This window comes from Skermanella stibiiresistens SB22 (genome assembly GCF_000576635.1).
GTDB lineage: Bacteria > Pseudomonadota > Alphaproteobacteria > Azospirillales > Azospirillaceae > Skermanella > Skermanella stibiiresistens.
This window is the reverse complement of sequence record NZ_AVFL01000014.1, coordinates 115,343-171,693: the sequence shown is the minus strand read 5'-3', so window position 1 is coordinate 171,693 and position 56,351 is coordinate 115,343. Positions and strand designations below refer to the sequence as shown.

The following is a 56,351-nucleotide window of genomic DNA, read 5'->3' as shown; positions in this document are numbered from 1 at the left end:
GGCGAGACCATTTGGCAAGTCGCCAACCGCCGCGGCACCGAGATCCCGCACCTGTGCTATACGCCGGCACCGGGCTACCGTCCGGATGGCAACTGCCGCGCCTGCATGGTCGAGGTCGAGGGCGAGCGCGTCCTGGCCGCGAGCTGCATCCGCAAGCCCCAGCAGGGCATGAAGGTCAACACCGCCAGCGAGAGCGCCAAGTCGGCCCGCAAGCTGGTGTTCGAGATGCTGGTCGGCGACCAGCCGGAGCGCGAGGCGGCCCACGACCCCGGCTCCCGCTTCTGGAATTGGGCCGACAAGCTGGAGGTCTCCGACAGCCGTTTCCCCGAGCGCGATCCCGCTCCGGAAAAGGACTTCAGCCATTCCGCCATGGCGGTCCAACTCGACGCCTGCATCCAGTGCAACCTGTGCGTCCGCGCCTGCCGCGAGGTCCAGGTCAATGACGTGATCGGCATGGCCATGCGCGGCCACGCCGAGAAGATCGTCTTCGACTTCGACGATCCCATGGGCAACAGCACCTGCGTCGCCTGCGGCGAGTGCGTCCAGGCCTGCCCGACCGGCGCCCTGATGCCGGCGACCCAGGTCGACCAGCACACCGGCGTGTTCTCGGCGGCACCCGACCGCAAGGTCGACAGCGTCTGCCCCTATTGCGGCGTTGGCTGCCAGCTGACCTACAACATCAAGGACGACAAGCTGCTGTCGGTCACCGGCCGCGACGGTCCGTCCAACCAGAACCGCCTGTGCGTCAAGGGCCGCTTCGGCTTCGACTATGTCCACCACGAGGACCGGCTGACCATGCCGCTGATCCGCCGCGAGGGCGTGTCGAAGCATGACGTGGACATCGACCCCGAGAACCCGCTGACCCACTTCCGCCGCGCCAGCTGGGAAGAGGCGCTGGAGGTTGCGGCCAAGGGCCTGTCCAAGATCCGCGACGAGCGGGGCGGCGACGCGCTGGCCGGCTTCGGCTCCGCCAAGGGGTCGAACGAGGAGGCCTATCTGTTCCAGAAGCTGGTCCGCACCAGCTTCGGCACCAACAACGTCGACCATTGCACCCGGCTGTGCCACGCCTCGTCGGTGACGGCGCTGATTGAGGGCATCGGATCGGGAGCGGTGACGGCGCCGTTCATGTCGGCGCAAGACGCCGACGTGATCGTGGTGATCGGCGCCAACCCGACCGAGAACCACCCGGTCGCCGCGACCTTCTTCAAGAACGCGGTCGAACGCGGCGCCAAGCTGGTGGTGATGGACCCGCGCGGCCACGCGCTGAAGCGGTTCGCCACCCACATGCTCCAGTTCAAGCCGGGCCGCGACGTGGCGATGCTGAACGCCATGTTGAACGTGATCATCACGGAAGGTCTGTACGACCAGCAATACGTCCAGGCCAACACCCAGGACTTCGAGGAGCTGAAGGAGCACATCAAGGACTACACGCCCGAGGCGATGGAGGACATCTGCGGCATCGACGCCGGCACGCTGCGCACGGTCGCGCGACTCTACGCCCGGTCCGAGGCCTCGATCATCTTCTGGGGCATGGGCATCTCGCAGCACACCCACGGCACCGACAACGTGCGTTGCCTGATCGCGATGGCGCTGACCACCGGCCAGATCGGCCGCCCCGGCACCGGCCTGCACCCGCTGCGCGGCCAGAACAACGTCCAGGGCGCGTCCGACGCCGGCCTGATCCCGATGGTGTTCCCGGATTATCAGCCGGTCGACAAGCCCGAGGTCCGCGAGTTCTACGAGGACCTGTGGGGCACCAAGCTGCCGGGCGTGCGCGGCCTGACGGTGGTCGAGATCATGGACGCGATCCATGACGACAAGATCAGCGGCATGTACATCATGGGCGAGAACCCGGCGATGTCCGACCCGGATGTCGGCCACGCCCGCGAGGCGCTGGCCAAGCTGGACCATCTGGTGGTGCAGGACATCTTCCTGACCGAGACCGCCAAATACGCCGACGTGATCCTGCCGGCCTCGGCCTGGCCGGAGAAGAACGGCACCGCGACCAACACCAACCGCCAGGTCCAGATGGGCCGCAAGGCGCTGCCGCTGCCGGGCGAGGCCCGCGAGGACTGGGTGATCCTGACCCAGCTGGCGAACCAGCTGGGCCTCAACTGGACCTACAGCCATCCGCGCGAGATCTTCGCCGAGATGACCAAGGCGATGCCGTCGCTGGCGAACATCACCTGGGAGCGGCTGGAGCGCGAGCAGTCGGTGACCTATCCATGCGACGGGCCGGACGAGCCGGGCCACGAGATCGTGTTCGGCAACGGTTTCCCGACCGAGACGGGCCGCGGCCGGCTGGTGCCGGCGGCGATCATCCCGCCCGCCGAGGAACCCGACGCCGAATACCCGATGGTGCTGACCACCGGCCGCCAGCTGGAGCATTGGCACACCGGGGCGATGACCCGGCGGTCGAAGGTGCTGGACGACATCGAGCCGGAGGCGGTCGCCTACATGGCGCCGGCCGACCTGCGCCGGCTGGGCGTCAACGCCGGCGACCGAATGACGGTCCGGACCCGGCGTGGCGAGGTCGAGCTGGTTGCGCGCGCCGATCACGCCATCCCGACCGGGCTGATCTTCATGCCGTTCTGCTACGCGGAGGCGGCGGCCAACATGCTGACCAACCCGCAGCTGGACCCCTACGGCAAGATCCCGGAGTTCAAGTATTGCGCCGCCCGGGTGGAGCCGGCGCGGACACCGGTTCCGGCCCAAGCGGCGGAGTAGGGGGCCGTTCCCTCGTCGCCGCGCCGCCCCGAACAAGAGCGGGGCGGCGATGGCGGGGCCGCGTCCGAGGCGCGGGCGGAGATGAACCCCGACCACCAAGCGAGTCGCCCCATTCCCAGCAATCCTTTTTGGAAGCGCGGTACAGGTGATGCGAAGTCAGGATGAGACATTGATACGATCCGAACCGCCGGCCACGGCCACCGCCGCGGCCAAGGCGGCGACGGCCGCGAGCGTCGATCCCCGATCCCAGACGGTCCAGTCGCTGGTCCGCGCCCTTCACATCATGACGATCCTCGGCGAGGCCGACGGCCCGATGTCGCTGACCGAACTGGCGCGCGCGGCGGCGCTGTCGCCCTCGACCGCCCACCGCCTGCTGACCACCCTCCAGCAGGAACGCTACGTCCGTTTCGACAGCGCCACCCGAAGCTGGTATGTCGGCGTGCAGGCCTTCATCAGCGGCAGCGGCTTCCTCAAGACCCGCAACGTCGTGGACTTGGCCCGGCCGCGCATGCGCCAGCTGATGGACCAGGCGAGCGAGACGGTGAACCTCGCGATCATCGAGAACCACGAGGTGGTCTATCTGGCCCAGGTCGAGTGCCACCAGATGATGCGGGCGCTGGCCCCGCCCGGCTCCCGCCTGCCGCTGCACTGCTCCGCCGCGGGCAAGGCGTTGCTGGCCCGGATGGCGCCGCAATACGTCCGCAACATGATGGAACAGCGCGGCCTGCCGCGCTTCACCGCCGCGACGCTGACGACCCTGGAGGCGCTGGAGGCCGATCTGGAGACGATCCGGACCCGCGCCTACGCGATCGACAACGAGGAGCACGCGATCGGCCTGCGCTGCGTGGCGGCGACCATCTATGACGAGCGGGCGCAGCCGATCGGCGCACTGTCGGTGTCGGGCCCCAAGGCGCGCGTGACCGACGAACGCGTCGCCCCGCTGGGCGCCCTGGTGCGTCAGGCCGCCGCCGCGGTGACCAACGAGCTGGGAGGCACCGCGCCGGGCTGACGGCGGCGCGGCCCAGCTTTCCGAGTCATATCAACGCCACTAAACAATGACCGCTTTCCAACGAACGTCCCACGGTAGGTCGGGTGCCGTTTCACAATGAAGAAACCAGCTGGCGGAATTGTAGGTCGGGTAAAGCGCAGCGGCACCCGACAAGCAGGCGAGTTGGTGTCGGGTGCCGCTGCGCTTTACCCGACCTACGCGAACAACTATTCGACCCGTCATTGTTTAGTGCTGTTAGTATTAGAAGAGGCGACAGTCGAATGAGAACGGCGTGTCGCTGATGACCGCGATTTTTCCCATGTCTGGCTGTGGCGGGTTGATCAGCACATTCAGAACGAGCATGTTCCCGACCTCCCTACCACCGTATTCGGTGGCGAGCATGTTGATGCAAGTCTTACCATCAAATGCTTTTTTCGGCTTCCGCAGCCATCGAGATGCTTCTTCCGTGTCTCCAAACACGCTTTTCGCCCGCTCCGCCACGCGAATCAATCCAGCGGCTCGGTCGCTTTCCTCGGGAGTTGCACGATGATCAAGGCGGGTGGCTTGATCATCATCCCACCCGATGATCTGGGTGAATTCGGCTCGGAAATAGCCAGCTTCCACCGCCTGATCCAACGTGCGGGGGCGTGGATTGAACACGCCACGCGCCTTGGCCGCGTCCATGCCAGCTTGCCGCCCCCGTGCGGGGCGTGGATTGAAACGGGGGTCATCTGACCCAGGGAGCCGATGCCGTCGTCGCCCCCCGTGCGGGGGCGTGGATCCAAACGCAGTCCGCCGCCGGCCCGCGACGCTGGAACCGTGGTCACCTCCCACGCGGAGCCATGAACTTCCCCCACCTCCGCCACGACGGACTCACCACCAACCCCACTCCCGGCGCGCGGGTGCGACCGCCATCAGCACTGGCCAGCGGAACGCCAGCGTCACCACGTCGGCGCTACCCGGCCCCGGCTCCACCAGCCGGGCCTCCGGCTCCAGGGGCACCGCGAGGACAACCAAGGGGTAAGCGGGTTCGGCGGCGCCGTGCTCCGCAGCGCCCTCCCTCCCGTAGGGCAAGGTGTCGGTGATCCGGCCCTTGGCCCAGCCCCGCCGTTAGAGCCAGCATGTCAATCACGCGCGCCTGCTCCCCAGTGGCTCAGGCGGTGCCGCGGAAGTCGCGCGGCAGGCCGAGCAGGTCGGCGGCCACGGGCTCGAACGCGGAGCGCAGGCCCAAGTTGTGGCCGACGAGGAACAAGTGCCGCCGCAAGGGAGCGGGCATGCCGATTCTGCGACGCGAGCGCGGCCAAGTCAATCTTCCTAAAAACTCGCGATGTTTTTCATAGATGCAACCGGAGACCTAGAGATGCGTAGGGAAAAGCTCGCATAAAGGCAATCACGTATTCAGGAAAGTAATCCTTTACCCTTTCGGGCTACGCTTCCTCGCGCCACCGCGCTGGATCTTCGAAACCTGAATATGGAACCCCAAAGCCCGTCACGGGCCGCACGCTGGAATGCCCCCAATGGGGCGCCCCCCAACATGAGACAGGAAAATGATGACATTCCATGACGTCTCACCACAAGAAGGGGGGAGGCGGCGAACGCGGACGCCCGGAACGTCAGGCCCCTTCCTCTCCCGACCATAATCCGACCATCAACGCTCCATATGGGGTAAATGGTTGCGCGGTTGAGATCGTCAAACCAGTCTCAAACCGCCGAAAAACGCCACTTCACAACGTCGGGCCGAAATAAACTCCATCCCGCTGGCGGTATTTTGCTTGTTACGCTGAACCATGGTGATAGGATTTCCGGAATTGGTTTTGGAAATGGTTATCCTATGCGCCGATGATCGGCTCCCCTCTCCGAGAGCGGGGCCGGTCGGCGGACACCGCGCGGGGAAACATGAGCGTCGCACTTTCGAACCCTCCGAAATCCCGGATGGCCCATGCCGCCAGCAGCGCGGCTCTGGTGGTCAGGAACCTGCTGGCGGGGCTGCGGGTCCTGCTGGGCGTCGTCCTGCTGCTGATGGTCCTGGTCAACGTCCTCAACGCGGCCGGACGCTACGGCTTCGGCATCGCGTTCACCGGGTCGGACGAATTGGTCGTCTACGCCATGATCTGGGTGGTCATGACCGGAATGGTCGTGGTCACGGCCGAGGGCACCCACCTCTCGCTGGACGCCCTGCAAAGCTCCCTGGGGCCGCGGGGCAAGCTGAGGCTAGCCCTGCTCAACAACATCCTGGTGGCGGCATCCTGCGGATACGCCGCCGTCCAAAGCTATGGCTTCGTGGCGCGGGTCGGCAGGATCGGGCAGGTCAGCATGGGCTTGGGCATACCCACGACCATTCCCCATTCGGCCCTGCTGGCGGGTTTCGCGCTGACCGCCGTGACCGCGTTCTGCCTCGCCGTCGGCACCATCGCGACCATTGCGCGGGGCGGGCCACTGGAAGAACAGGAGGATGGCCGATGATCTGGACCCTTGGTTTCATCCCCCTGGTCATGCTGGCGCTCGGCACGCCGATCTTCGCCATCTTCCTGGTCGGGGCTGCGGCGAGCTTCATTTTCATCCTGACGACGCCGCCGATAGCGCTGCACCAGACCATGATGGGCGGCCTGGACAACTACGCTTTGCTCGCCATCCCGTTCTTCGTCTTCGCCGGCGAGCTGATGGGGGCCAGCGGCATCGCGGACCGCATGGTGTCGTGGGTCCTGGCGATGACGGGGCGGGTTCAGGGTAACCTGGGCGTCGCCACGGTCGGGTCCTGCACGCTGATCGGCGCCGTGTCCGGGTCGAGCGCCGCCGCCGTCGCGGCGGTCGGGCGGGTGCTCTATCCGCGTCTGGTCCAGGCGGGATACGGCGAGCGGTACGCGGCGGGGCTGGCGGCGTCGAGCGGGGCGATCGACATCGTCATCCCGCCCAGCATCGCGATGATCCTGTACGGTGCCGCGGCGGAGCAGTCGATCCCCAAGCTGTTCGCCGCCGGCGTCCTGCCGGGCTTACTCATGGCCGTCATGATGGCCGGCTTCGTGGTCCTGGCCGCCCGCCGCGCCGGCATCCCGAAGACGGGCGGCTTCGAACTGTCGGTGTTCCTGCGGACCACGCGCGAGGCCATTCCGGCGCTGGCCATGCCGGTGCTGATCCTGGCAGGTATCTATCTCGGCTGGTTCTCGCCGACCGAAGCCGGCGGCGTCGCCTGTCTCTACGCGATGCTGGTCGCCCGCTTCGTCTATCGCACCATGTCGTGGCGCGACGTGTTGGACGCGGCCAGCCGCTCGGCGATCCTGACGGCGCAGATCCTGGTGATCGTCGCGGCGGCCAGCATCTTCTCGTGGCTGCTGACGCTCCAGGGCGTGCCCCAGTCGATCACCGGTTGGCTGACGGGGCTGGGCTTGTCGCCTTGGGAATTCCTGCTGGCGGTTAACCTGCTGCTGCTGATCACCGGCTGTTTCCTCGATCCGACCTCGGCGATCCTGGTGCTGGCGCCGCTGCTGCTGCCCTCCGTGCTTCAGCTTGGCATCGACCCGATCCATTTCGGCATCGTCATGACGGTCAACCTCGCGATCGGGATGTTCACGCCGCCGTTCGGGCTGAACCTGTTCGTCGCCCAATCGGTCTTCAAGATCCCGCTCAAGACGGTCTATCGCGGCGTGCTGCCGTTCGTCGGGGTCCAGGTCGCGGCTCTGGTGATCATCACCTATTGGCCCGAACTGTCGCTGTTCCTCGCGCGAACCGCCACTCCTTGACCAAAGCTTGGCCCCAACCGGAAACCTGGCCCTACTCGAAACCACCCATGGAGAAAACGAGAATGAAGCCGACACGCGCCTTGACGGCCGCCGCCGCCCTGCTCGCGGCCCTCGTCACCCTCGCCGGGCCGACGGAGCGGGCGGAAGCCCAGATCGTCATGAAGATGGCGAACGCCACGATCAACGACGTTCAGCACGAATGGCAGAAGCTGTTCGCCGAGGAGATGGGCAAGCGGGTCGGCGACAAGGTCAAGGTCGAGATCTACCCCGCCAGCCAGTTGGGTTCGATCCCGCGGATGACCGAGGGCGTGCTTCTGGGGACCATCGAGTCCTTCATCTCGCCGACCTCCTTCCTGACCAACACCGATCCGAAGTTCGAGATCTTCGACGTGCCCGGCCTGTTCAAGTCGCCCGAGCATGTCCACGCCGTGATCCACGATCCAGCCTATCGCGACCATTTCGAGACCATGTTCCTGGACCGCGACCTGCGGGTGATCGGCGCGATCTACAACAGTTCGACGCTGATCCTGACCAAGAACGAGGTGACCTCGATCGAGGGGTTGAAGGGCCAGAAGATCCGCACCTTCGCCACACCGCTCCAGATGGACCCGCTGAAGGCGGTCGGCGTGCTGCCGGTGCCGCTGGCGCTGACCGAGGTGATCCCGCAGCTCCAGTCCGGCGGCATCGACGGCGTGCTGGCCGGCATGCCGATCCTGACCGCCTTCAAGTATTACGATGCCGCGAAATACGTCATCGACTTGAACTTCGCGCAGATCGTCTCGGTCAATGTGGTCAACGAGACCTGGTTCCAAAGCCAACCCGCCGACATCCAGAAAGCCATCCGCGCCGCCGGCCGCGCCGCCGAGGAACGGGCCTTCCCCTGGGGCGTCGCCAACCTGACCCGGTCGAGCGACGCCTGGATCGCCAACGGCGGCAAGATCGCCAAGCTGCCGGACATCCAGCAGCAGGCCATGATGGCCCAGTTCCAGCAGATCGGCCTGTCGATCATCACCGGCAAGCCGGCGGTCAAGGCCGAGTACGACCAACTGAAAAAGCTGGTCGACGCGAAGGCGGTGAATTGAAGGGTCGCCCATAACCGGTTATGTACACACCTGTGTTTACATACTAGGCGCGTATTGGCATTATGGGGTGATCCATACATTTGGACGGCATGAGGGGGACGGCGGCGATGCCCATCACCAAGGTGTTCAGGAACGGGAACTCGCAGGCTGTCCGGATACCCGCCGACCTCGCGTTCGACCGGAACGATATGGACGTCGAGATCGAACGTGTCGGCGATGAGCTTCGCATCCGTCCCGTCGCCCGGCGACTGGACAAGGTGCTCGATAAGTTCAGCGCCTTCTCCCCGGACTTCATGGCCGAGGGCCGTGGCGAGAACATCGAGGCGGAGCGCGATCCGCTTTGAGACCGCGGTTCATGCTGGACACCAACATCTGCATCTACCTGATGAAGCACCAGCCCGCTTCGGTCGCCAAGCGGTTCGCCCAGTGTCACGTGGGGGAGGTGATCATGTCGGCGCTGACCTATGCCGAGCTGGAATATGGAGTGGTGGTTTCAGGCGAGGGCCGCGCCCGGAACCGAACGGCACTGGAGTCTCTGGTGGAGGATATTCCAGTGATGGGCTTCGACAGGAACGCCGCGCGCGCCTATGGCCCCGTGCGTCTGGCGACGCGCGACCGCAAGCGTGACGCGATCGACAAGCTCATCGCGGCCCACGCCATCGCTTTGGATGTGACGTTGGTGACCAACAACATGGCCGACTTCGGGGAGTATGACGGACTTAGGGTCGAGAACTGGGTCGTGGCGAACCAAGACTAGCCTGAAGGACCCGCCTTGGCGCCTCACATCCCTCAAGCCGCCGTCACCCCCGGCGTCAGTCGCTCGGTGATGCGGCGCTGGACGGCCAGCAGGTGGGTCCGCATGGCGTGTTCGGCGCCATCCAGGTCGCGGGCCGCTATGGCGGCGGCGATGGCGCGGTGTTCGGCGTCGCGCTGTTGCAGGCGCTTGGGGCAGATCTTGTCGTCATCCGAGCCGATCCGGACGCGGGCGTCAGTGCCGACGCGGCGGAGCAGGGCGTAAAGCTCGATGCCCAGGCTGTTGCGCGATCCGGCGGCAACCGCCATGTGGAACGCCAGATCGGCGGCGCCATACTCGGCGCTTCCCGTCGTGGCCGCTGCCTCGATGCGGGCGATCTCGAAGGGGGAGGCGCGCAACGCCGCCAACCTCGCCAAGCCCGGCTCGAACACCATCCGCATTTCGATGACCTCGATCGGGTTGGTGCAGCTGATCAGCGACTCCCCAGCGTCCGGTGCGGCGACGCTGCGCGGCCGGCCGACCACGGGTTGACCAATATGGCCCTCGCCGCGCAGCAGTTCGAGGGCGGAGCGCAGCCGGTGCCGCTTGACCCGCAACCCTTCCGCCAGGACGCGTTCGGGCGGCAGCGCCGCACCGGAGGCCACCAGTTCGCGGATGGCGGCGGCGATCAGGTCGACTCGTTCCGGATCCGAAACCGGCTCGATCCTCGCGTGGTCCATGCTGGGGGGCCGCAGCTTCAGGCGCCTGCCAATCTGCATCTCGTCAGTCCCTGGTGGTGGCAAAAGTTGAGGCGGCGTGCCCGGTTAAGCGTCAGTCATATCGACAGAATAGCGTCCTTCGTGGGTGGTTGACAAGTTTGGTTGAAAGGTGGTCATCTAAAAAAGGTTACTGAGATGTCGAAGCGACTTTAGCCCGCAGCCCTCGCGGTGGCGGCACTCCAGGCCGCCCGGCTCCCTGCCGTGGCGCCATGAAAACAAGTCCGATGTGAATACCAACGAGAAATGGTTGAACGGGGTTGGACCGATGGCTTCTGGTAAATCTTACGACTACGTGATCGTCGGCGCCGGATCGGCTGGCTGCACCCTGGCGAACCGGTTGTCGGAGGACAGGAACGCGAGGATCCTCGTGTTGGAGGCCGGCGGCTGGGACCGGGATCCGTGGATCCACATCCCGCTCGGCTGGGGCCGCATCCTCCAGAAACGGCTGCACGACTGGAATTACTTCTGCGAGCCGGAGGACAACGTCGACGGCCGCAGCGTCGAATGCGCCCGCGGCAAGGTGGTCGGAGGCTCGTCGTCGACCAACGCCATGGCCTATGTCCGCGGCAATCCGCGCGACTTCGACCGCTGGGCGGAGAACGGTTTGGACGCCTGGTCGTTCGACCACGTGCTGCCCTACTTCAAGCGGCTCGAAAGCTGGGAAGGCGGCGCCAGCGAATATCGCGGCGGCGACGGGCCGCTCGGTGTCCAGACCTGCAAGTATCAGGACCCACTGGTCGAGAGCTTCGCGGTGGCCGGCAAGTCCGCCGGGTTCGGCTGGACGGACGACTACAATGGCGCCCGCCAGGAAGGCTTCGGCCGGCTCCAGATGACGATCCGCGGCGGCAAGCGCAGCAGTTGCGCCACGGCCTACCTGCGGCCCGCGCTGAAGCGCGGCAATGTCGAGATCCGCGTCAACGCGCTGGCGACCCGCATCCTGTTCGAGGGCGACCGAGCGGTTGGCATCCAATACCAGAAGGACGGCAGGCTCGATCAGGTCCGCGCCGAGCGGGAGGTGATTCTGGCCGGCGGCGTGATCAACTCGCCCCAACTCTTGATGCTGTCCGGCATCGGCGATCCCGACGAGCTGGCCGCCCACTCGATCGACACACGCGTGGCGCTGCCCGGCGTCGGCAAGAACCTGCAGGACCACGTCTCGGTCATCATCGCCTATCTCCGGAAGGAGCCCGGCCCGTTCCACAGGATGATGCGCGCCGACCGCATCGGGCCGGCGATCCTCCAAGCCTACCTGTTCGGCAAGGGCTTCGCCTCCGATGTGCCGGGGGGCATCACGGCGTTCCTGAAGACGCGACCCGACCTGGAAGCACCCGACCTGCAACTGCTGTTCACGGCGGCGCCTTTCACGGGCCGGCCGTACCTGCCGCCGTTCAGCCAGCCCTTCACCGATGGGTTCGTCGCCCGCATCGTCATGCTGCATCCGGAGAGCCGGGGCAGCGTCAAGCTTGCCGGCAAGGACCCCGCCGCCGCGCCGCGCATCCACCAGAACTTCCTGGGTGCCGAAGCCGATTGGACCACGCTGCGCCAAGGGGTCCGGATGGCCCGCGAGGTCATGAGCCAGCCCGCCGTCCAGCCCTTCGTCCTGAAGGAAGCGCTGCCCGGCGCCGACCGGACGACGGACGCCGAGATCGACGCCCATATCCGGGCGACCTCGATCACCGTCCATCACCCGCTGGGCACCTGCAAGATGGGACTGGACGGCGACCCCATGGCGGTGGTCGACCACGAACTGAGGGTGCGCGGGATCGACGGGCTCCGGGTGGTAGACGCCTCGGTCATGCCGGACATGACAACCGGGAACATCAATGGCCCCGTCGTGATGATCGCGGAGAAGGCGGCCGACATGATCCGGGGGCTGGCGCCGCTGCCCGCCATCCGCCGGTCGGAAACCGCCAGCACCCGCCGGTCCCAACCCGTCACCGCCGATCTCGCCGGCTAGGGCGGTTGACTTGGCTTCGACCAAGTAACCAAAAAACCGCTTTACGCCGATAACCAAGTCGGATTACGGTTGGAAATTGGTTGAACCGAGCCGCCCCATTCGGAAGCCGTCATCCAAGGCCGTCATTCCAACAGGAGCCAGACGCGATGAACAGCATCGATAAGCTGAGCAACCGTGAAGCGGCGCTGAAGGCGCTGTACGACGATCTCCACGCGCATAACCTTTTCCCGTTCTGGGCGACGTCGAACACCGATCACGACGAGATCAAGCAGCTGCTGGCGACCAAGCGCGCCGTGCCGCATGTCTGGAACTACAAGGACGACATCGAACCGATCCTCAAGCGCTCCGCCGAACTGATCACGACCGACGATTCCGACCGCCGTTCCGTCATCCTGGTCAATCCGGGCCTGGCGCCGCAGCGCGCCACCGTCAGCACGATGTACACCGCGTACCGGCTGAACGACCCCAACGAGATCATGCCGCCGCACCGGCACACGCCCAGCGCCATCCGCTTCGGCCTGACCGGCAAGGGCAACTTCACCGGCGTCGAGGGCGAGGACATCGTGTTCGGTCCCGGCGACATGGTGCTGACCCCGATCGACACTTGGCACAATCACGGCACCGTCGGCGACGAGCCGGCGATCAACCTGTCGGTCCTGGACCTGCCGCTGGTCGAAACCCTGAACGCGGTCAGCTTCGAGCATGACTACAAGGAAGTCGACAACGGCCAGGAAACCGCCAAGAAGAAGCAATCGGCGCGGTTCCCCGACGACTACTCCAACCGCATCTATGGGCAGGGCGGGCTGCGGCCGCGCTTCGTCAACCATTCCCGCGGCGCCGGTTTCTCCTCGCCGATGTATGTCTACCGCTGGGAGGCGATGGAGAACATCCTGAACCGCCACAAGGATTGGGACGGCGACCCGCACGAGGCGCTGATGGTCGAGTACGTCGACCCGACCACCGGCGGTCCCGTCTTCAAGACGATCACCTTCTTCGCGCAGATGCTGCGCCCCGGCGAGAAGACTCTGCCGCTGCGCCAGACCGCCAGCCTCCTGGCGGCCCCGTTCAAGGGTCACGGTCACTCCATCATCAACGGCCAACGCTACGACTGGAACGAGTTCGACACCGTGGCGATCCCCGGTGGCGCTTGGTGCGAGCATGTCAACGGTTCCGACACGGAGCCCGCCATCCTGTTCGTGGCGAGCGACGAGCCCAGCCTGAAGGTCTTCTCGCTCTACCGCAAATGGGGCCGGAACGCCGATGGCGAGACGGTGCGGCTCGCCTGACCCGCGCCAACAAGCCAGACCGCAACGAGAGACGGCGAGACCGGACCCAATGCCAAAATCCCTGAACACGAGCCACCTGTCCCACATCGACTGCCCCGGCGGCGGCCAGGTGTGGGTTGATGGCACGACGCTCTATGTCGGTCACATGCGGCCGCCGAGCGGCACGTCGATCTATGACATCTCCGATCCGCGGAACCCCAGGCAGATCGCCCGGATCGACGTCCCGGATGGCTGGCACTCCCACAAGGTGCGCGTCCAAAACGGCATCATGATCGTCAACCACGAGCGTTTCGGTCAGAACGCGCCGGAGTTCGGCGGTGGGCTGGGGATCTACGACGTCTCCCGTCCGGCGGAGCCCAAGCTGATCTCCAAGTGGCGGACGGCAGGCAAGGGCGTCCACCGCTACGACTTCGACGGCCACCACGCCTACATCTCGCCGACCGCGGAAGGCTACATCGGCAACATCACCATGACGCTCGACCTGTCGGACCCGGTCAACCCGCGCGAGGTCGGCCGCTGGTGGGTTCCGGGGCAATGGCAGGCCGGTGGCGAGGAATACCCGTGGGACCCGGCGTGGCCGACGCCGCGCTGCCACCATCCGCTCCGGCTGGGCGACAGGATGTATGTCAGCTACTGGCATCACGGGCTGTTCATCCTGGATGTCTCCGATCTGTCGAAGCCGAAGCTGATCTCGGAACTGAACACCAGCCTGGCCTTCCCGCACCCGACCCACACCTGCCTGCCGATGCCGCAAACCCTCAAGGGCCGCAAGATCATGGTGGTGGCGGACGAGGATGTCGCCAAGCTGTATCCGGCGCCCCCGGCCTTCGCCTGGATCTACGACATCACGGACGAGCGCACGCCGGTGCCGATCTCGACATTCCAGGTCGAAGGCATCGACACCACCGGCGAGCCGCAGCCGCCGATGACCGGCTGCCATCAGCCGTCGGAGCGGTTCAAGGGCTCGATCATCCCGTTCGCCTGGTTTGCCCAAGGACTGCGGCTGGTCGACATCGCCGATCCCTTCGCGCCGAAGGAGGTCGGGCACTTCCTGCCGGACGTGCCGGAGGGGGCGCAGCGGGCGTCATCCAACGACGTCACCATCGACGATCGCGGCATCATCTATCTGGTCGACCGCGTCCATGGCGTCGACATCATCGAAACCAGCGTCTTCGGCTGAGGGAGGGCAGGGCATGAGCGACAAGACCGACGAGCGCCGGGCGGATGTTTATCCGATCGGCAAGAAGAACCCCAACCTGCCGTTCCACCCCGCGATCCGGGCCGGTGATTTCATCTTCGTTTCCGGGCAGGTGCCGAAGGACGCCAATGGCAACATGCTGTCCGGCACGATCGAGGAGGAGACGCGCTGGACGCTGGAGTCGATCGAGCGGATCATCGCGCAGGACGGGGCGACCCTGAAGGATATCGTGCGGGTCACGACCTACCTGGAGGACACCCGCGATTTCGGCCGCTACAACAGGGCCTTCGCCGAATTCTTCCCCGACGGCATGATGGCGCGCACGACGGTCGAGGCGCGCGCGGTGATCAACACCAAGATCGAGATGGAAGCCATAGTCTACAAGCCGCTGGACCGCTGACAAGCCTAAGCGGCATCCGACCTAGAACCGAAGAAAAAGAATGGTGGAAACAATGATCAAGCTCCTGGGACGGCAGACTTCTGGCAACGTCCAGAAGGTCATCTTCCTGCTCGAGGAACTGGCGATACCCTATTCCCGCGAGGATTACGGCCGTCAGTTCGGCAACACGCAGACGCCGGAGTACAAGGCGCTCAACCCCAACGCCAAGGTCCCCACCGTGTTGGACGGCGACCTATCGATCTGGGAATCGCACACGATCCTGCGGTATCTGACGGCCAAGGCCGGCAGTGACCTAGGCGGCGGGTCACTCGCCGACAAGACCCAGGTCGAGCGCTGGATGGACTGGATGCTGGCCTCGCTCAACACGCCCTATGTGGCGGTGTTCAAGGACAGCAAGAAGGCTCCGGAGGAGCGGGCCGCCGACTTCCAGGCCCAGGCCGACGACATGATCACCCAATTGAGGATCCTGGACGCCCAACTCGGCGGCAAGGACTTCGTGGCGCTCGACCGCTTCACGCTGGCCGATGTCGCCTTGGCGCCGGTCGTCGCCCGCTGCCTTGACTTCCCGGTCGAGCGGCCCGCCTTCGCCAACCTCGACAAGTGGCGCGCCTCCGTGGCCGAGCGCCCCGCCTTCCAGGTGGCGGTGGGCAAGACACCCAGCACCATCGCCAAGGCCGTCTGAGCCGGATCGTCACAGCGGGAGGATAGTCATGCTGAAGGTCGCGGTCATCGGGCTCGGCACCATGGGGCCGGGCATGGTCGCCCGGATGGCACGCGGAGGCTTCGAGGTCCGGGCCTTCGACACCTCCGACGCGGCGATCGACCGGGCGCGGGTGATGCTGCCGCAGATCGGCGCGGTGCTCGACCAATTGAGCATCACGCCGCTAGCGAGCGGGGAGGGGGCGATCTCGTTCCACCGCGATCTCGCCGAGGCCGTCGCCGGCGTCGACCTCGTGATCGAGAACGTGCCGGAGCGGATCGAGGTCAAGGAGGAGGTGCTGCGCGCCATCAGCCCGCTGGTGGCGGGCGACTGCGTCATCGCGTCCGACACCTCGGGCATCCCGATCACCAAGCTCCAGGCTTTCGTCGTCAATCCCCGGCGCTTCGTCGGAATGCACTGGTCCAACCCGCCGCACATCATCCCGATGATCGAGGTCATTCCGGGCGCCGCCACGGCTGCGGAGGTGGTGAGCTTCATTTCCGAGACCATCAAGGGCTTGGGACTGATCCCGGTCCTGGTCAAGAAGGACGTTCCCGGCTTCGTCGAGAACCGGGTGCTCTACGCGCTGCTGCGGGAATGCGTCGATTTGGTCGATCAGGGCGTGATCGACGCCGACGCGCTCGACACCTGTGTCTCGTGGGGCATCGGCTACAAACTGTCGGTGATCGGCCCCATGGCCCTGCTCGATATGGCTGGGTTGGACATCTACCAGTCGGTCTCGGGCTACCTGAACGCCGATCTGTGCAACGCCGCCACCGTCAGCGACGCGATCACGTCCAGGACGGCGGCGGGACGGCTGGGCATGAAGACGGGCGGCGGCATTTACGATTACACGCCGGAACGGATCAAGGAGTTGGGGGCCGAGCGGGCACGGAAGCTGGTCGCGACCCGCCGGGTACTGGAAGGCCGCGACACGCCATGACCCTCGGCGCGGTTTTCAACTCAATGGCAGCGCAGCCGCCCGTCGTCGGCATCGCAGGAGACCTTGATGTCGGCGGCCGGTTCGCCGCGCCGGCGCTCCAACGCCAAGGGGCTGCGGGTCTCCCACGCTGCGCCGGCGAAGCCGCACCACGCGGCCTCGACCGGCAGCCGGTCGCCGCTGTCGTTGAGGATGAAAACTGTTCCGGTCACGGGATCGGAGCGCAGGTCGGCGCGCACTTGCCCGTCTGGGGCCGCGCTGCCCAGTTCGGTCGAGAACCAGTGGGCGACTTGGGCCACACAGGTGATCGTCCTGGCGGAGCGGTTGCGGACTTCGACCAGGGTGGGGTACAGCGGGGTCTCCGCGACGGCGGAACCCGCCATGAGCGAGATGAGAACAAGGGCGAAGCCTGACTTTCGCGGGAGCTGCATGGCGGAAAGCCCTATGTCATCGGATGGTTCTGAGTTAAGCTAGCAAAGTACAGTTCTCTATTCCACTGTAAAGCAACAAACAAAAACAAGCTCTGCTGGTAAATTTCACTCTTCAACAGGGAGTAAGACCATGCGCGAACTCAGGACTCGACTTCTCACCACCTTGTGTGCCGCTGCGGTATCCGCTTTTTCCCTGACCGCCGGCGCCGCCGAACTCAAGAGCATCGCGATCCTCGTGCCGGAGCAGGGATCCGACTTCGGCTGGAACCAGCAGGGCGTCGATTCGGCGAAGGCGGCCGCCGCGAAGACCGGCGTGGAACTGACCGTCGCCCAAGGCTTGGGCTATGGTGATGTCCGGCCAACGCTCCGGGAACTGGCGGAGGATGGCGTCGGCCTCATGCTGTGCCACGCCAGCGGCTACAACACCGCCTGTCCCGAGATCGCGCAGGAGATGAAGGTCCCCGTGGCGATCGTCGACCGGCCCGACCTGTTGAAGCCGGGTCTCGTCGCCGACTATACCCTCAGCGGGCACGAGGGCGCTTATCTCGCCGGTCGTCTCGCCGCCAAGGTCAGCCGCACCGGCACGGTCGGCGTCGTGGTCTCGGGCGAGCCGCCAAGCTGGAACTCGCAATCGGCTGGTTTCGCGCAGGGCGTCAAGGCGGAGAAGCCGGGCACCAAGATCGTCTACGCGGTGATCGGCCCAGCCGCTTACAGCGACGCCGCAGGCGGCCAGCGGGTGACGGGATCGGTGATCGCGGCCGGCGCCGACGTCATCTTCGGCCAGGGCAACGGTTCCAGCTTCGGCATGCTCCAGGCGGTCGAGACGACCAAGGCCGTCGATGGCGGCAAGGTTCTGTTCATCGACGTGATCGGCGACAAAACCACGCTGGACAAGGGCTTCCTCCTGACCTCCGTGCTTTGGGACATGACGCCGGTCTATGCCTCCATGGTCGATGACATCAAGGCAGGCACCTTCGGCACCAAGCATTACAAGATCCAGCTTTCCGACAACTCTGTGCGCCTGCTCCAGACCAAGAACGTGCCGGCCGACGCCTGGGCGCCGATCATGGCGCTCCGCGACGACATCATCTCGGGCAAGATCAAGATCGAGCCGGTGTTCGATGCCGCCGCGGTCCGCGCCCTGATGACGGACGTGGCGGCGAAGTAGCCCGTCACCCCCGGTCCACTTGTGGCATCCCGTCGCTCGAAAGGTCGCTCCGCATGCCCGCAGCTCCGCTGATCGAATTCCGGGGCGTCACCAAGCGCTTCCCTGGCGTGATCGCCAACGATCAGGTCGATCTGAGGATCCACGCCGGGGAAGTCCATGTCCTGCTGGGGGAGAACGGCGCCGGTAAATCGACGCTGATTGGGATGCTCTCCGGTCTCCAGCAGCCGGACGAGGGCGATATCCTACTGGAGGGCGCGACGGTAAAGCTGACCTCGCCCAAGCGCGCGCTGCGGTCGGGTATCGGCACCGTCTTCCAGCACGGCATGCTGGTGCCGACCCTGACCGTGGCGCAGAACCTGTCCTTGGGAAATCCCTGGTGGAGGTTCCGGCGGGAGGGCGACATCGCGCATCGGTTCGAGGCGCTGTGCGCCGACTTCGGCGTGCGGATCGATCCCCACGCGATCACCGGCGAGCTGTCGCTGGGTGAACAGCAGCAGGTCGAGATTTTCCGCGCCCTGCTGCGGGGCAGCCGCGTGCTGGTGCTGGACGAGGCGACTTCGATGCTGACGCCACAAGGTGTCGAGGAGTTGGGCGCGCTGATGCGGGAACTGGCGAAGCGTTTGCTGGCGGTCATCCTGATCACCCACAAGCTGCGCGAGGCCTTCGACTTCGGCGACCGCATCTCCATCCTCCGGCACGGCCGCAAGGTCGCGGAATTGGGGCCGGAACAGCTGCGGGAGACCGACGAGCACAAGCTGCACCAATTGGTTGTCCGAAGCATGTTCGGCGGCGCCGGCGGTGCCCCCCATATCCGGAGGGCGGATGCCACCGGCGAGCGGCGGCCCGTGCTGACGGTGCGGGGACTATCGGTCGACGGTGGCGGCGATGGGCGGGTGGCGGAAGTCAGCTTCGAGGTGGCGGCCGGCGAGATCCTGGGCATCGCCGGCATCGACGGCAATGGCCAGAAGCAGCTGGCCGAGGCCTTGGCGGGGCAACGCCGCGCGGCCGCTGGCGAAATCCTGCTCGACGGCCGGCCGATCGCGTCTCTCGATGTTGGGGCGAGGCGGCGGCTGGGGTTGCGCTACGTCACCGACGACCGGCTGGGCGAGGGTACGGTCGGCGCCTTTCCGGTTTCGACCAACCTGCTGCTGAAGGAGATCGGCACAGCACCCTTCTGGGAGGGCGGCATCGAGCGGCCGGCCCGGATCCGCGAGCACGCGCGGGCGTTGATCGAGGAATTCGATGTCCGAACCCCCGGCCCCGACACGCCGATCGCCCGCCTGTCCGGCGGCAACATCCAGAAGGCGGTGCTGGCCCGCGAGCTGTTTGGCGGCGCCCGCGTCGTGATCTACAACAAGCCCACATATGGTCTGGACGTCCACAACATCGCCTCCGCCCGCCGACGCCTGAGCGAGGCCGCCGACGCTGGCGTCGCCACCATCCTGATCTCCACCGACCTGGATGAGATCCTGGAACTCTCCGACCGCATCGCCGTGATGTCGGGCGGCCGCGTCGTCGGCATCATCGCCAATGACGGCGACGCCCGGACTTTGGTCGGGGAGATGATGGCCGGGGAGATGACTGGGGAAGAACGCGCGGGAGAAGCGGCATGATGGTGGAACCGGCCCAATCCTCCGGCGCTGGCTCGCTGGGGTTGGTGACCTCGGCGGCGGGACGCGCGGCGGTGCGGATTGGCCTGACGGCGGTGGCGCCGGTCGTGCTGGCGCTGGTGCTGTCCGGCGCGGTGCTGTCGCAGATGGGGACGGACCCGCTGGAATACTACGGCTATGTGGTGCAACGCGCCTTCATGACACCGTCGGGGTTCCAGGCGACGGTCACCAGGATGGCGCCCCTGCTGCTGCTGGGCGCGGGACTGATCCTGGCCTTCCGCGCCGGCTTGTGGAATCTCGGGCTTGACGGGCAGTTCATGCTGGGCGCCACCGCCGCCGCCGCGCTGGCGCCGCCGCTGGCGCAGGTCTGGCCAATCCCGCTCGTGCTGGCGGCCAGCATGGTCGCGGCCATGGCCGCCGCCGCGCTGTGGTCGCTGCTTCCAGCGCTGCTCAAGGCCTATCACGGCGTCAACGAGATCATCACGACGCTGATGATGTCCTTCCTCGGCCTGTCGGTCTCCAACGCCTTGGTCAAGCTGGCGTTTCTAGACCCCACCACGACGGTGCCCCAGACGCGGACCCTGGCGGTCGCCGACCGGTTGCCGCCCCTGTCCGGTACCACGGTCAGTAGCGGCGTGCTGATTGGGCTGGTCGCCATCGTCGCGGTCCATCTGGTCATGACGCGGACCAGCTTCGGACTTCGCCTGCGCGTGGTCGGGGCGAACCCGCGCGCTGCGATCCATGTCGGATTGCGCGTGCCGTTGCTGACCGTGATGGTGTTCGCCGCTTCCGCCGCCCTGGTCGGTCTGGCCGGTGCCGTCGAGATCCTGGGTGTCCATGGCAATGTCCGGGCGGATTGGAACCCGGCCTTCGGCCTCGCGGTCATCCCGCTGGTCTTCCTGGCGCGGCTGAACGGCTTGGCGACCATCGTCTACGTCCTGTTCTTCTCGGCGCTCCAGATCGGGGCGGAGAGCGCCGCCCGCCGGCTTGGCGTGCCGCATTACTTCTCGCTGGTGCTGGTGGCGAACCTGCTGATCGTGCTGGCCCTGGTCGAACACTTGTCCCAGCGCTGGCGCCTGGACACGAGGAGCTGACGCCATGGACATGATCCTATCGCAGTCCTTCCTGACCTCGCTCGTCGTCGGGCTGGTCATGGCCGGCGTACCGCTGCTGCTGGCCGGATTGGGCGAGCAGATCTCGGAGAAGGCCGGCGTGTTGAACATCGGCATCGAGGGGATGATGCTGATCGGCGCCTATGCCGGTTTTCTCGGCGCTTGGCAGACCGGGTCGCTGTGGGTGGGCTTCCTCTATGGCATCGGCGGCGGCATGGCGGTGGCCCTGCTGATGGCGGTGCTCTGCGTCCGCATCGGTCTCAGCCAGATCGTCATCGGGATCGGGCTGACGCTGGGAGCGGAGGGCTTGACCGCCCTGCTGCACCACGTCCAGTTCAGCCGCTCCTATCCAAGGTTGCCGGGGGTAGAGACCTGGGCGGTTCCCGGATTGTCGGCGCTGCCGGTGGTGGGACCCGGCCTGTTCGATCGGCACCCCATGGTCTATCTGGCGATCGCCCTGGCGGTGATCCTGTCGATGCTGTACCGCAAGACGCATCTGGGTCTGACGCTCCAGGCGGCGGGCGACAAGCCGGCGGCCCTGGACGGCGCCGGGGTAGACGTCCTGCGCACCCGGTTCGCGGCGGTGCTCTGCACCGGGGCCTTGGCGGGTCTGGGCGGCGCCTTCATGTCGGAGGTCGGCGCCGGCCTGTTCATCCCCTTCATGACGAACGGCGCCGGTTTCATCGGAATCGTGCTGGCGATGCTGGCCCGGGGGCGGCCGCTGTGGGTGTTGGCGGGTGCCGCGCTGTTCGGTGCGTGCCTGTCGATGACGACGGCGCTCCAGGTCGCCGGCATCAACATTCCGACCGACGTGATCCAGATGCTGCCCTTCGCGGCCGTCATGGCCGTGCTGGTGATCTTCGGCCGCCGCGCCAGTCTGCCGGCGGCCCTTGGCCTGCCTTACGTGCGTGGAGCCCGATAGCAAGAACGACACACAAGGGATGGAGGCGACCATGACAGTCGAGCGTATCGTCGAGCCTGCTTTCACTCTCAGTTCCGGTCCCGTCGACGCGTATCCCGCCGTGCTCAGGGCACTGTCGCGGACGGTGCTCTACGACTTCGATCCCGTGTTCCAGCACTTCTACGAGGCGGTGACGGATAAGGCCAAGGTGGCACTCCGCACCGCGGCGCCACCCGTGATCCTCCATGGCGAGCCGGTGCTGGGGCTGGAGGCCGCGGCCGCCTCGCTGATCGCCCGCGACGATGTCGTGCTCAACCTAGCGTCCGGCGTCTATGGCAAGGGCTTCGGTTTCTGGGCCAAACGGTACTGCGCCGAGTTGGTCGAGATCGAGGTGCCTTATGACGACGCGATCGACCCGGCGGCGGTCGAGGCCGCCTTCAGGGAACGCCCCGACATCCGTGTGGTCTCGGTCTGCCATCATGACACGCCGTCTGGCACGCTGAACCCAATCGACGAGATCGGCCGTATCGTGGCGGCCCATGGTGCCTATCTGATCGTGGACGCCGTTTCCTCGTTCGGGGGGATGGACGTCCATCCCGAGGCCTGCCAAGCCGACATCTTCGTGACAGGGCCGAACAAGTGCCTGGGCTGCCCGCCTGGTCTGACGCTGCTGGCGGTCAGTGGCCGCGCCTGGGACAAGATGAAGGCCAATCCGGACGCGCCGCGCGCCTCGATCCTCAGCATCCTGGATTGGGAGAACGCGTGGCGGCGTGACCAGCCGTTTCCCTTCACCCCATCGATTTCCGAAGTGAACGCGCTGGACGCGGCTCTGGACCTGTACCTGGAGGAGGGGCCGGAAGCCGTCTGGCGCCGTCACGCGCTCACATCCAAGGCCTGCCGCGACGGCATCCGCGCCATGGGCATGACGATATGGCCCGCGCGGGAGGCGATCGCCTCTCCGACCACCACGGCGGTGCGGGTGCCCGACGGGATCGACGCGGATGCCCTGTTGGCGACGGCGCGGGATGGCTTCGGCGTCAGCTTCTCGTCCGGGCGGGGCGAGACCAAGGGCAAGCTGATCCGCATCGGACACATGGGCCGCACCGCCCAACCACTCTACGCCGTCGTCGGGCTGGCGGCGCTGGGCGGTGCGTTGCGGCGGCTGGGAGCCAATGTCGACGCCGGCGCCGGCATGGAGGCGGCTCTCGCCGTGATCTCAAACCAATAAACCCAATGAAAACAACAGGGAAGCGGCAGAATGTCACGTTTCACGGGAAAGGTCGCGATCGTCACCGGCGCCGCGCAGGGCATCGGCAAGGCCATCGCGGAACGGCTGGCTGCCGATGGCGCCCGCGTCATCATCGGCGACCTGAACGAGGAGGGCGCCAAGGCCGTCGCCAACTCGCTCGGCAACGGCTCGATTGGGACGCTGTGCGACATCTCGGACCCCGACGCGGTCACGGCGCTGCACGGTTTGGCGGAGAAAGAGGCCGGCGGGCTCGACATCGTCGTCAACAACGCCGCGATCGTGCCCTTCATCGCTTGGGACGACGTCGATCTGGCCCATTGGCGGAAGCTGATCGACGTCAACCTCACCGGCACCTTCCTGATGTGCCGCGCCGCCTCGGACATGATGCGGCGGCTCGACCGCAAGGGCCGCATCATCAACATGGCGTCCAACACGATCTTCGCCGGCACACCCAACATGGCGGCCTATGTCGCGGCCAAGGGCGGTGTCTTCGGCCTGACCCGCGCGCTGGCGACCGAGCTTGGCAAGTACGAGATCACCGTCAACGCCGTGGCCCCTGGCCTGATCGCGTCGGAGGGCGTGCTGGACAGCCCGCACAAGGAGGCGTTCGGCTTCGTCGAGATGCTTCAGGCGATCAAGGGACAGGGCCAGCCGGCCGACATCGCGGGGACGGTCGCCTTCCTGGCCTCGGACGACGCGCGTTGGATCACCGGTCAAACCATCAACGTCGACGCCGGCATGGTCCGGTGGTGACATGATGGGTGTCGCCTCCTTCGACGTGCTGGTGATCGGCGCCGGGTCGGCCGGCTGCGTGCTGGCGGCCCGGCTGAGCGAGGATGCGGCCTTGCGGGTCTGCCTGATCGAGGCCGGCGACAGGGAGGACGATCCCGACATCGCCAACCCCGCCGCCTGGGGACGCTTGCAAGGCCGCGGGTATGATTGGGCCTATGAGACGGTGCCCCAAGAGGGCACCGCAGGCCGCGTCCACGCTTGGCCGCGCGGGCGTCTGGTGGGAGGGTCGAGCTGCCTGCATGCCATGGCGCATATGCGCGGCCACGCCGACGACTTCCGGTCTTGGGCCGCCGCTGGCGGGCGGGCGTGGTCGCACGAAGCACTGCTGCCGTACTTCAAGGCGTCGGAACGTTTCCTCGGTCCCGCGTCGCCGGTGCATGGCACCGACGGCCCGTTGCCGGTGTGGCTGCCGGATGCGGAGTTGCATCCATTGGCCCGCGCCTTCATGGCCGCCGGCGAGGAGGCCGGGCATGTCCGGAGCGGCGATCACGCCGTCCGGTTCGACGGGCCGGCGGCTAACAGTCTGACCATCCGGGATGGGCGGCGGGTTTCGCTGGCCGACGCCTATCTGCCGGCGGCGGGAGAGCGGCCCAACCTGACGCTGCTGACCTGCTGCGTCGTGGACCGGATCGTCCTGCTGGGCGGCCGCGCGATCGGCGCCGATTGCCTGACGCGGAATGGTCCCGCCACGATCGTCGCCGACCGCGTGGTGCTGGCGGCGGGCGCCATCGCCTCTCCGCTGATCCTGATGCGATCGGGCATCGGTCCGGCGGACCAGTTGAGGGATTTCGGCATCGACGTGGCGCTGGACCAGCCGGAGGTCGGCGCCAACCTGCATGACCATCTGCTGTGCGGCAACGTCTATCGGGCGCGCCAGCCGGTAGCGCCGTCGCGGACCCAGCATTCCGAAAGCATGATGTACCTGGCCGACCGGCCCGGCGCCCGGCCGGACAGGGTGGTGGGCTGCTGCGTCGTTCCGGTCGCCAGCGAGTTGTTCACGGCTCCAGCTATGGGTGAGGCTTTCACGCTGCTATTCGGTGTCACCAAGCCGCGTAGTCGGGGCACGATCAGGCTGGGCGGGCGAGATCCGGGCACGCCACCGGTGATCGATCCGGCTTACCTGCGCGATCCCACGGACCGCGCGACCATGCGCGACGCGTTGCTGGCGGCGCGGGAGATCGCCGCCATGCCAGCGCTGGCGCCCTGGGTGGCCGAGGAGGTTCTGCCGGGTTCCAACGACGTGGACGAGTTCATCGCGCGGGGCAGCATCACGCACCATCACCCGGTCGGAACCTGCCGCATGGGGCCGCCCGGCCACGGCGTGGTCGATGGCTCGCTGGCCGTGCGTGGCGTCGAGGGACTGTGGATCGCCGACGCCTCCGTGATACCCGAGATCACCTGCGGTCCCGTCAACGCGCCGGTCGTGGCGCTGGCCGAGCGCGCCGCCGCCGGGTTGTCCGGCCGGGTGCCGTGGCCGGAGCGGAAGGTCGCCTGAACAACCGTCATCAATCGCGAACGGAGGAGGGATCATGTCCAACACGAAGGTCTTCATCCTGGATGGCGGCTCGCTCGTCATCGATGGGTTCCATGTCTACTGGAACAAGGGGCCGGGCGGCGAGGTCCGCTTTCCGGTCTATAGCGTTCTGATAGACCACGCCGACGGCCTGTACCTGTTCGACAGCGGCTTCGACTATGATCACGTCATGGCCGTACTGCCGTTCGAAAAGCCCCAGCAGACGCGGGAGCAGACCTTGCTGGGTGCTATCGAGAAGGCTGGCTATCGGGCGGAGGACATCAACTACGTGATCAACTCCCACTACCACTTCGATCACTGTGGCGGAAACAAGCACCTGAAGGAGGCCTGCACGGTCTGCCACGCCAACGAGTTCGGCCAATGCAAGTGTCCGCAGCCGTTCGAGGTGCTGGGCTATTCCGACATGACCTTCCATCCCGACATGCAGCGGGAGAAGCTGAGGCGCGAGGGCAAGGAGATCCCGGTCAGCCCGGACAGCGACATCTGGACACCGAAGGTCGAACTGTTGACCGGCAACCAGGAGATCGCCAAGGGTATGCACCTGATCGAGACGCCCGGCCACACCGCCGGCCATTACAGCCTGCTGATCGAATTGGCGAACCGCCGGCCCATGCTGTTCACGGCGGACGCCTGCTACACCCGCAAGGGCTTCGACGAGGAGTTGATCCCGAGTTTCCACCTCGATCCGGTCAAGGCGGTCCAGTCGGTCAGGCGGCTGAAGGACGTGGCGCTCAAGACCAACGCGGAGGTCTTCGTCAGTCACGACCTGGAGCAGTTCGGCCAGTACAAGACGGCGCCGGCCTATTACGAGTGACGTCCTTGCCTCGCCCCATCGCCCAGCTATAAGTCCTGGGCGTGGGGCGGGATGACTGGGGCGGCATGGCGAAGCGGGAGACGGGCGGCGGAGACCGCGATCTGCGTTTGGACTTCTTCCGCGGTCTGGCGCTGTGGTTCATCTTCGTGGATCACATACCGGCTAATCAGTTCGCCTGGGCGACGCTGAGGAACTATGGGCTCAGCGACGCCACCGAGATCTTCGTCTTCATCTCGGGCTTCACAGCGACGCTGGTCTATTCCCGCGTCATGGCCGAGCACGGCATCGCCTTCGCCGCCGCCAAGGTGCTGCACCGGTGCTGGACGCTGTACATCACCTACATGTTCCTGTTCTTCGCCTTCACCGCCCAGGTGGCCTACACGGCGCGGGTGTTCGACAACCCGCTGTTCCGCGAGGAGATGGGCATCGCGGGCTATTTCGAGGACCCGGCGCTGGCGCTGGTCCACGCCCTGATCCTAATGTTCCGGCCGGCCAATCTGGATGTCCTGCCGCTGTACATCGTGCTGCTGCTGAGCTTCCCGCTGGTCCTGCCGGCGCTGGTTTCCCGGCCGCGCTTGGCGCTGGCGGGCTCGGCGCTGCTCTATCTGCTGACGCGGCGCTACCAATGGAACCTGCCGACATATCCCGAAGGCGGCGTGTGGTATTTCAACCCGTTCGCCTGGCAGTTCCTGTTCGTCCTCGGTGGCGTCGTCCAGCGCTTCCGCCACTTCGGCGGCGAGCTGAAGTCGAGCCGCTTCCTGCTGGCGGCGTCGATCTGCTACCTGCTGGTCTCGCTGGTGCTGGCGCTGTCCTGGCGGATCGCCTGGCTTGGCGCGTTGATGCCGCCGGTCATCGGCGAGTGGCTCTATCCCATCAGCAAGACCGACCTGGACCCGCTGCGCGTCTTGCATTTCGCGGCCCTGGCCCATGTCACGCTCCACTTCGTGGGCCGGGACGCGGCGTGGCTGCGCTGGCGCTTGGCGGAACCGCTGGTCACCTGCGGGCGGCAGTCGCTCCAGATATTCTGTTTAGGGATTATTTTATCGTTCGCCGGCCAGACTGTTCTCGTACAATTCAACGATTCGCTCCTGGCGCAGTTCGCGACAACCGTAGTGGGGATAGCAGCGATGGTGGTGGTCGCCCGCATCCTGTCCTGGTACCAGAAGACCGAGCGCCGACCCAAGCGGACAACGCCTGTCCGGGATACCGGCGCGTGAGCCGGCGAGCCGTCCGCCTGTTTCTGCCGCTCGCCCTCTGGCTGGCGGCGGTCACCTCCGTGGAAGCGGAGGCCGATCCGGCCTGCGCCGTGCCCGATACCGTCCTGTCGGTCGACGCCGGCCTGCCGCGGGTCGGCGCCAAGCTGCGGCAAGGCGGCCCGCTCGACGTGCTGGTGGTCCGCACCGCCAATCCCCAGCCCAGCCGCGCGCCGCTGACCTATCCGGCGCGGCTGGAGGCCGAGTTGAGGGACCGCCTGCCCGGTCGCGAGGTTCATGTCGCCGTCCGCAACCTGCCCGACGAGACCACCGGGGAGATGGTCGACGAGTTGAAGGCCGCCTTGGCCGCGACGCCGGCCAGCCTGGTCGTTTGGCAGGTCGGCACCGTCGACGCCATGCGCAACCTGGACGTCGAGAGCTTCGGCGCCGCCCTGTCGGATGGCATCGGCCTAATCCATGGACTGGGATCCGACGTCATCGTCATGGACATGCAGTACAGCCTGCAAACGACGCAGTTGATCAACTTCCAGCCCTATGTCGACTACATCGACTGGGTCAGCCAGAGCCACGAGGTCTTCCACTTCCCGCGCTACGACATCATGCGCCACTGGATCGAAGAGGGGCGGTTGGACTTCGCGATCGAGACGACGGAGGCGAAGCAGCGCAGCTTCGCCTTCGTCCATGGCTGCGTCGGCGGGTTGCTGGCCGACAGCGTCGTCAGGATGGCGCTTGGCCAATGATCACTCGGCCAGTGATCACTCGGCCAGTGATCACTCCGATCCGTATTTCGCCTTGATCGCGGACATCTCCTTGGCGACCTCGGGGTAGCGGTCGTCGAAGGTGGCGCTGGCCTTGAGTGCCAGATCGCGGAACTCCTCGCGGTTGGCGTCGTCGACCGTGACCAGCCGGCCGCCGTCGGCCAGCATCTTGTCCATCACCTTCTTGTCGCTGTCGATGGCGCTCTGCCATTGCTGGGCGAGCATCTCCTTGGTCGTCGCGGTGACGACCTGGCGCAGGTCGTCGGGTAGTTCCTCCAGCCAGTTCTTGTCGACCAGCATGGAGTAGGTCAGCAGGCTCATGCCCGGGACGTAGCTGGCGACCTTGGCCGTCGTGCCGACCATCTCCCAGCCGCCGGCCGAGGTGAAGATGCCGTCGATGGCGCCCTGCATCAGGGCGGCCGCCATCTCGGTGGCCGGCATGGTGACGGGGTTGGCGCCGAAGCGGCGCATGGTGTCCTGGAGCACGCGGCCGCCGGTCAGGCGGATCTTCATGCCGCTCAGGTCCTGGGCTGGTCGATCTCCTTGTCCTTGGCCAGGAAGATCAGATCCGCGGTCCGCATCAGGCCCATCACCTGGATGCCCAGGTCCTCGACGTTCTTCGACAGCAGAGCCGCGATCTCGTCGGCGGCGCCCGGCTTCAGCATCAGTTCGTCGGTGATCATGAAGGGCAGGTTGACGACGCCGTATTTGGGCGCCAGCGATTCAAGCTGGACGCTGACCGGCCAGACCATGTGGACGGCCCCGGTGCCCAAGGCGGCGACCGCCTCCTTGTCCTTCAGGAGGGTGCCGGCATGGTAGATCTTCGGCACGATGCGACCGCCCGACCGTTCCTTCAATTGGGCGGCGTAGTGTTCCATCGCCTGCGCGGTCCAGTGGGTGGTCGCGATCTCGTTGGTCATGACCATCTCGTGGGTCTCGGCCCGGACCGGAGATCCGATGGCGGCGAAACCGAGCAGGCCAGCGACGGCGGCGCCCAGCAGCAGGGTGCGTCTCAGCATGGAATTCCCTCCCTCGTCTTATTGTTTATGGTGGCTTGAGGGAATGCTATGTCCGGACAATGTCCTTGTAAAGAACAATGTCCGGACAAAATCAAGCCGGAGCGGCTAGCGCCGGGCCGCAGCCTCGACCCGGGCGGCCTGGAGCAGGCCGAGGCTGACCAGCATCATCAGGCCGGGGAAGATGAACATCGTGGTGTAGCTGCCGACCACGGTGTAGAGCCCGGCGAACACGGTCGGACCCAAGGCGACGCCGGCGAAGGTGAAGGCGAGGGCGCCGCCGGTGGCGGTGCCGACCGTGCCGAGGGGGGCGAGCCTCGCCACCTCCGCCAGGAAGACGCCATTCCAGCCGATCGCCGACAGGCCGAACCCGACGAACAGCACCAGCACCAGCGGGATCGGCCAGCTTGGATCGACCACCGCCGTGAAGCCGCAGGCGAGGCCGGAGGTGATGGCGACCATGATCAGCACCGCCAGCGCGTTGTTCAGCCGGTCGGCGATCCAGCCCCAAACGATGCGGCCGACGGCTCCCGCGGCCTGGGCCACGGCGGCGACCGTCCCGGCGAAGATCAGCGAGTAGCCAAGCTCCGTCACCAGCAGGGTCACCAGGAAGGTGACCAGACACAGTTGCAGGCCGGAGAAGCAGAAGGCGGTCACCGACAGGAACCGCAAGGGCTTCTCCCGCCAGACCATGCGAGGCCCTTCCGTCATGTCGGCCCTGAGTTCCAGGCCAGGCTGGCGATCCGCGTCCCACCGCGGGCGGACCAGGGACAGGGCGACCGCCAGCGCCACGGCGGCCACCGAGACGGTCAGCAGGGCGACCGGCCAGCCGGAAGCCTCGGTTACGCGCGGCAGCAGCAGGCCGGCGGCGATGCCTCCCAGCGGCACGCCGGTCTGCTTGATCGAGAACACCAGGTTACGCCGGTGGGGCGGGGTGAAGCGGAACAGCAGGTGAGAGGCCGACGGGTTGGTAAGTCCATAGCCGACGCCGATCAGGATCGAGCCCACCGCGGCCAGCGCCAGATGCCCCGTCGCGGCGACCGCCGTCCCGGCGCCGCAGAACAGCAGCGCCGCTTGGCTGACCCGGACGGCGCCCCAGCGGCGGACGACGGTGCCCGACGGCGCCGAGCACAGCGTCGCCGCGACATAGGCGAGGCTGATCTGGAATCCCACCAGTTCCGCCCCGACGCCCAGCGACCGCGCGGCCGAGGGTGCTATGACCGAGAACGACAGCATGCCCATGGTGCCAAGGGCTTGGACCAGGGTGACGGTGGCGAGGACGACGGGAAGCCGGGGAGGGGAGGACATGACTCACGCGGTGGTTTCGATCAGCGCCGCGACCGCGAGCACGCGTCTGGCGCCCAGCAATATGGGCCGCTCGATCAGCTTGCCGTCAAGCAGCGTCACGCCGCCTTCCGAGCGGTCGTAGGCGTCCGCGATCCGGCGCGCCCGCGCGATCTCGTCGGCGGTTGGGGTGAAGTGGCGGTTGATCGCGTCGACCTGCTTGGGGTGGATCGCGGCCTTGCCGGTGAAGCCGAGGCGCCCGGCGGCGGCGATCTCCCGGTCGTGGGCCGCCGGGTCGTCAAGCTCCAGGCACGGCATGTCGAGCGCGTCGAGACTGGCCCTGGCCGCCGCGCGGATGACGTCGGCGCGGGCGTGGACCAGCGAATCCCATTCGATCCGGACCCGCAGCTCCGCCGCCAGATCGGCCCCGCCGAACATCAGGAAGGCCATGCGCGGCGAGGCGGTGGCGATGGCGTGTGCGGCGTCCAGCCCGCCGATGGTCTCGATCACCGCCGCGACCGAAAGCTTGCTGCCGGACTCGTCCAGCAGGGCGTCGACCAGGGCGATGTCGCCCGGCCCCTCTACCTTGGGCAGCAGGATGCCGGCGACTGGCGGATGGTGGTCGAGCACGGCGGCCAGATCGTCCAGCCCGGCCCGGGTGCGCGGCGCGTTGAGGCGGATGAAGATCTCGGCGCCGTGGGGGTTCGGCAGATCGGGCAGGGCCGCCAGCACGCCGGCCCGCGCCGCGGACTTCTCGGAGGGAGCGACGGCGTCCTCCAGGTCGATCACCACGATGTCGGGACGGGCCGCGAGCGCCTTGGCGAACCGCTCCGGCCGATTGCCGGGGACGAAGAGCAGGCTGCGGCGCACGGGCGTGGTCGGCATCATTGGGTCTGGTCCTCCCTCGGAGATCATGTATTATTGTCCGGACAAAGATGCCCCTGTCACGATCCGGGCGCAAGCACAAGACGCCCGGCGACCCAGATTTCGGAGGAAACATGACCGCCCAGCCACACCCCACCGCACCGGCCACCGCAACCGGCGCCAAGCGCGAGCCCCGCCACATCGTCGCGACCTATGGCCGGTTCCTGGAGGACTTCGTGGTCGGCGACGTCTATGACCACCGCCCCGGCCGCACGGTGACCGAGGCCGACAACATCCAGTTCAGCCTATTGACGATGAACCAGCATCCCATGCACTGCGACCACGCCTTCGCCGCCCGCAGCGAGTTCGGCAAGCCGCTGGTCAACAGCGGGCTGACGCTCGCCATCGTGCTCGGCATGACGGTCAACGACGTCAGCGCCCAATCCGTCGCCAACCTGGGCTGGGACGAGATCAAGCTGACGGCGCCGGTCTTCCCCGGCGACACCATCTATGCCCGGTCCGAGGTGCTGGAGATCCGCGAGTCGCGGTCGCGCCCGACCCAGGGCATCGTCACGACCCGGACCACCGGGTACAAGGCGGACGGCACCGAGTTCATGACCTTCGTCCGCAAGAGCCTGATCCTGAAGCGCGACGCGGCCTGACCCGGCCGCCCGATCAGCCGTTCGGGACGTCGCGGTAGAGGCGGCGGAGGCGGTCGAGGAAGTCCGGCCCGGTCTTCTTGAGCGTTCCCGCCACCGGGTCGGCTCCCGCCAGCATGGTGTCGGTGGCGTCCCGCGAGAAACCGGCGGCGAACGCCACCCGGTCGCGCCGGGCGGCCTCGATCGCGAGCACCGCCGCCCGGATGTCCGGCGGGGACTCCGGCCGGGTTTCCGACAGGTGGCGCCGCAGCATCCCGACCGTCACGCAGGCGTCCTCGATCGCCTGCGTGGCGCCCTGACCCAGCGTCGGCACCATGGGGTGCGCGGCGTCGCCCAGCAGCAGCACGTGGCCGCTCTCGTCGCGGTATTCGGCGGCGGTCTCCTGAAGCCGCGCCCAGTGGATCTGGCCGGCGTTGGCGCTGATCTGGTCGATCATGAACCGGCACGCCGGGCTCGGCTCGCGTCCCTCCGGCGTGTAGAGGCGGCGTAGCGTCTCGGGCCGCTTGTGGTCGTCGGGTATCTCGCCGCCGGGCGGGATCGGGAAGCTGCCCGCGATATAGGTGGCGCCGCCCGGCACCTGGAACGCCAGCAGCCGGTTGGGCCCGTTGAACCATTGCTCGTAGTCGTCCAGCGCCGGGCCGAGATTGGTCTCGACCAGCAGGCGGAAGATGCAGACGCCGACATGGATCGGCTCCGGCCGTCCCAGGAAGGTTTCGCGCACCCTCGAGTAGCGGCCATCGCCGCCGATCAGCAGGTCGATCCCGTCCAGCACCCGCGTCTCGCCCGTCCGCCGGTTGGTGAGGTCGAGCACCAGGGGACCGCGTTCGTCCGGCCCGGCGTGGCGCATGGCGTCCACCTCGGTGTCGAACAGGATGCGGTCGAGGATGGGGCGGCGCAGCAGGGCGTAAAGCTCGGACCAGCGGATGCGGATGCCGGGATTGTCGGCGACGCGGTCGAGCGGCAGGTCCATCAGTTCGGTGCCGTCGGTCAGCGAGATCCGCCAGTGTCGCCACGGCAGGCTGTTCGCCACGACGGTGTCGTGGATGTCGGGCAGGAACGCGCCCAGCGCCTTGAGGGCGTTGGGTCCGACGTTCAGCCCGGTGCCGGCCTGCGAGTGGTCGTCCACCGCCACCCGCTCGACGCAGAACACCTCGACGCCGGGGAGGTCCTGAAGCCCTTGGGCGACGATGGCGCCGGAAACCCCGGCGCCGACGATTGCGATGCGGGTCATGGTTCGATGGGGGTCACGACGCGGTACGGATCATTGGGAGGGTCGATCTCAGAAGTTTTCGAAGCGGCTTGGGTCGAAGAAGGAGCTGCCGGCATTGTAGCGCCGTTCCGGCGACATGTCGGGCGGCGGGCCGGCTTCGGCGCGGCCATCGAAGGTCAGTTCCAGCTGAACCCCGCTGGGATCGTAGACGAAGATCTGCCAGAGCGTCGTTCCCGGAACCAGGAATTCCCGCCAGTCCAAGCCGTGCCTGCGGATGCGCGCGACGAAATCGTGGAAGCCGACGCCGGTCAGCGACACGTGGTCTATCGCCGCCGTCCCGGTCGGCGCCGTGCCGTCGGCGCCCATGGCCGGGCCGCCGGCATAGATGTGGACGATCGCCTCGCCGACGGGGGTGGGGACGTTGAGCCACGCGCCCGGATAGCCGAAGTCCGGCCGGAAGCCTTGGCTGAGGCCGATGACCTCGGTGTAGAATTTGACGGTCTTGCCCAGATCGTTGGTCTTGATCGCGATGTGAAGCAATCCGGTGACGATGCCTGCCATCGCTGCCGTTCTCCCAGGTGTTGAGTACCGATACGCGGACACGCATACCGTGGTCTGCCGGAATGTCGCAATCGCCGTGCCAGCGGGCGGGGGGCGCTGGGTAGGGTGGTCAGCGGACAAGTTGGTATAGGGTACGGTATATTCTGCCCAGGATTTCAGCGTGCCGCCGCGAGAACGGGCAGGGGGGTGGAGGGAAGGCCGGAATGGGGCGACGGGCCTTTGGGGGTCACCCCCGGTCGCTGGGAAAAAGTCCTGGAAAGGTCATCAAAGGTCATCATGCCGAGGTCCTGGTCATCTGGTGTAATGCACCCTTCGCGTGAGACAGCGAAATAAGGGTCAGCAGTTTGCTGGAGCGTTTCGCCGGGGCGGTACCGCCCCGGCGAAACGCTCCAGATTTTCCTCGTACTCGGCTGGCAGCCTGTAGTCGAGCGCGGAATGTAGTCGCTGGCGATTGTAGACCTCCTCGATAAAGAGGCCGATACGGGCGCGGGCGTCGGCGATGTCACGATAATCGGTGGCATCCGCCTCCTCCTCCTTCAGAGTCCTCATGAAGCGCTCGCATTTGACGTTGTACCGCCTGCGGCGTTAGCTAAAGCTCCATAGGGATTGCCGATCCTGCTCATGCTGGCCTGAATGTCGTGAGCCGCCAACAGGGCCGTGTAGTCGTTGCAGGCGTATTGGACACCCCGGTCCGAATGATGGATCGGGCCACCCCGCGCGGGCTTCCGGGCCTTGACCGCCATGTCGAGCGCGGCGGTCGCCATCCTGGCCTGGAGATGCGTCTCCAGAGACCAGCCGACGACCCGCCGACTGTGGGCGTCCAGGACGATCGCGAGGTAAGCGAACTCATCGGCCATGCGGACATAGGTCAGATCGGCCACCCAGAGTTGGCCGACGCCGCTCGGGATCATGCCGCGCGTCAGGTTGGGCACCACCTTCCTAGGATGGCGCGAGTCCGTCGTGGCTTGCACGAACGCCCGTTTGCGCAGGCACAGCAGATTGTCCTCGCGTATGATACGCAGCACCCGCTTGTGATTGACCGACCAGCCGTCCCGGCGCAATTGGGCCGAGATCCGGCCATAGCCGTAATGCTTATGGTCGAGGGATTGCCGCTGGATCGCGTCACGCAGACCAGTCTCCTCCCGGCGGGGCGCCGAGGCTTCCCAGTGCCGGTAATAGCTGGCCCGGCTGATGCCGGTGAGCGCGCACATCCGCTCGACGGTGAACCGGGCAGGTGGTCCATACCGTCGACGTCGACGCGGTGGGTTTGCCCGAGCCTTACTTCGACTATTATCTCGGCTGACCCGCTGCCGGTACCCGGCGGGGCATTGGTGGCTGGGCGTTTGTCCACGGCGACCCGGCTGGCATCGCTCTTGCTAGACTGGTCGGTACGTCCTTTTCCACGACAGCCCCGACTGGTTCCCATGAAAGCTTCCGTCCACCGACTTCCGATGTCCAATCCAGGCGATCTCTCGGCCTTGGCCGCGCTGATCGCGGAGGGGAGCGTCGATCCGGCGCATGTCGTCGCCGTGATCGGCAAGACCGAGGGGAATGGCGGGGTCAACGACTTCACCTGCGGGTATTTCACCCTGGCGCTGATGACACTGCTGGGGCGGGCGTTGGGCTTGGCGCCGGAGGAGTGCGCGCGGCGGATTCCCTGCGTGCTGTCCGGCGGGACCGAGGGGGTGCTGTCGCCGCACTACCTGGTCTTCTGCCGGGAGCCGGCTGGTCTGGCTGGGGATGAGGGGGGTGTTGGGGATGGCAAGGCGTTGGCGATCGGGGTGGCGTTTAGCCCGGTCACGCCGGCGCAGGTCGTGGGGCGCGCCGGGCATGTCCTGATGGTGGCGGGGGCGGTGCGGGCGGCCATGGCGGATGCCGGGATCGATGATCCGGCGGATGTTCACTTCGTCCAGGTCAAGGCGCCGTGCGTCACCACGGCGCGGGCGGAGGCGGCGGTCCGCGCCGGGCATTCCGTCGTCACGGCGGATGCCAACAAGAGCATGGCGTTCGCGCGGGCCGCCGGGGCGTTCGGTGTCGCCTTGGCGCTGGGCGAGTTGGATGAGGCGGGGCTGGACGAGCGGGACTTGCTGTCCGATTTCTCGATCCAGTCGGACCGGGCCAGCATCTCGTCGGGCGTCGAGGTCGATTGCAACGAGGTGATCGTGCTGGGCAACAGCCGCGCGTGGTCGGGCGATCTGAGGGTGGCGCATCGCCCAATGGCCGACGCGCTGGACCTGCCGGCGGTGCGCGACGTGCTGGCCGATCTGGGCATCGCCGCCGATCCGCAGGTGGTTGGCGGGGACGTGGGGCGGATCGCCGGGGTGCTGGTCAAGTGCGAACCCGACCGGCGCGGCTTGATCCGGGGCAACCGACATACCATGCTGGACGATACCGACATCAACGCCCAGCGCCACGTGCGCGGCGCGCTTGGCGGATTGGTCGCGGGGGTGATGGGCGATACCCGGATCTTCGTGTCGGGCGGCGCCGAACACCAGGGGCCGGATGGCGGCGGGGTGATCACGGTGATCGCCCGTGGTAAGGGGGAGTTGGCATGACGGGTGACGCGCCGCTGTGGAGCCTGGGGATCCGGGACCTGACGGAGGGCTATGGCGCGGGGGCGTTCTCGCCCGCTGACGCCATCGCCTCGATCCAGGAGCGGATCGCCGAGGTCAACCCCGCCTTGAACGCGCTGGTGACGCCGGCGCCCACCGACCGGATCGCGGCGGAAGCGGCGGACAGCGCCGGGCGCTGGCGGGCCGGCCGGGCCTTGGGGCCGCTGGATGGCGTGCCGTTCACCGTCAAGGACAACATCCTGGCGGAAGGCATAACGGCGACCTGGGGCAGCAAGCTGTTCCGCGACTTCGTTCCGGAGACGGACGAGTTGCCGGTGGCGCGGGTTCGGGCGGCGGGCGCCATCGTGCTGGGCAAGACCAACGTCCCGGAATTCACCCTGGAGGGCTATACCAGCAACCTGCTGTTCGGCACGACGCGCAATCCGTGGAACTCGGAGCTGACGCCGGGCGGATCGAGCGGCGGCGCCGTGGCGGCGGTGGTGTCGGGCTTCGGCCCCTTCGCGCTGGGGACGGATGGGGGCGGCTCGATCCGGCGGCCCGTCGCGCATACCGGGCTGGTTGGGCTGAAGCCGTCGATCGGCAAGGTCGCGCGGCATTCCGGGTTTCCGCCGGTGCTGTTCGACTTCGAGGTGATCGGGCCGATCGCGCGGACGGTCGAGGATGCCGCGTTGGTGTTCGACGTCATCGCCGGGCCGGACGCGTTGGATCGAGCGTCGCTGGCGCCGGATCTGGCTGCGGTGCCGGGGCCGAAGCGCATCCTGTATGTTCCCCGGTTCGGCGACGCGCCGGTCGATCCGGAGATCTCGCGGTCGGTCGCGGCTGCGGCGGATGTCCTGCGCGGGCTTGGCCATGAGATGACCGAGGGGGCGGTGCCGTTCGATATCGGCACCTTCAACGCGGCGTGGCCGATCGTCGGCGCGGTGGGCTTGGCGGCGCTGTTCGACCTCCACCCCGGCCACGAGGCGCTGGTCAACCCGAAATACCTGGAGATGGCGGAGCGGGGCCGCGCGGTGAGCGCGCCCGAATATTTCGAAGTGATCGAGGCGATCCACGCGCTGCGGCGCGCGATGGTCGGGGTGTTCCGGTCGACCGACCTGATCCTGACGCCATCCATCGCGGCGCTGTCGTGGCCGGCGGCCGAGGCGTTCCCGCCGCTGATCGACGGGCGGGAGGCGGGGCCGCGCGGGCACGCGATCTTCACCGGCTGGGTCAACATGGCGGGGCTGCCGGCGATCGGATTGCCCTGCGCGCCGTCGAGTTCGGGGCTGCCGATCGGCTTTCAGCTGGTGGGGCCGTTCGGGGCGGACAGGACGTTGCTGGAGGTGGCGGGTGGGTATGACGGTCGGGTCAACGCCGGGTGACCGACCGCCGATACCAGGGTCTTCGCTTCCTGCCCGGCCTTCGCGTCAGGTCATCCCGCCAGTCCCAGGAAGACCGGTAGGGCTCGGTTCAACTGGACCAGTTCGGCGTCGTCCAGTCGGCCGAACGCCTGTCCGATGTTGACGCGGCGGACGGTGGCGATCTTGTCGATCATGACCCAGGACGTGTGACGCAGGTTGTTCGTCGGTGTGGGGTCGATGCGGAGCCTCAGCAACGGGGCGTCGGCGTCGACGGAGGTGAGGGGCGAGACCGTGACGCTGTCGGTCTCCGGGAAGTCGTCGGACTGGATGATCACGGCGGGACGGGGCTTGCCCTCGTAATCACCCCCGATCCTGCCGGCGATGGTGACCAGATCCCCGCGCCTCATGCCTCGTCGCCGAAATCCTGGATGTCCTCCAGGAAGTCCATGGTTTCCGCCTCGTCGGCCGCGGCGGCCACCGCGCGGGATTGCCGCCGCGCCTCCTCCTTGAAGGTGGGGGATCGGACATCGGGCACCCAGATCTGAATCGGTCGCAAGCCTTGCGCGCGGAGCTGCGCCCGGTGGGTCTGGACGCGATGGCGGACGGTTGATGGCATGATCGGCTCCGGAACTGTTACATGTAACGTAGTTGACCTTGGATCGAAATGCACTAGGCCGCCGTTCCCAAATCTGGGGTATATGATGCGGTCATGGGGTATTTCGGACCGTGCGTTTAGGACGGTGCCTTTTGGACGGGGCGGAGAGGGGCGGCGGAGTGGCGGGTAGGGACGGTGGCATCACCAATCGGAAGCTGGATCTGGCCGCCCGGGCCGCGTGGCTCTATTACATCCGCGGGCGTACGCAGGACGAGATCGCCGCCGAGCTGAACGTCTCGCGCCAGAATGCCCAGCGGCTGGTGGCGCTGGCGACCGCCGAGGGGTTGATCAAGTTCCGCATGGACTATCCGATCACCGAATGCGTCGAGATGGCGGAGCGGTTGCGCGACCGCTTCGAGCTGGTGTTCTGCGACATCGTTCCGGGCGAGCGGCGCGACGAGCCGTCGCTGGCCGGGATCGCCATCAGCGCCGCCGAGCGGATCGAGAGCTACCTGTCGAGCAAGGCCCCCGCCGTGCTGGCGCTGGGGACCGGCCGCACCCTGCGGGCCGCCGTGGCGCAGGTATCGTCCATGGAGAGGCCGCAGCACAAGATCGTCTCGTTGGTCGGCAACCTGACCCGCGACGGCCGCGCCAGCCCCTATGACGTCGCGATGCGGCTGTGCGACCGGACGGGGGCGCAGTGCTATCCCCTGCCGACCCCCGTCGTGGCCGATGACATCGAGCAGCGGAAGCTACTGCAATCGCAGCGCTGGTACAGGACGGTCAGCTCGCTGGTGTTGCAGGTCAAGGCGTCGTTCATGGGGATCGGCGAGATCGGCTGGGGCTCGCCGCTGCATGTCGACGGCTTCATCACGGACCAGGAACTGTCGGATCTGGTCAGCGCCCATGCGGTCGGGGAGATGCTGGGCTGGGCCTTCGACCAGAACGGCGATCTGCTGACGACGCCGTTCAACGGACGGCTGACCGCTCCGCCGCTGGCGGTGCCGGCGACGGCCCCGACCATCATCATGGGAGCGGGAGCGGCCAAGGCGCCGGCCATCCGCGCTGCGCTGCGCGGGCGGCTGGCCAACGGGCTGATCACCGACGAGACCACGGCGGCGCGCGTTCTGGAACTCGACTGAGCAAAAGCCCATCTGTGGGCGAATGATCAAGGTCTTGTGTTTGTCTTTTCGCAGTTGCGGCAATAAACCGCCGCGATGTTGATCTTTTGTGTTCTATTCCATCTTATCCGCTTGACTGAACCGAGGTGTCGTAGGATGTTTGCCCAACGCTCGGGCAAATGCTCAAGCCAAAAACGCTCGGGCAGATGCTTGAAAGCGGTTACAGGGAGGAGAGCGGAATGAACAAGAAAACCCGGATTCTCGGGCTTCTCGCCACGACCGTGCTCGCGGGAACCATCCTCGCGGGAACCACGGTGGTCCAGGCGCAGCAGACCCGGCTGACGGTCGCCACCGTCAACAACGGCGACATGATCGTCATGCAGAAGCTGTCGAGCCGCTTCGAGCAGGCGAACCCCGACATCAAGCTGGATTGGGTGGTGCTGGAGGAGAACGTGCTGCGCCAGCGTGTCACCACCGACATCGCGACCAAGGGCGGTCAGTACGACGTGCTGACCATCGGCACCTACGAGGTTCCGATCTGGGCCAAGCAGGGCTGGATCAAGAAGTTCGACAACCTGTCGGCCGACTACGACGTCGCCGACGTGCTGAAGCCGGTCCGCGAGGGTCTGTCGTACGAGGGCACGCTCTACGCGCTGCCGTTCTACGCCGAGAGTTCGATGACCTACTACCGGACCGACTTGGTCCAGAAGACTGGCCTGACGATGCCGGAGCGGCCGACCTACGACCAGATCAAGGAGATCGCCTCCAAGATCCATGATCCGGCCAACCAGGTCTATGGCATCTGCCTACGCGGCAAGCCGGGCTGGGGCGAGAACATGGCGTTCCTCAGCACCATGGTGAACACCTTTGGCGGCCAGTGGTTCGACAAGGACTGGAACACCAAGATCGAGAGCCCGGAGTGGAAGCAGGCGGTGAGCTTCTACATCGACCTGCTGAAGAATTATGGCCCGCCGGGCGCCAGCAGCAACGGCTTCAACGAGAACCTGGCGATGTTCTCCAACGGCCAGTGCGGCATCTGGATCGACGCGACCGTCGCCGCCGGCATGGTGTTCAACCCGGCGACCTCCAAGGTCTCGGACAAGCTGGGGTTCGCGCAGGCTCCCGTGGCGTCCTGGCCGAAGGGCTCCAACTGGCTGTGGTCTTGGGCGCTCGCCGTTCCGGAATCCTCCAAGAAGGAGGCCGCCGCCAAGAAGTTCGTGACCTGGGCGACCAGCAAGGAATACATCAAGCTGGTCGGCGAGACCGAGGGCTGGGTCTCCGCCCCTCCCGGCACCCGCGCGTCAACCTATGACAACAAGCAATATGTCGAGGCCGCACCCTTCGCCAAGTTCGTCGAGCAGGCGATCGAGACGGCCGATCCGATCAACACGACCAAGAACCCCAAGTCCTATGTCGGTGTCCAGTTCGCCGGCATTCCGGAGTTCCAGGCGATCGGCACGCAGACCGGCCAGACCATGGCGGCGGCCCTGACCGGGCAGATGACGGTGGACCAAGCGCTGAAGACCGCTCAGTCCGCCGCCGAGCGCGCCATGCGCCAGGCTGGCTACAAGAAGTAAGCGCCCCGTAACGCTCCGCCCTCCTCCAGGCTCCCGTGTCCGGCTTGTCCGGGCGCGGGGCCGGGGAAGCGCGTCCAAGCACCCATTCAAGTTCAGGGGGAAACCACCCCATGTCAGCCATCACAGCCTCCGGGGACGTCAAGCCGGCCTCATCGGCTCGGCGGTCCGGGCAGAAGATCAGGACGCTGCCGTTCATAGCGCCGTCGGTGCTCATCCTCCTGGTCTGGATGATCGTTCCGCTGGCGATGACCCTGTATTTCTCGGTCATGCGCTACAACCTGCTGAACCCGGTGGTCGAGTTCACCGGCCTCGGCAATTACCAATACCTGCTGGAGGATCCCAGCCTGTGGACCGCGATGTGGAACACGCTGGTCCTGGTCGGGTCCGTGCTGGCGATCACGGTGGTGGCGGGAACGCTGCTGGCGGTGCTGTTCGACCAGGAGTTCCCCGGCTGCGGCATCGCCCGCCTGTTCGCCATCGCCCCGTTCTTCGTGATGCCGACGGTCAGCGCGCTGATCTGGAAGAACTTGCTGATGCACCCGATCAACGGCATCTTCGGGTTCCTGTCGCGCTCGGTCGGGCTGGAGCCGATCGACTGGTTCGCCCAGTATCCCATGGCCTCGGTCATCATGATCGTGTCGTGGCAGTGGATACCCTTCGCCCTGCTGATCCTGCTGACCGCCATCCAATCGCTCGACAACGAGCAGAAGGAGGCGGCGCGGATGGACGGCGCCGGGCCGCTGTCGATGTTCTTCTTCATCATCCTGCCGCATCTGGGCCGCGCGATCTCGGTCGTGGTGATGATCGAGACGATCTTCCTGCTGACCGTCTTCGCCGAAATCTTCGTGACGACATCGGGCGGTCCGGGACTGGCCACCACCAACCTCGCCTTCCTGATCTATGTCCGCGCCTTGCTGGAGTTCGACGTGGGCGGCGCCTCGGCCGGCGGCGTGATCGCGATCATCCTGGCCAACATCGTGGCGTTCTTCGTCGTCCGCACCGTCGCCCGCAACCTCGAAGCCTAAGGGGGAGGCCCGTCATGAGTTCCGCCAAATCAGGGGTCCTGAGCTTCGTCCTGGGCTGGGGGGCCGCGCTGCTGCTGTTCTTCCCGATCCTCTGGATGCTGCTGACCGGCTTCAAGACCGAGGTCGAGGCGATCGCAACCCCGCCGACGCTGTTCTTCTCCCCCACGATGGAGAACTACCAGGCGGTGTTCCAGCGCGCCGACTATCTCAGCTTCGCGATCAACAGCGTGGTGGTGTCGGTCGTGGCGACCGCGCTGGCGATCCTGATCGCCGTGCCCGCCGCCTATGTCATGGCGTTCTTCCCGACCAAGCGGACGCGCGGCACGCTGCTGTGGATGCTGTCGACCAAGATGATGCCTCCCGTCGGCGTGCTGGTGCCGATGTACCTGCTGTTCCGCGACTTCGGCCTGCTCGACACGCTGACCGGACTGGTCATCATCTACACGCTGATGAACCTGCCGATCGTGATCTGGATGCTCTACACCTTCTTCAAGGAGGTGCCGCCCGAGATCCTGGAGGCTGGCCGCATGGACGGCGCCCGCGCCAAGCAGGAGGTCACGCTGCTGCTGCTGCCCCTCGCCCTGCCGGGGATCGCGTCGACCTCGCTGCTGTCGATCATCCTGTGCTGGAACGAGGCTTTCTGGAGCCTCAACCTGAGCGCCCACAACGCGGCGCCGCTGACCGCCTTCATCGCCAGCTTCTCCAGTCCGGAAGGGTTGTTCTGGGCGAAGCTGTCCGCCGCCTCGACGCTGGCCATCGCCCCGATCCTGGTGTTCGGCTGGATGAGCCAGCGGCAACTGGTGCGCGGCCTGACGTTTGGCGCGGTCAAATGAAAAAGAGTTTTCAAAGAGGAAACGACCCATGGCAACCGTGACGCTGCGGAACATCCGCAAGAAGTACGGCGAAGTCGAAGTCATCAAGGGAGTGGACCTCGACGTCGCCGACCGCGAGTTCGTCGTCTTCGTCGGGCCGTCGGGCTGCGGCAAGTCGACCCTGCTGCGGATGATCGCCGGGCTGGAGAGCATCACCGATGGCGACCTGATGATCGACGGGACCAAGGCCAACGATATCGGCCCGGCGGACCGCGGCTTGGCGATGGTCTTCCAGTCCTACGCGCTCTATCCGCACATGACGGTGGCGGACAACATGGCGTTCAGCCTGCGGCTCGCCGGCGTCTCCAAGGAGGAGCGCATGCGGAAGGTGACGGAGGCCGCCAACGTGCTCCACCTGGGTCCGCTGCTGGAGCGGCGGCCCAAGGAGCTGTCGGGCGGCCAGCGTCAGCGCGTCGCGATCGGCCGGGCGATCGTGCGCCAGCCGAAGGTCTTCCTGTTCGACGAGCCGCTGTCCAACCTGGACGCGGCGCTTCGCGTGCAGATGCGGATCGAGCTTGCCAAGCTGCACGAGAAGCTGGAAGCGACGATGATCTACGTCACCCACGACCAGATCGAGGCCATGACCATGGCCGACAAGATCGTGGTGCTGCAGGGCGGCGTGGTCGAGCAGGTGGGATCTCCGCTGGAGCTTTACCATCATCCGCGAAACCTGTTCGTCGCCGGCTTCATCGGCTCGCCCAAGATGAACCTGATGCCGGGCCGCGTCATCGGCAGGGCCGAGGACGGCATCACGGTGGAGTTGGCGAATGGCATCCCGTTCTCGGTGCCGGTCCGGGGCGAGCGCGTCAACCCCGGCGACGAGGTGACGGTCGGCATCCGGCCCGAGCATCTGAGCCTGTCGCCCGATGGCGAGATCGCCGGCACCGTGCTGGTGACCGAGCGGCTGGGAGGATTGACCTTCCTGCACATCCAGGTCCAGGGCGACGTGGTGATGATCGTCCAGGCAGATGGCGACGAGGCCGCCAGCATGCACGACCACGTCCGGCTGTCGGTCAACCCCAAGGGCTGCCACCTGTTCGCCCGCGACGGACAGGCGGTGGAGCACGTCAACCGCCACCACCTGATCGAACCCGGCGCCGCCGGCCGGCGCTCGGCCTGAGTCACTGATCCTCAATTCGGGAAACGCCATCATGTATCTGGAAAAATTCAATCTCGCCGGCCGGACAGCGCTGATCACCGGCGGCAGCCGCAACATCGGCCTGGCCTGCTCGCAGGCGCTGGCCGAGGCCGGGGCCAAGGTGGTGATCGCCGACATCTCCGAGGAACTGGCGTTCTCCGGCCGCGACACGCTTGTGAAGGCCGGCCATCAGGCCGAGGCGGTCGTGCTCGACGTGACCAACCCCACCCAGGTTACGGAAGTGGTCGATGGCGTCGCCAAGGCCCATGGCGGCATCGACATCCTGGTCTGCAACGCCGGCATCGCGCGCAGCGACGTTCCGGCGGAGGAGGTCACCGACGAGCACTGGCTGAACGTGATCGACGTCAACCTGAACGGCGTGTTCTGGAGTTGCCGCGCGGCCGGCCGCCACATGCTGGCGAAGGGCAGGGGCGCCATCGTCAATGTCGGCTCGATGTCCGGCTTCATCGTCAACAAGCCGCAGCCGCAGTCCTATTACAACGCCTCCAAGGCGGGCGTGCATCACCTGACCAAGTCGCTGGCCGCCGAATGGGGCGAGCGCGGCGTGCGGGTCAACTCGGTGGCGCCGACCTATATCGAGACTTCGTTGACCAAGTTCGGCATGGAGGACGAGCGGATGTACCCGGTATGGCTGGAGAACACGCCGATGCGCCGGGTCGGACAGCCCGACGAGATCGCCTCCGTCGTGCTGTTCCTGGCGTCCGACGCCTCCAGCCTGATGACCGGCAGCATCGTGCTGGCCGATGGCGGCTACACCTGCTGGTGACGAATTTGGTGGGGGAGTGGTTATGATCAGGCTGGATGAGCTTCGCCGGATCGGGACGTCGGATGTCGCCGTGAGCCCTCTGGGCTTCGGCGGCAACGTCCTGGGCAACCTGTACGACACGGTGGACGAGGACGCGGCGCTGGACACCGTCGCGGCGGCCTATGAGAGCGGCGTCAGGCTGTTCGACACGGCTCCCCTCTATGGGCACGGGCTCAGCGAGCACCGGATCGGCACCGCGCTGCGGCGGTATCCCCGCGATGGTTTCGTGCTCTCGAGCAAGGTCGGGCGGTTGCTGAAGCCGCATGGCAAGGTGCCGCCGCCGAAGCTCGACCCCTCGCAAGGCGGCATCTTCACCGGCGAGCTGCCGTTCCAGCCGGTGTTCGACTACACCCATGACGGCGTGATCCGCTCGGTCGAGGACAGCCTGCAACGGCTGGGCATGAACAGGATCGACATGGTCCTGATCCACGACGCCGACATGTGGACCCACGGCGACAACTATGAGGCCCGGCTGGAGGATGTCCGAACCGGCGCCTTGCCCGCCCTGGAACGGCTGAAGGCGGAGGGGGTGATCCGGGCGTTCGGCGCCGGCGTCAACCAGGCGGAGGCGTGCGAGCGGCTGATGGATGTCGGGCGGTTCGACTGCTTCCTGCTGGCCGGGCGCTACACCCTGCTGGAACAGGGTGGGCTGGACCGCTTCCTGCCGCGGTGCGTCGCCGAGCAGGTCTCGATCATCCTGGGGGCACCATTCAACTCCGGCATCCTGGCGACCGGGGCTGTCGAAGGGGCCCGGTACAACTACCTTCCGGCCCCGCCGGATGTCATGCGGCGGGTCGCGGCGATCGAGGAGGTCTGCCGGAGCCATGGGGTCACTCTGCCGGCGGCGGCGCTTCAGTTCCCGCTGTTCCATCCGGCGGTGACGACCGTGATTCCCGGATCGAAATCGCGCGCCGAGGCGGAACGCAACGTCGCCTTGATGATGGAGGAGATCCCGCCCGATTTCTGGCGCGAGTTGCGGAGGTTGGACCTGATCCGGTCCGACGCCCCGATTCCATGACGGCGGCGATCATGGAGAGGGGGCTGGTGATCTTCGATTGCGACGGCGTGCTGGTCGACAGCGAACCGATCAGCATCCGGTGCACGGCGGCGGCGTTGAATGGCTTCGGCTATCCGATCGACGAGGATGGGGTGTTCGACCGCTTCCTCGGCGCCAGCACCGCCTCCATGGTCAAGACGGTCGAGGAGAGCCTCGGCCGCACCCTGGCGCCCGAGGCGCTGGACGACCTGCGGCGCGAGATCCTGGCGGCGTTCGATGTCGAGCTGACCGCCATCCCGGGGGTGTCGGAGGCGGTAAACGCGCTGGACCGACCGTTCTGTGTGGCGTCCAGCAGCATTCCCGAGCGCATCCGCCATTCGCTGCGGCTGACCGGCCTGCTGCCGCTGTTCGAGCCGGCGATCTTCAGCGCCACCATGGTGGTCCATGGCAAACCGGCGCCCGATCTGTTCCTGCTCGCCGCGAAACGGCTGGGGGCCGCTCCGTCCGAATGCGTCGTGATCGAGGACAGCATCCACGGTGCAGCGGCGGGGCAGGCGGCGGGAATGGTGGTGCTGGGCTTCACCGGAGGCAGCCATATCGCCCGCGATCCCGACCGGCGAGAGCGTCACGCCTGGCGGTTGAAGCGGGCGGGGGCGGCGCTGGTGTTCGACAGCATGGCTGATCTGCCGGAGTTGGTACGGCAGGTCACCCGCTGAGGCGTCCTCAGGCTGGCCAGAGGCGGGCGGCGCCGCGGACGCCGCTGCTGTCGCCGTGTTGGGCTGGCCGCACTGGCGTGTGGCATTCGCCGCCGAAGGTATGGCGGGCGAGCAGGGGCGGCACGGTCTCGTAGAGGCGGGAAATGTTCGACATTCCGCCGCCGAGCACGATGACATCGGGGTCGAGCAGGGAGACGACCTGCCCCAGCGCGCGGGCCAGCCGGTCCTCGTAGGTCCGCGACACGGCATCGGCGATGGTATCTCCCGCGGCGGCCAGCGCCGCGACCTCGGCGGCGGGTCGCCGGACGCCCGACGCCGCGAGATAGTCGGATTCGAACTCAGGTCCGGCCAGGAAAGTTTCAATGCAGCCGGCACGGCCGCAGAAGCAGGGCTTCCGGTGCAATTCGTCACCGTGGCGCATCGGCAGGATGGTGTGACCCCATTCGCCGGCCGTCCGGTTGCCGCCCTCATGCACCACGCCGGCGATCGCGACGCCGCCGCCGCAGCCGGTGCCAAGCACGGCGGCGAAGACGACGGAGGCTCCAGCGGCGGCGCCGTCATGCGCCTCGGATGCCGCGAGGCAGTTGGCGTCGTTGGCGCAGCGGACGGGGCGGCCGAGGGCGGCTTCAAGATCGTCGCGGAACGCGTGGCCGGTCATCCAGACCGAATTCGATCCCTTGATCCTGCCGGTGGTCGGGCTGATCGACCCCGGCATGCCGACACCCACGGTGCCTCTCTGGCCGGTTTCCCACTCGATGGAGCGGACGACACCGGCGATCGCCTCCACGGTGGCAGGGTAGTCGCCGCGTGGCGTCGGGACCCGGAGCCGGCACATGACAACGTCGTTGGAGCCGAGGGCGATCGCCTCGATCTTGGTTCCGCCGACATCAACGCCGATCCGCATTCTTGGCTCACCGGGAATTCGTTTGTTTCCGCCCCGCGCTGAGGATACGAAAAGAACCGACGGGACGCCAGCATAGCGCGTGGTGCTGGAATCGCGATGGGCCACCCCGTTTCCAGAGCGGCCCATCGGCGGCGGCACGAAGTCGTCGGCAAGCTTACAGCGGCAGGCCCAGCTTGCGGTCGAGCGAGTAGCGGCCGCCACCCTTCAGGACGATCGCCACCGCGAGCAGGCCCCACATCAGCGGATACTCGTAGCCACCGGCCGTCCAGAAGAAGCCGCTGGGGAGGTGGACCGAGAAGACGGCGACGGCCATCAGGGTCAGGACGCCCACGGCGGCGGGACGGGTCAGCAGGCCGAGGACCAGCGCCAGACCGCCGAAGAATTCGATGAAGCCGGCGAGACCAGCGAACAGGATGCCCGGCTGGAGCCCCAGCTTGGCGCCGAAGAACTCACCAGTGGCGGCCAAGCCGTAGCCGCCGAACAGGCCAAACAGCTTCTGCGCGCCATGCGGCATCAGCAGCAGGCCGGCGGTGACCCGGATCAGCGGGTAGCTGAGCACGGACAGCCGATCCAGAGTGGCGACGAGGCTTGACTGGGACGGGGCGGTGGCGGTGGTGACGCTCATCATCAAAATCCTTTCAAGGAACAGGGTGAAATCGCGCCGCTTTGGGGAAGTCCGGGCGGTGCGCCTTGTCTGGAAAGGAAGATAGCAGTTGATCCCAAAGCGATAATCCGCCTTGATCGCACATGACTGTTGCGCGTTGAGATACAATTCGGGGAGTGGTTATGATGCTGGGGGGATGATCCGGACGATGCCGCGATGTGCCGCGGCCGAGGAGGTGCGGATAGCCGAAGCGAACAACCAGTATCCATGATATCACGGCATGGCGGACATGGGTCCATGGCGGTGGATGCGATGGGATTTGCGGATCGATGCGGTGCCACGATCAATCGGCGTCTGGCGCGCCTCCATCACGCAATGCGATCGCATGGCGCCGGGTACCGCCACGCCAGTCGGATGAAGATGCAAATCGTTGACACATCGACGGTGCGTCAGATCATGGCGAGGTGGAAGCTTGGCTGTGCCATATCGCTGATCGTGATGTCATATCCGCTTTTCTCTTCAGCCAAGGACGATCACGAACGTTTTTTGAACATCCTGATCACCAATAATGACCGGAACGCCAAGTATAGTACGCGAACTTCATGTTATCCAGAAACTGCTTATCATGTGTATCGATATTTCAGCCGGAATCGAGGCATCAGGGTCAGCATCGACGAGGACCTGGAAGGCCTCCCTGCCGCCACGAGTTTATGGATCGCAATGACGTGCCATCAGGACGATACGGGCGTCACGGTCAGCGGTGAGGTGAAAATGAGAAAATCCAATAGTTTCAATAAAATGTCAGTCAGCATCTCCGAGTTTGAGAAACGCGTCGAGAAGCACATGCTGCGCGATCAATTAGTATTTTCCCTGGATGAGGTGGTGGCGAAAGCGGATTTGATCTGGACGGCGAATCGATAATGAAATCTCAAAATCATCGTTCATATAAATCAAAAACTTCGTTAGCAGCGTTCGAACGACATTTGGGGGAGATGGTATGAGGTCTTGTACCAGGATGTGAACTAAAAATTCTGGATTTACAATTATGTTTTTCTTGCTAGTATCTGATAATACTGACATAAGTCTATATTAAAGAAATACCCGTTTGAATATGTGGGCATTTTCGTTAAGTGTTTCCAACAAAGATTGAGGCATGGGGCCAATTTTTTTTGGACTGAACCTCCGACATTAGGTCGAATAAAGCGAAGCGGCATCCGACATCGACGCGTCTGCTTGTCGGGTGCCGCTTCGCTCTACCCGACCTACAGCTAAAATTTAGTATTTGTCCATGATATGGATTTCAGTGGCTAGTTGGTGAGGCAATGTAGGGGCGTTTACCATTTTAGACATGTGTTACTATCTATTGATAGATAGGGAAAATTTTCACGATAAAATCCAAGCGACGATGAAGAAATGAGCGGGTCGTGACGGCAACTCTTCGGCACAGAGTGCGATGTGAGCGCCCAAGGGATTTTCGCCAGCCATATCATCGTGACTGATGTTGCCACTCGGGATGGCTGGGACACTGGCATTGACCAAGTGCCGAAGGTCGCGTGTCTGGGGTTGTCCGATCTGATGGTCCACCTCGATGGTTCGCGGGACTGGGGACCTTTGGTGAAGGACATGGATTTGACCGTGTGGCGTTGGTCGACTCATGACGCATCATCCGTGCGTTTCCACATGTCCAGCGGTGATGTCCGCGACCTCATCCAGGGTCTTGTAACGTCTTGGATCCGCTTGATGATTGGCCGTCACACGCGGCTTGCTACGGCTGTCCTTCCAAGGCGCGGCCCGCTCGACATTTAATTACCCGTCCAACGACGCTTAGGCCAACCGGGACGCATCTTTCCCACCAAACTCCTACTGGAAGTCACATTGTTTTTGATACAGATTATCCCGCAACGAACAATTCCGGGGAGGAAAAGTCATGGCGGAAATCGCGGCGGGGACAATGGCGGCCGAACGGCCCATGACGCGGGAGGAGAGAAGGGTCATCTTCGCCTCATCGCTCGGCACCGTATTCGAATGGTACGACTTTTACTTGTACGGTTCGCTGTCCGCTGTCATCGCGGTGCAGTTCTTCTCGGGCGTTAACCCGACCGCCGCCTTCATCTTCGCGCTGATGGCTTTCGCGGCCGGCTTCGCGGTGCGTCCCTTCGGCGCCTTGGTGTTCGGCCGGCTGGGCGACATGATCGGGCGCAAATACACGTTCCTGGTCACGATCCTGATCATGGGCCTGTCCACCTTCATCGTCGGTATCCTGCCGAACTACGCGTCGATTGGCATTGCGGCACCGATCATCCTGATCGCGCTGCGCCTGTTGCAGGGCCTGGCGCTGGGTGGCGAGTACGGTGGCGCCGCCACATATGTCGCGGAGCACGCGCCGCATGGCAAGCGCGGCGCCTATACCTCGTGGATCCAGACGACGGCGACTCTGGGCCTGTTCCTGTCGCTGCTGATCATCCTGGCGTGCCGTGCCTCGATGTCGGCGGAGGACTTCGCCTCCTGGGGCTGGCGCATTCCGTTCCTGCTGTCGATCGTCCTGCTCGGGATCTCCGTCTGGATCCGGCTGATGCTGAACGAGAGCCCGGCCTTCCAGAAGATGAAGGACGAGGGCAAGCATTCCAAGGCGCCGCTGACCGAGAGCTTCGCGCGCTGGGGCAACCTGAAGATCGTCCTGCTGGCCTTGTTCGGCTTGGTCGCGGGGCAAGCGGTCGTCTGGTACACCGGCCAGTTCTACGCCCTGTTCTTCCTGACCCAGACCCTGAAGGTCGAGGCCCAGTCCGCCAACCTGATGATCGCGGCGGCGCTGCTGATCGGCACCCCGTTCTTCGTGATCTTCGGCACGCTGTCCGACCGCATCGGCCGCAAGCCGATCATCATGGTCGGCTTGCTGCTGGCCTGCCTGACCTATTTCCCGATCTTCAAGGCGATCACCCACTTCGCCAACCCGGCGCTGGAGGAGGCCATCGCGACCGCTCCGGTCGTCGTGACCGCCGATCCCAACGAGTGCTCGTTCCAGTTCAATCCGGTCGGCACCAGCCAGTTCACCTCGAGCTGCGACATCGCCAAGTCGGCCTTGGTCAGGCGCGGCATCCCCTATGTCAACGAGGCCGCCCCCGCCGGGACCGTGGCCCAGATCAAGATCGGGCAGACGGTCATCCCGGCGTATAGTGCCACGCCAGCGGCCAGCACCGGCGTCAACCTGGGGCACACTCCGGCCACCGGCGCCGCTCCAGTGGATGCCAAGTCCGCCGCGGCGGCGTTCGACAAGTCCGTCAACGACGCCCTGACGGCGGCGGCCTATCCGCTGAAGGCGGATCCGGCCCGGGTCAACACGGTGATGACGGTCCTGATGCTGACCATCCTCGTGATCTACGTGACCCTGGTCTACGCACCGATCGCGGCGATGCTGGTGGAGATGTTCCCGACCAAGATCCGCTACACGTCTATGTCGCTGCCCTATCACATCGGCAACGGCTGGTTCGGCGGCTTCCTGCCGACGACGTCCTTCGCCATCGTGGCCGCGACCGGGGACATCTATTCCGGCCTGTGGTACCCGATCGTGATCGCGGCGGCGACCCTGGTGATCGGGCTGCTGTTCGTTCGGGAGACCAAGGACATCGACATCTACAAGCATGATTGACATCATGGCGTAGAGTTGTGGTGGAGGCGGGGCGATGACCTTGCGGGCGATCATCTTCGATGTCGATGGGACACTCGCGGAGACCGAGGAGGAGCATCGCCGCGCCTTCAACGAGACCTTCGGGCATTTCGGTTTGGACTGGCGGTGGGACCGCAAGCTCTACGCCGAACTGCTGAAGGTGACGGGCGGCAAGGAGCGTATCCGCGACTATGTCGCCCGCCATCGGCCAAGCTGCGAGGGCAGGGTGGGGCCGATCGTCAAGGCGATGCACGAGGCGAAGACCGAGCGGTACGTCGCCAACCTGGGGGGCGGCGGCATCAAATTGAGGCCGGGTGTCGCCCGGTTGATCCGCGAGGCGAAAGCCGCTGGTTTGCGGCTCGCGGTCGCCACCACCACCAGCCTGCCAAACGTCAGGATCCTGCTGACCGAGACGCTGGGGCCGGACGCGCTGGACCTGTTCGAGGTCATCGCGGCGGGCGACATGGTGGCCGCCAAGAAGCCGGCCCCGGATGTCTACCTGCTGGCGCTCGACCGCCTGGGACTGCCGGCGGCGGACTGTGTGGCGATCGAGGACTCATACAACGGCGTCATGTCGGCGCGGCGCGCCGGCATCGCGGTGCTCGCCACGTCGAGCGAGTACACCCGGTTCGACGATCTGCGCCACGCCCAAGGCGTGGTGTCGGATTTGGGTGAGCCGGACGCGCCCTACCTGCATCTCGGCGGCGTCGGATCCAGCCACACCCATGTCACCGTCGACATGCTCCGGCGATACTACGGCCTCAGCACGACCTTCAGCGCCGGATAGAGCGCCTTGTAGGAATCATAGACCGGCCGGTACGCCTCGTGGCGGGTCATGTCCGGCTCGACCGTCCGCACCACCTGGACCATGTTGCCGGCCCCGGTCTGGATGTCGTCGTAACGACCGGCGCCGACGGCGGCCAGGACGGCGCTGCCCAGCATCGGGGCGTTGGCGATGCGGGTCAGCTTGAGTGGCAAGCCCGAGACATCGGCGTGGATCTGGACCCACAGGTCGGAATTGGTGGCGCCGCCGCAGACGACGACGTCCTCCGGCTTGAAGCCGGCGGCACCCATGGTTTCCAGGATCAGCTCGGTGCCGAAGGCGACGCTTTCCATCATGGCGCGGAAGATGTGCGCCGGACCGTGGCGGAGCGTCAGGCCGGTGATGGCGCCGCGCGAGGCGGAATCGGTGTAGGGCGTGCGGTTGCCCTGAAAATGGTCGAGCACGACCAGACCTTCCGACCCGGGCGGCATCGCCGCGGCCTCGGCGTTGAGGCGCTCATAGGTCATGCCGCCGTCGATCAGCTTCTTGAACCAGTTGATCACCGATCCGGTCGAGGTCTGGCCGCCCTCGATCGCGTGCAGTCCGGGAATCACCGCGTCGGGATATGTACCCCAGAAGCCGGCTCCATGGACCTCGGACCCGACGAATCCAAGGTGGTTGTGCGACGACCCCGTGATCATGGCCAGTCGGTTGGGCTGGACAACGCCCAAGCCGATCATGCCGATGAAGGCGTCCGAGCCGCCTTGGGCGACCGGCAGTCCCGCGGGCAAACCCAAATGCTCGGCGGCGCTGGGTGTCAAGCCACCGATGACGGTTCCGAGCGGCAGCACCTCGCGCGGCCAGCGGTCGAGCAGTTCGGTCAGCTTCAGCTTCGCCAGAAGGCTGGCGGCGTAGCCCGTGCGGCTGTCGTAGTGCCAGCGGGTCGAGGCGCTGGTGATGTTGGCGACCATGCGGCCGGTCAGGTGGAAATTGATGAAGTCCTGGCAGTCGCAGATGTGGTCGGCCTGTTCGAAGATGTCGGGTTGGTTCTCCGCCATCCACAACGCCTTGGGGATCATCCACTCGGCCGAAACCGGGCCGCGTCCCGCGTTGTTGACCTTCAAGGCCGGATCGTCGACTTCCGCGACGCGGGCCGCTTGGGGAGCAGCCCGCATGTCCATCCAGATGATGGCGGGGCGGAGCGAGCGTCCCTCGGCGTCGAGCGCCACCACCGTGCAGCAGGTCGTGTCGGCGGCGAGGCCGACGATCTGGTCCGGCCGGACGCCGGCCTTGCCCACCGCCTGGCGGACGGAGGCGCCCAACGCCCGCCACCACTCCTCCGGGCTCTGCTCGGCCCAGCCGGCTTGCGGGAATTGGGTCGAAATGGGGGTGACACCCTCGGCGAGCAGACCTCCGTTCAGGTCGAAGACGCCGGCCCGCATGCTCTCGGTGCCGGCGTCGATCCCGATCACATAGATATCCGCCATCACGCACCTGTCGAAGAGTGAAAGGACGGCATCAAGCCGCCACCGCCGAGTTCCGCATCAGGTTCGGCAGGGCGTCGCCCGTCTCGTCGAACAGATGACAATAGCGCCCGGAGACGCCGATGCTGAGACGCTCTCCCGGCTTGGTCTCGAAGTTGCCATCGCCCTTGACCATCAGGTCGCCGCCATCGGTCTTGGTGTAGGCGAAGGTCTCGCCGCCCAGATGCTCGACCACCAGGGTCTGCCCGATGATCCGGGCGTCGCCCTGGCCGGTCTCCGACAGGTCCTCGGGACGGAGGCCCAGGGTCAGGCTGGCACCCGTGGCGATGCCGTCGGGGCGGACCGGAACCAGCAGTTTGTCGCCTCCCGGCAGGGTGACCGTCACGCCATTGGCGGCGACGGCGGTCGCCTGGACCGGCAGGAAGTTCATCTGGGGCGAGCCGATGAAGCCGGCGACGAAGCGGTTGCGGGGATGGCGGTAAAGCTCCAGCGGGGATCCCACCTGCTCGACCCTGCCCTTGTTGAGCACCACGATCTTGTCGGCCAGGGTCATCGCCTCGACCTGATCGTGGGTGACGTAGATCATCGTCGCCTTGAGGTCGGCGTGGAGCTTGGCGATCTCCACCCGCATCTGGACGCGGAGCGAGGCGTCCAGGTTTGATAGGGGTTCGTCGAACAGGAAGACATCGGGTTCGTGGACGATGGCGCGGCCGATCGCGACCCGCTGGCGCTGGCCGCCGGACAGGGCCTTGGGCTTGCGGTCGAGCAGGGGTTCAAGCTGCAGGATTCGGGCGGCGTCGCGGACCTTGCGGTCGATCTCGGCCTTGGGTTCCTTCCGCATCTTCAGGCCGAACGCGATGTTGTCGTAGACCGTCATGTGCGGGTAGAGCGCGTAGGACTGGAAGACCATCGCGACGCCGCGATCGGCCGGCTCCAGATATGTGACGTCGCGGCCACCGATGCTGATGTGGCCGCTGCTGATGCTCTCCAAGCCGGCGATCGACCTCAACAGCGTCGATTTTCCACAGCCGGACGGCCCGACGAACACGACGAACTCGCGGTTCTCGATGTCCAGCTTGATGTCGTGCAGGACCTTGACGTCCCCATACGCCTTCTCGACGCCGTTCAGCTTGACCTCGGTCACGATGCTGTACCCTCCCTCGCTTCTTGTTCTCGTACCCACTGTCGGCAGCGCGCGAACTGGAATATTTGTATTTTAGCAATTACAAAAGCTTGACACCCTTAGATGCCGCACAATACGATATTTGTAAATTCATTCTTACAAAAGTCAAGGAGGAGGCCCAGCATGCGCGCCGCGTATATCCACGGGATCCGGGATCTCAGGGTCGGGGACAAACCCACCCCCCAACCCGCGGGCAACGAGGTTCTGCTGAGCGTCAGCGCCGTCGGCGTGTGCGGCAGCGACCTTCACTATTACAAGGAAGGCGCCATCGGCTCCGCCGTGATCAGCCAGCCTTTCGTGCCCGGTCACGAGTTCGCCGGACGGGTGCTGGAAGACCGCCCCGACTTGGGATTGAAGGCCGGCCAACTGGTCGCCGTCGATCCCGCCAAGCCCTGCGGGCATTGCGAATGGTGCGAGCGCGGCCACGTCAACCTGTGCCCGAACGTCGAGTTCATGGGCGCGCCGCCGAAGACCCATGGCGCCATGACGGAGCTGATCTCCGCCTCGCCCAGCCAGATCTTCCCCGTTCCCGACAACTTCACCGAGATCCAGGCCGTGATGCTGGAGCCCCTGGGAGTGGCGATCCACGCTTGGGACTTGGCCAAGATGAAGCGGATGATGGAGACGGTGGCGGTGATCGGCTGCGGTCCGATCGGGCTGTGCCTGCTGCAGCTGGCCAAGCTTCTGTGCAAGGACAAGGTCTACGCGATCGATCCGGTAGGATATCGCGCCAACCTCGCCAAGAAGCTCGGTGCCGACGAGGTGGCGGATAGCCACACGGCGATCGCCGACTGGACCAATGGCCGCGGCGTCGATCTGGTGCTGGAGGCGACCAACTCGCCGATGGGCTTTCAAATAGCGGCGGAGTCGGTGCGCATCGGCGGCCGCGTCGTGCTGGTCGGCATCCCCGACGGCGACCAATACACCCCGCTCAGCGCCTCGCTGCTCCGGCGCAAGGGCTTGGACATCAAGATGTCGAGGCGCATGGGCCACGTCTACGAGCGCGCGATCAAGCTGGTCGCGGAAGGCAGGGTGGATGTCGACACCATGGTGACCCATCGCTTCGCTCTCGAGCAAGCCGACGACGCCTTCAGCTATCCGGCGGAATTCCATGACGGCGCCGTCAAGACCATCATTCTGCCCAACCAGTCCTGATCTGGAAACCGTTGAATCCTCGGCCAGAAACGACAAACCACGACATTCCTTGGAGGGAACGCGATGAAGATGTTTAGGGGAAAGAAGGTTCTGGGCGCCATCGCCTTCGC

55 protein-coding genes and 2 pseudogenes (2 of these 57 running past the window's edge) are annotated in these 56,351 nt (G+C 66.1%); 39 read left to right on the top strand and 18 right to left on the bottom strand.

Going from position 1 to position 56,351, the window contains the following annotated elements; translation table 11 throughout:
- Together fdhF and N825_RS19400 are read left to right on the top strand one after the other, a co-directional pair.
- Positions 1-2,727: the 3' portion of a formate dehydrogenase subunit alpha gene (gene fdhF / locus N825_RS19405; RefSeq protein WP_037455600.1), read on the top strand. The gene continues 54 nt to the left of window position 1, outside the view; the window shows 2,727 of its 2,781 coding nt (coding positions 55-2,781); its start codon lies off the left edge, out of view; its stop codon occupies positions 2,725-2,727.
- A gap of 169 nt (positions 2,728-2,896) precedes the next feature.
- Complete coding sequence (locus N825_RS19400; protein ID WP_245613172.1) at positions 2,897-3,736, top strand: IclR family transcriptional regulator; 840 nt, start codon at positions 2,897-2,899, stop codon at positions 3,734-3,736.
- Positions 3,737-3,976: 240 nt separating this feature from the next.
- Here N825_RS19400 and N825_RS36675 read toward each other — a convergent pair whose 3' ends face one another.
- From N825_RS36675 to N825_RS40810, 3 genes are all read right to left on the bottom strand, one after another.
- Positions 3,977-4,399 (bottom strand): antitoxin Xre/MbcA/ParS toxin-binding domain-containing protein, encoded by a 423-nt coding sequence (locus N825_RS36675; protein ID WP_051512603.1) that lies wholly within the window; start codon positions 4,397-4,399, stop codon positions 3,977-3,979.
- Between the two features lie 189 nt (positions 4,400-4,588).
- The gene (locus N825_RS19390; protein WP_037455597.1) at positions 4,589-4,789 is read right to left on the bottom strand and encodes a hypothetical protein; all 201 of its coding nucleotides are present in this window, start codon (positions 4,787-4,789) and stop codon (positions 4,589-4,591) included.
- 79 nt (positions 4,790-4,868) lie between these two features.
- Entirely contained in the window at positions 4,869-4,991 is a 123-nt protein-coding gene (locus N825_RS40810) for a hypothetical protein (protein WP_281174371.1), read from the bottom strand.
- A gap of 620 nt (positions 4,992-5,611) precedes the next feature.
- Between N825_RS40810 and N825_RS19385 the strand changes: the two genes are divergently transcribed.
- The 5 genes from N825_RS19385 to N825_RS19365 all read left to right on the top strand — a co-directional run bounded on the left by N825_RS19385 (position 5,612) and on the right by N825_RS19365 (position 9,291).
- Entirely contained in the window at positions 5,612-6,178 is a 567-nt protein-coding gene (locus N825_RS19385) for a TRAP transporter small permease (RefSeq protein ID WP_198038557.1), read from the top strand.
- A complete protein-coding gene (locus N825_RS19380; protein ID WP_037455594.1) occupies positions 6,175-7,452 on the top strand; it encodes a TRAP transporter large permease in 1,278 nt (425 codons plus the stop codon). Before N825_RS19385 ends, N825_RS19380 begins: the two co-directional genes overlap by 4 nt.
- Positions 7,453-7,514: 62 nt before the next feature.
- Positions 7,515-8,534, top strand: a complete 1,020-nt coding sequence (locus tag N825_RS19375) for a TRAP transporter substrate-binding protein (protein ID WP_051512601.1) — start codon at positions 7,515-7,517, stop codon at positions 8,532-8,534.
- 107 nt (positions 8,535-8,641) lie between these two features.
- The gene (locus N825_RS19370; protein ID WP_037455591.1) at positions 8,642-8,878 is read left to right on the top strand and encodes an antitoxin; all 237 of its coding nucleotides are present in this window, start codon (positions 8,642-8,644) and stop codon (positions 8,876-8,878) included.
- Positions 8,879-8,889: 11 nt separating this feature from the next.
- Entirely contained in the window at positions 8,890-9,291 is a 402-nt protein-coding gene (locus tag N825_RS19365; RefSeq protein ID WP_037455589.1) for a type II toxin-antitoxin system VapC family toxin, read from the top strand.
- 32 nt (positions 9,292-9,323) lie between these two features.
- Here N825_RS19365 and N825_RS19360 read toward each other — a convergent pair whose 3' ends face one another.
- On the bottom strand, positions 9,324-10,046 hold the full coding sequence (locus N825_RS19360; RefSeq protein ID WP_198038556.1) for a FadR/GntR family transcriptional regulator: 723 nt from the start codon (positions 10,044-10,046) through the stop codon (positions 9,324-9,326).
- A gap of 265 nt (positions 10,047-10,311) precedes the next feature.
- Here N825_RS19360 and N825_RS19355 point away from each other — a divergent pair, with 265 nt between their 5' ends.
- The 6 genes from N825_RS19355 (at position 10,312) to fhmpcd1 (ending at position 16,530) form a co-directional block, all read left to right on the top strand.
- Entirely contained in the window at positions 10,312-12,003 is a 1,692-nt protein-coding gene (locus tag N825_RS19355; RefSeq protein ID WP_084164878.1) for a GMC family oxidoreductase, read from the top strand.
- A gap of 146 nt (positions 12,004-12,149) precedes the next feature.
- The gene (locus N825_RS19350) at positions 12,150-13,289 is read left to right on the top strand and encodes a cupin domain-containing protein (RefSeq protein ID WP_037455585.1); all 1,140 of its coding nucleotides are present in this window, start codon (positions 12,150-12,152) and stop codon (positions 13,287-13,289) included.
- Positions 13,290-13,338: 49 nt separating this feature from the next.
- Positions 13,339-14,469 carry an LVIVD repeat-containing protein gene (locus N825_RS19345; RefSeq protein WP_037455581.1) on the top strand — a complete coding sequence of 377 codons (1,131 nt, stop codon included), beginning with the start codon at positions 13,339-13,341 and terminating at the stop codon, positions 14,467-14,469.
- Between the two features lie 13 nt (positions 14,470-14,482).
- Positions 14,483-14,887: a RidA family protein gene (locus tag N825_RS19340; RefSeq protein ID WP_037455578.1), complete on the top strand. Its 405-nt coding sequence runs from the start codon at positions 14,483-14,485 to the stop codon at positions 14,885-14,887.
- Between the two features lie 52 nt (positions 14,888-14,939).
- A complete protein-coding gene (locus N825_RS19335; RefSeq protein WP_037455575.1) occupies positions 14,940-15,569 on the top strand; it encodes a glutathione S-transferase family protein in 630 nt (209 codons plus the stop codon).
- Positions 15,570-15,597: 28 nt separating this feature from the next.
- Positions 15,598-16,530 (top strand): 5-formyl-3-hydroxy-2-methylpyridine 4-carboxylate 5-dehydrogenase, encoded by a 933-nt coding sequence (gene fhmpcd1 / locus N825_RS19330; RefSeq protein WP_037455572.1) that lies wholly within the window; start codon positions 15,598-15,600, stop codon positions 16,528-16,530.
- A gap of 20 nt (positions 16,531-16,550) precedes the next feature.
- Here fhmpcd1 and N825_RS19325 read toward each other — a convergent pair whose 3' ends face one another.
- On the bottom strand, positions 16,551-16,958 hold the full coding sequence (locus N825_RS19325; protein ID WP_157619388.1) for a hypothetical protein: 408 nt from the start codon (positions 16,956-16,958) through the stop codon (positions 16,551-16,553).
- Between the two features lie 130 nt (positions 16,959-17,088).
- On the opposite strand from N825_RS19325, the gene N825_RS19320 reads away from it, so the two are divergent.
- From N825_RS19320 to N825_RS19275, 10 genes are all read left to right on the top strand, one after another.
- Positions 17,089-18,126: a putative B6 ABC transporter substrate-binding protein gene (locus N825_RS19320; protein ID WP_037455569.1), complete on the top strand. Its 1,038-nt coding sequence runs from the start codon at positions 17,089-17,091 to the stop codon at positions 18,124-18,126.
- 53 nt (positions 18,127-18,179) lie between these two features.
- Positions 18,180-19,739: a putative B6 ABC transporter ATP-binding protein gene (locus N825_RS19315; protein ID WP_051512599.1), complete on the top strand. Its 1,560-nt coding sequence runs from the start codon at positions 18,180-18,182 to the stop codon at positions 19,737-19,739.
- Positions 19,736-20,830, top strand: a complete 1,095-nt coding sequence (locus N825_RS19310) for a putative B6 ABC transporter permease subunit 2 (protein ID WP_037455566.1) — start codon at positions 19,736-19,738, stop codon at positions 20,828-20,830. Before N825_RS19315 ends, N825_RS19310 begins: the two co-directional genes overlap by 4 nt.
- A gap of 4 nt (positions 20,831-20,834) precedes the next feature.
- Positions 20,835-21,770 (top strand): putative B6 ABC transporter permease subunit 1, encoded by a 936-nt coding sequence (locus N825_RS19305; RefSeq protein WP_037455563.1) that lies wholly within the window; start codon positions 20,835-20,837, stop codon positions 21,768-21,770.
- Between the two features lie 31 nt (positions 21,771-21,801).
- Complete coding sequence (ppaT, locus tag N825_RS19300) at positions 21,802-22,977, top strand: pyridoxamine--pyruvate transaminase (RefSeq protein ID WP_037455754.1); 1,176 nt, start codon at positions 21,802-21,804, stop codon at positions 22,975-22,977.
- Between the two features lie 30 nt (positions 22,978-23,007).
- Positions 23,008-23,751, top strand: coding sequence for a pyridoxal 4-dehydrogenase, SDR-type (gene pldH / locus N825_RS19295; RefSeq protein ID WP_037455561.1), 744 nt, complete (start codon positions 23,008-23,010; stop codon positions 23,749-23,751).
- Between the two features lies 1 nt (position 23,752).
- On the top strand, positions 23,753-25,285 hold the full coding sequence (locus tag N825_RS19290; protein ID WP_037455559.1) for a GMC family oxidoreductase: 1,533 nt from the start codon (positions 23,753-23,755) through the stop codon (positions 25,283-25,285).
- Between the two features lie 34 nt (positions 25,286-25,319).
- Positions 25,320-26,138: a 4-pyridoxolactonase gene (gene pldA / locus N825_RS19285; protein WP_037455558.1), complete on the top strand. Its 819-nt coding sequence runs from the start codon at positions 25,320-25,322 to the stop codon at positions 26,136-26,138.
- A 65-nt stretch (positions 26,139-26,203) separates the two neighbouring features.
- Positions 26,204-27,355, top strand: coding sequence for an OpgC family protein (locus N825_RS19280; protein WP_051512598.1), 1,152 nt, complete (start codon positions 26,204-26,206; stop codon positions 27,353-27,355).
- Entirely contained in the window at positions 27,352-28,092 is a 741-nt protein-coding gene (locus N825_RS19275; RefSeq protein ID WP_037455556.1) for an SGNH/GDSL hydrolase family protein, read from the top strand. The genes N825_RS19280 and N825_RS19275 overlap by 4 nt, the downstream gene beginning before the upstream one ends.
- Before the next feature lie 30 nt (positions 28,093-28,122).
- Here the strand turns inward: N825_RS19275 and dctP are convergent.
- The 3 genes and pseudogenes from dctP to N825_RS19260 form a co-directional block, all read right to left on the bottom strand.
- A pseudogene (gene dctP / locus N825_RS40390) lies at positions 28,123-28,988 on the bottom strand (TRAP transporter substrate-binding protein DctP).
- Between the two features lie 246 nt (positions 28,989-29,234).
- A complete protein-coding gene (locus N825_RS19265; RefSeq protein ID WP_051512595.1) occupies positions 29,235-30,434 on the bottom strand; it encodes an MFS transporter in 1,200 nt (399 codons plus the stop codon).
- A gap of 3 nt (positions 30,435-30,437) precedes the next feature.
- Positions 30,438-31,298: an HpcH/HpaI aldolase/citrate lyase family protein gene (locus tag N825_RS19260; protein WP_051512594.1), complete on the bottom strand. Its 861-nt coding sequence runs from the start codon at positions 31,296-31,298 to the stop codon at positions 30,438-30,440.
- Between the two features lie 110 nt (positions 31,299-31,408).
- Here N825_RS19260 and N825_RS19255 point away from each other — a divergent pair, with 110 nt between their 5' ends.
- Entirely contained in the window at positions 31,409-31,936 is a 528-nt protein-coding gene (locus N825_RS19255; RefSeq protein ID WP_051512593.1) for a MaoC family dehydratase, read from the top strand.
- Between the two features lie 13 nt (positions 31,937-31,949).
- On the opposite strand, the gene N825_RS19250 is transcribed toward N825_RS19255, so the two are convergent.
- From N825_RS19250 to N825_RS39020, 4 genes and pseudogenes are all read right to left on the bottom strand, one after another.
- Positions 31,950-33,164 (bottom strand): FAD-dependent oxidoreductase, encoded by a 1,215-nt coding sequence (locus N825_RS19250; protein WP_037455555.1) that lies wholly within the window; start codon positions 33,162-33,164, stop codon positions 31,950-31,952.
- 48 nt (positions 33,165-33,212) lie between these two features.
- Positions 33,213-33,704, bottom strand: a complete 492-nt coding sequence (locus N825_RS19245; protein WP_051512592.1) for a VOC family protein — start codon at positions 33,702-33,704, stop codon at positions 33,213-33,215.
- A 336-nt stretch (positions 33,705-34,040) separates the two neighbouring features.
- Positions 34,041-34,253 (bottom strand): integrase core domain-containing protein, encoded by a 213-nt coding sequence (locus N825_RS37975; protein WP_084164876.1) that lies wholly within the window; start codon positions 34,251-34,253, stop codon positions 34,041-34,043.
- Positions 34,250-34,921: pseudogene (locus N825_RS39020) on the bottom strand (IS3 family transposase); the annotation flags it as partial. The pseudogene N825_RS39020 and the gene N825_RS37975, both read right to left, overlap by 4 nt.
- A gap of 207 nt (positions 34,922-35,128) precedes the next feature.
- On the opposite strand from N825_RS39020, the gene atzD reads away from it, so the two are divergent.
- Complete coding sequence (atzD, locus tag N825_RS19235; protein WP_037455554.1) at positions 35,129-36,259, top strand: cyanuric acid amidohydrolase; 1,131 nt, start codon at positions 35,129-35,131, stop codon at positions 36,257-36,259.
- A complete protein-coding gene (locus tag N825_RS19230) occupies positions 36,256-37,638 on the top strand; it encodes an amidase (protein ID WP_037455552.1) in 1,383 nt (460 codons plus the stop codon). Before atzD ends, N825_RS19230 begins: the two co-directional genes overlap by 4 nt.
- A gap of 50 nt (positions 37,639-37,688) precedes the next feature.
- Here N825_RS19230 and N825_RS19225 read toward each other — a convergent pair whose 3' ends face one another.
- Both N825_RS19225 and N825_RS19220 read right to left on the bottom strand, forming a co-directional pair.
- Entirely contained in the window at positions 37,689-38,024 is a 336-nt protein-coding gene (locus N825_RS19225) for a type II toxin-antitoxin system PemK/MazF family toxin (RefSeq protein ID WP_037455551.1), read from the bottom strand.
- The gene (locus N825_RS19220; protein WP_037455550.1) at positions 38,021-38,233 is read right to left on the bottom strand and encodes an antitoxin MazE family protein; all 213 of its coding nucleotides are present in this window, start codon (positions 38,231-38,233) and stop codon (positions 38,021-38,023) included. Before N825_RS19220 ends, N825_RS19225 begins: the two co-directional genes overlap by 4 nt.
- Before the next feature lie 158 nt (positions 38,234-38,391).
- Between N825_RS19220 and N825_RS19215 the strand changes: the two genes are divergently transcribed.
- The 8 genes from N825_RS19215 to N825_RS19180 all read left to right on the top strand — a co-directional run bounded on the left by N825_RS19215 (position 38,392) and on the right by N825_RS19180 (position 46,484).
- Positions 38,392-39,354, top strand: a complete 963-nt coding sequence (locus N825_RS19215; protein ID WP_051512591.1) for a sugar-binding transcriptional regulator — start codon at positions 38,392-38,394, stop codon at positions 39,352-39,354.
- Positions 39,355-39,572: 218 nt separating this feature from the next.
- Complete coding sequence (locus tag N825_RS19210; protein WP_051512590.1) at positions 39,573-40,910, top strand: ABC transporter substrate-binding protein; 1,338 nt, start codon at positions 39,573-39,575, stop codon at positions 40,908-40,910.
- A 110-nt stretch (positions 40,911-41,020) separates the two neighbouring features.
- On the top strand, positions 41,021-41,935 hold the full coding sequence (locus N825_RS19205; protein ID WP_051512589.1) for a carbohydrate ABC transporter permease: 915 nt from the start codon (positions 41,021-41,023) through the stop codon (positions 41,933-41,935).
- Positions 41,936-41,949: 14 nt separating this feature from the next.
- Positions 41,950-42,768, top strand: a complete 819-nt coding sequence (locus N825_RS19200) for a carbohydrate ABC transporter permease (protein ID WP_037455546.1) — start codon at positions 41,950-41,952, stop codon at positions 42,766-42,768.
- A gap of 28 nt (positions 42,769-42,796) precedes the next feature.
- Positions 42,797-43,927: an ABC transporter ATP-binding protein gene (locus N825_RS19195; RefSeq protein WP_037455545.1), complete on the top strand. Its 1,131-nt coding sequence runs from the start codon at positions 42,797-42,799 to the stop codon at positions 43,925-43,927.
- Positions 43,928-43,958: 31 nt separating this feature from the next.
- Positions 43,959-44,732 (top strand): SDR family NAD(P)-dependent oxidoreductase, encoded by a 774-nt coding sequence (locus N825_RS19190; RefSeq protein WP_037455542.1) that lies wholly within the window; start codon positions 43,959-43,961, stop codon positions 44,730-44,732.
- A 22-nt stretch (positions 44,733-44,754) separates the two neighbouring features.
- Positions 44,755-45,789, top strand: coding sequence for an aldo/keto reductase (locus tag N825_RS19185; protein WP_084164875.1), 1,035 nt, complete (start codon positions 44,755-44,757; stop codon positions 45,787-45,789).
- Positions 45,786-46,484 (top strand): HAD family hydrolase, encoded by a 699-nt coding sequence (locus tag N825_RS19180; protein ID WP_037455539.1) that lies wholly within the window; start codon positions 45,786-45,788, stop codon positions 46,482-46,484. Before N825_RS19185 ends, N825_RS19180 begins: the two co-directional genes overlap by 4 nt.
- Positions 46,485-46,491: 7 nt before the next feature.
- Here N825_RS19180 and N825_RS19175 read toward each other — a convergent pair whose 3' ends face one another.
- Both N825_RS19175 and N825_RS19170 read right to left on the bottom strand, forming a co-directional pair.
- A complete protein-coding gene (locus tag N825_RS19175) occupies positions 46,492-47,388 on the bottom strand; it encodes an ROK family protein (protein WP_037455537.1) in 897 nt (298 codons plus the stop codon).
- 154 nt (positions 47,389-47,542) lie between these two features.
- Complete coding sequence (locus N825_RS19170) at positions 47,543-48,013, bottom strand: DoxX family protein (RefSeq protein ID WP_037455731.1); 471 nt, start codon at positions 48,011-48,013, stop codon at positions 47,543-47,545.
- 276 nt (positions 48,014-48,289) lie between these two features.
- On the opposite strand from N825_RS19170, the gene N825_RS19165 reads away from it, so the two are divergent.
- From N825_RS19165 to N825_RS19150, 3 genes are all read left to right on the top strand, one after another.
- A complete protein-coding gene (locus tag N825_RS19165) occupies positions 48,290-48,913 on the top strand; it encodes a hypothetical protein (protein WP_157619384.1) in 624 nt (207 codons plus the stop codon).
- Positions 48,914-49,919: 1,006 nt separating this feature from the next.
- Positions 49,920-51,638, top strand: coding sequence for an MFS transporter (locus N825_RS19155; RefSeq protein ID WP_245613171.1), 1,719 nt, complete (start codon positions 49,920-49,922; stop codon positions 51,636-51,638).
- 34 nt (positions 51,639-51,672) lie between these two features.
- The gene (locus tag N825_RS19150) at positions 51,673-52,443 is read left to right on the top strand and encodes an HAD family hydrolase (protein ID WP_037455530.1); all 771 of its coding nucleotides are present in this window, start codon (positions 51,673-51,675) and stop codon (positions 52,441-52,443) included.
- Here N825_RS19150 and N825_RS19145 read toward each other — a convergent pair.
- On the bottom strand, positions 52,410-53,906 hold the full coding sequence (locus tag N825_RS19145; protein WP_037455527.1) for an FGGY-family carbohydrate kinase: 1,497 nt from the start codon (positions 53,904-53,906) through the stop codon (positions 52,410-52,412). The two genes, N825_RS19150 and N825_RS19145, sit on opposite strands and share 34 nt — an antisense overlap.
- A 31-nt stretch (positions 53,907-53,937) precedes the next feature.
- Positions 53,938-55,047, bottom strand: coding sequence for an ABC transporter ATP-binding protein (locus N825_RS19140; protein WP_037455524.1), 1,110 nt, complete (start codon positions 55,045-55,047; stop codon positions 53,938-53,940).
- 162 nt (positions 55,048-55,209) lie between these two features.
- Between N825_RS19140 and N825_RS19135 the strand changes: the two genes are divergently transcribed.
- On the top strand, positions 55,210-56,241 hold the full coding sequence (locus tag N825_RS19135; RefSeq protein ID WP_037455522.1) for a zinc-dependent alcohol dehydrogenase: 1,032 nt from the start codon (positions 55,210-55,212) through the stop codon (positions 56,239-56,241).
- Positions 56,242-56,304: 63 nt separating this feature from the next.
- Positions 56,305-56,351: the 5' portion of an ABC transporter substrate-binding protein gene (locus tag N825_RS19130; RefSeq protein WP_037455519.1), read on the top strand. It continues 1,330 nt past the right edge of the window; 47 of the gene's 1,377 nt are visible here — the first part of the coding sequence; the start codon lies at positions 56,305-56,307; the stop codon falls past the right edge of the window.

Coding starts and splice junctions, on each gene's coding strand:
- N825_RS19175 (WP_037455537.1), bottom strand. CDS start 47,388: ATGCGGATCGGCGTTGATGTCGGCGGAACCAAGATCGAGGCGATCGCC.
- N825_RS19375 (WP_051512601.1), top strand. CDS start 7,515: ATGAAGCCGACACGCGCCTTGACGGCCGCCGCCGCCCTGCTCGCGGCC.
- N825_RS36675 (WP_051512603.1), bottom strand. CDS start 4,399: ATGGACGCGGCCAAGGCGCGTGGCGTGTTCAATCCACGCCCCCGCACG.
- N825_RS19245 (WP_051512592.1), bottom strand. CDS start 33,704: ATGGCAGGCATCGTCACCGGATTGCTTCACATCGCGATCAAGACCAAC.
- pldA (WP_037455558.1), top strand. CDS start 25,320: ATGTCCAACACGAAGGTCTTCATCCTGGATGGCGGCTCGCTCGTCATC.
- N825_RS19135 (WP_037455522.1), top strand. CDS start 55,210: ATGCGCGCCGCGTATATCCACGGGATCCGGGATCTCAGGGTCGGGGAC.
- N825_RS19370 (WP_037455591.1), top strand. CDS start 8,642: ATGCCCATCACCAAGGTGTTCAGGAACGGGAACTCGCAGGCTGTCCGG.
- N825_RS19190 (WP_037455542.1), top strand. CDS start 43,959: ATGTATCTGGAAAAATTCAATCTCGCCGGCCGGACAGCGCTGATCACC.
- N825_RS19280 (WP_051512598.1), top strand. CDS start 26,204: ATGGCGAAGCGGGAGACGGGCGGCGGAGACCGCGATCTGCGTTTGGAC.
- atzD (WP_037455554.1), top strand. CDS start 35,129: ATGAAAGCTTCCGTCCACCGACTTCCGATGTCCAATCCAGGCGATCTC.
- N825_RS19250 (WP_037455555.1), bottom strand. CDS start 33,164: ATGACCCGCATCGCAATCGTCGGCGCCGGGGTTTCCGGCGCCATCGTC.
- N825_RS19265 (WP_051512595.1), bottom strand. CDS start 30,434: ATGTCCTCCCCTCCCCGGCTTCCCGTCGTCCTCGCCACCGTCACCCTG.
- N825_RS19230 (WP_037455552.1), top strand. CDS start 36,256: ATGACGGGTGACGCGCCGCTGTGGAGCCTGGGGATCCGGGACCTGACG.
- N825_RS19355 (WP_084164878.1), top strand. CDS start 10,312: ATGGCTTCTGGTAAATCTTACGACTACGTGATCGTCGGCGCCGGATCG.
- ppaT (WP_037455754.1), top strand. CDS start 21,802: ATGACAGTCGAGCGTATCGTCGAGCCTGCTTTCACTCTCAGTTCCGGT.
- N825_RS19225 (WP_037455551.1), bottom strand. CDS start 38,024: ATGAGGCGCGGGGATCTGGTCACCATCGCCGGCAGGATCGGGGGTGAT.
- N825_RS40810 (WP_281174371.1), bottom strand. CDS start 4,991: ATGCCCGCTCCCTTGCGGCGGCACTTGTTCCTCGTCGGCCACAACTTG.
- N825_RS19385 (WP_198038557.1), top strand. CDS start 5,612: ATGAGCGTCGCACTTTCGAACCCTCCGAAATCCCGGATGGCCCATGCC.
- N825_RS19165 (WP_157619384.1), top strand. CDS start 48,290: ATGGCGGTGGATGCGATGGGATTTGCGGATCGATGCGGTGCCACGATC.
- N825_RS19145 (WP_037455527.1), bottom strand. CDS start 53,906: ATGGCGGATATCTATGTGATCGGGATCGACGCCGGCACCGAGAGCATG.
- N825_RS19380 (WP_037455594.1), top strand. CDS start 6,175: ATGATCTGGACCCTTGGTTTCATCCCCCTGGTCATGCTGGCGCTCGGC.
- N825_RS19185 (WP_084164875.1), top strand. CDS start 44,755: ATGATCAGGCTGGATGAGCTTCGCCGGATCGGGACGTCGGATGTCGCC.
- N825_RS19290 (WP_037455559.1), top strand. CDS start 23,753: ATGATGGGTGTCGCCTCCTTCGACGTGCTGGTGATCGGCGCCGGGTCG.
- N825_RS19180 (WP_037455539.1), top strand. CDS start 45,786: ATGACGGCGGCGATCATGGAGAGGGGGCTGGTGATCTTCGATTGCGAC.
- N825_RS19150 (WP_037455530.1), top strand. CDS start 51,673: ATGACCTTGCGGGCGATCATCTTCGATGTCGATGGGACACTCGCGGAG.
- fhmpcd1 (WP_037455572.1), top strand. CDS start 15,598: ATGCTGAAGGTCGCGGTCATCGGGCTCGGCACCATGGGGCCGGGCATG.
- N825_RS19210 (WP_051512590.1), top strand. CDS start 39,573: ATGAACAAGAAAACCCGGATTCTCGGGCTTCTCGCCACGACCGTGCTC.
- N825_RS19360 (WP_198038556.1), bottom strand. CDS start 10,046: ATGCAGATTGGCAGGCGCCTGAAGCTGCGGCCCCCCAGCATGGACCAC.
- N825_RS19365 (WP_037455589.1), top strand. CDS start 8,890: ATGCTGGACACCAACATCTGCATCTACCTGATGAAGCACCAGCCCGCT.
- N825_RS19260 (WP_051512594.1), bottom strand. CDS start 31,298: ATGATGCCGACCACGCCCGTGCGCCGCAGCCTGCTCTTCGTCCCCGGC.
- N825_RS19195 (WP_037455545.1), top strand. CDS start 42,797: ATGGCAACCGTGACGCTGCGGAACATCCGCAAGAAGTACGGCGAAGTC.
- N825_RS19315 (WP_051512599.1), top strand. CDS start 18,180: ATGCCCGCAGCTCCGCTGATCGAATTCCGGGGCGTCACCAAGCGCTTC.
- N825_RS19345 (WP_037455581.1), top strand. CDS start 13,339: ATGCCAAAATCCCTGAACACGAGCCACCTGTCCCACATCGACTGCCCC.
- N825_RS19255 (WP_051512593.1), top strand. CDS start 31,409: ATGACCGCCCAGCCACACCCCACCGCACCGGCCACCGCAACCGGCGCC.
- N825_RS19335 (WP_037455575.1), top strand. CDS start 14,940: ATGATCAAGCTCCTGGGACGGCAGACTTCTGGCAACGTCCAGAAGGTC.
- N825_RS19200 (WP_037455546.1), top strand. CDS start 41,950: ATGAGTTCCGCCAAATCAGGGGTCCTGAGCTTCGTCCTGGGCTGGGGG.
- N825_RS19350 (WP_037455585.1), top strand. CDS start 12,150: ATGAACAGCATCGATAAGCTGAGCAACCGTGAAGCGGCGCTGAAGGCG.
- N825_RS19320 (WP_037455569.1), top strand. CDS start 17,089: ATGCGCGAACTCAGGACTCGACTTCTCACCACCTTGTGTGCCGCTGCG.
- N825_RS19340 (WP_037455578.1), top strand. CDS start 14,483: ATGAGCGACAAGACCGACGAGCGCCGGGCGGATGTTTATCCGATCGGC.
- N825_RS19155 (WP_245613171.1), top strand. CDS start 49,920: ATGGCGGAAATCGCGGCGGGGACAATGGCGGCCGAACGGCCCATGACG.
- N825_RS37975 (WP_084164876.1), bottom strand. CDS start 34,253: ATGAGGACTCTGAAGGAGGAGGAGGCGGATGCCACCGATTATCGTGAC.
- N825_RS19305 (WP_037455563.1), top strand. CDS start 20,835: ATGGACATGATCCTATCGCAGTCCTTCCTGACCTCGCTCGTCGTCGGG.
- N825_RS19310 (WP_037455566.1), top strand. CDS start 19,736: ATGATGGTGGAACCGGCCCAATCCTCCGGCGCTGGCTCGCTGGGGTTG.
- N825_RS19170 (WP_037455731.1), bottom strand. CDS start 48,013: ATGAGCGTCACCACCGCCACCGCCCCGTCCCAGTCAAGCCTCGTCGCC.
- N825_RS19205 (WP_051512589.1), top strand. CDS start 41,021: ATGTCAGCCATCACAGCCTCCGGGGACGTCAAGCCGGCCTCATCGGCT.
- N825_RS19220 (WP_037455550.1), bottom strand. CDS start 38,233: ATGCCATCAACCGTCCGCCATCGCGTCCAGACCCACCGGGCGCAGCTC.
- N825_RS19325 (WP_157619388.1), bottom strand. CDS start 16,958: ATGCAGCTCCCGCGAAAGTCAGGCTTCGCCCTTGTTCTCATCTCGCTC.
- pldH (WP_037455561.1), top strand. CDS start 23,008: ATGTCACGTTTCACGGGAAAGGTCGCGATCGTCACCGGCGCCGCGCAG.